This is a genomic window from Streptomyces sp. WAC06614 (assembly GCF_003949795.1).
Taxonomy (GTDB): Bacteria; Actinomycetota; Actinomycetes; order Streptomycetales; family Streptomycetaceae; genus Streptomyces.
The window spans coordinates 1-43749 of the sequence record NZ_RPRY01000022.1; the positions used below are offsets into that span (position 1 = coordinate 1).

A 43749-nucleotide genomic window follows, 5' to 3' on the forward strand; every position below is an offset into this window, starting at 1 on the left:
CTCCTGGGGGGTGGCCTGGCTGCGCTCGGGGGGCTGGGTCGTCTCCATGGTCCCAGTATGCGAGGAACGTGCGCGGCGCCGGAGGGGAGGGGGCCCCGGGCGTCCGCACTCCCGTCAGAAAGTCGTGTCACGGGTGTTACCCAGAAGTAACTGCGGCTGCTTGTATGGCGCCGTCGATCTCACCCCCCAAGGTCACAGGAGACCCCATGCCGATCTCCAGCGTGCGCACCAAGGCCGCCGCCGCGGCCGTCGCGTCCGCGGTCACCGCCGCCCTGGTCGCCACCGCCACCCCGGCCGCGGCCGACGGGACCGCCGCCCCGGCCGCGCCGCGCGTGAGCGTCCTGACGTACAACGTGTTCCTGATGAGCAAGAACCTGTACCCGAACTGGGGCCAGGACCACCGCGCCGCGGAGATCCCGAAGACCTCGTTCTTCCAGGGCCACGACGTCGTGGTGCTCCAGGAGGCCTTCGACAACGGCGCCTCCGACGCGCTGAAGGCGAACGCGGCCTCCCGGTACCCGTACCAGACCCCGGTGGTGGGCCGCAGCAGGAGCGGCTGGGACGCCACCGGCGGCTCGTACTCCTCGACCACGCCCGAGGACGGCGGTGTCACGATCCTCAGCAAGTGGCCGATCGTGCACAAGGAGCAGTGGATCTACAAGGACGCCTGCGGCGCCGACTGGTGGTCCAACAAGGGCTTCGCGTACGTCGTGCTGGACGTGAACGGCGCCAAGGTGCACGTGGTCGGCACGCACGCCCAGTCCACCGACCCGGGCTGCGGCGCGGGCGAGGCTGCACAGATGCGGGCGCGGCAGTTCCGCACCATCGACGCCTTCCTGGACGGCAAGAACATACCGGCGGACGAGCAGGTGCTCGTGGCCGGTGACATGAACGTGGACTCCCGCACGCCCGAGTACGCCGCCATGCTCTCCGACGCCGGCCTGGTCGGCGCCGACAGCCGCACCGGCCACCCGTACTCGTTCGACACGGCGCTGAACTCCGTCGCGAACTACCGCTACCCGACGGACCCGCGCGAGGACCTCGACTACGTCCTGCACCGCGCCGGCCACGCCCGTCCGGCCGGCTGGAACAACAACGTGGTCAAGGAGCAGAGCGCTCCCTGGACGGTGAGCAGCTGGGGCAAGAGCTACACCTACACCAACCTCTCCGACCACTACCCGGTCACCGGCTCCTGACCCGCCGCCGCGCCCGCCCGGGCGGCCGTCCCCCGCGCCCCGGGGGACGGCCGCCCGCGGGCTCAGGGGGCGGGCAGCGTGGTGACGAGCAGGGCGAAGGCCTCGTCCAGGGTGTCGACCTCGGCGAGGGTGGTGGGGGCCTCCAGCGGCCCGCGGACGCGGTAGCGGCCGTCGGGGGTCTTGTGGACCTCACCGCCGACGCGCCGGGCCGCGAAGCCGGTCCCCCGGTTGAAGAACATCACCCCGTGGCTGACCCCGGGGCACAGCTCCCGCAGCCGCGGCTGCGCGTACGCGGCCCGCACCACGGCCGGATCCACCAGTTCGCCGCCCTCTTCGAGGAAGTACCGCCACGTGGCGGCGACGACCTCGGCCTCGCCCTCGTCCTGCGCACCGGCCTTCCCGGCACCGTTCTCGCTCGTCATCCGACGTCCTTACTTCTTGTGCTTCGGCAGCTTCGACAGGTCCGGCTGGATCTCCGGGATGTCGGGCTTGGGGACCTCGACCTTGGTGAAGCCCCCCTTGCCGTCCTGGGTGTACCAGTCGATGGACTCCCACGAACGCCCGGGGCGCTCGTCCTCGGGGTCCCCCCACGCGGCGGCCCCGTCGTAGTTCCGCACGGCGGAGGCCACCAGGCTCATCTCCCAGGCGGTGCCCGCGGAGCCCGCGGGCGGGTAGTTGTCCCGGTGGAGCATATTGTGCGGCGCCCCGTGCCGCGCCGCCGCCTGGAAGGCCTCCGTGATGCCCTCGGGCGTGTTCCAGTTGGCCCGGTCACCGTTGTGGTTGGGCATGCCGTCCAGGGTGATCGACAGACGGCTGCGGTCACCGACGGCGGAGGCCACGTTGGTCATCCACGCGGGCGGCTCGCCCTCGGCGTACTGGGCGCCGTTGTACGTGTGCGCCCCGGGGTGCTGGGGCCGTGAGGGGTCGTGGTCGGGGTCGTTGGGGTCGTTGCGCAGCCACCGGGCCAGCGAGTTCGACGGCCCGTTGGGCGGGGGCTGGTTGGGGCCGAGCACCACGTGGTGCTCGTGCTCCCGCGCCCGGCGGACCGGGCACATCTCCAGGCCCAGGGGGTCCGTCCACGTGGTGGGGTTGTCCACGTACGTGGTGGGGTTCGAGGCCGGGGACAGGCCCAGGGGGTCCGGGGAGGCGTAGCGGCCCGTGGTGGGGTCGTAGTGGCGGTGGCGGTTGTAGTGGAGGCCCGACTCCGGGTCGAAGTACTGGCCCGGGAAGCGCAGGGGGGTGTAGGCGGTCGCGTCGCGGTTCCAGGAGGTCGTGCCCCACAGCGTGGCGCGGGTCCGCCAGGCCACCTCGCCCTGCTCGTCGACCAGTTCGCGCGGGGTGCCGACGAGGTCGGTGACGACCGCGAAGAACCGCCGGTCGACCTCGGCGTCGTCCAGCAGCCGGCGTTCCAGCTGGGTGACGGGGGCGGCGCCGTCGTGGTCCCAGGTCAGCGCGACCGCCTCGGGGCTGCCGGGGGCCCGGGTGACCTGCTCGACCAGGAGGTCGCCGTCCCAGGTGAACAGCACCTCCTCGGCCACGGTGACGGCGCCGCCGTCCTCCCCCGGCGCCAGGCGCTGCTTGGCGGTGCGGCGCCCGAGGGCGTCGTAGAGGTAGCGCCAGCGGGTGCCGTCCGGGGTGACGACGCCGACCAGGCGGTCCTCGGCGTCCCAGGTGTAGTGCCAGCTCTCCGGCTTGCGCGACAGCCGCGTCCGCTGCCGCAGGACCACCCGGCCCTGGCCGTCGTACGCGTAGCGGACGCGGCCCGCCCGGGTGAGGCGGGTGCCCTCGTAGGTGCGGGCACCGTGCGCCGCGTCCTCGCCGGGCCAGGACGCCTCGGCCTGGTTGCCGGCCCCGTCGTAGGCGTAGCGCTCGGTCCAGTCCGGGCCGCGGACCCCGGTGACCCGGCCGGCGGGCGTCAGGTCCAGCTCGCGCGGGCCCGTCAGCAGGTCCTCGACGGCGGTGAGGTGGCCGTCCGGGCGGTAGCGGTAGGCGCGGTGCTGGACCTGCCGTCCCTGCGCGCCGTGGACGGACTGGGCGGTCAGCCGGCCGAGGTCGTCGTAGACGTGGTCGATCGTCAGGTGGGCGCCGAAGCGGCGGGTGGTCTCGCGGCCGGAGGAGTCGAACGCGAACGTGACCGGGTGGCCCGAGGAGTCCAGCCGGGCCCCACCGTCGCCGGGGAAGCTCCACCGGCTCAGCGCGCCGGTCGGCGTGGTCCGGTGGGTGCGGCGGCCCGCCACGTCGTAGGTGTGGGTGAGCTCCCGCCCGTCGACCGTCTCGCTGAGGACGCGGCCCGAGCCGTCCCGGACGTAGCGCAGCTCCGCGCCGGGCCCGGTCGCGGCGCAGAGGTGGCCGGCGGCGTCGTAGCCGAAGCGGGTGACCGCCCCGTCGACGTCCTTGGCCACGACGCGGCCGGCGGTGTCGCGGGTGAAGCGGACGGTCTGGCCGGCGCCGTTGGTGCGGGAGGCGAGCTGCCCGGCCGCGTCGTACGCGTAAGCGAGGGTACGGCCGTCGAAGTCGGTCTCGGCGACCTTGCGGCCGGCCGCGTCGTAGGTGTAACTCCAGGTCTGGCCTCGGTCGTTGGTGACCGTGGTCAGGCGCAGTTCGGTGTCGTAGCCGAAGGAGAGGCGGGCGCCGTCGGGTGCGGTGCGGGAGGCGACCAGGTCGAAGTGGGTGTAGGTGAAGCGGGTCTCGCCGCCGACCGCGTCGGTGTGGGAGAGGCAGTTGCCCTCGCCGTCGTAGGTCCAGCTCTCCTGGGAGCCGTCGGGGGCCGTGCGGCGGGCGAGTTTGCCCTCGACGGTCCATTCCAGGCGGGTGGTGGCACCGGTGGGGTCGGTGATCTCCACCTGGCGGCCGAAGGCGTCCCGCCGGATCCGGGTGAGGCCGCCGAGGCGGCCGCGGAGGGTGACCGGCAGGCCGGCGGCGTCGTGACGGATGCGTTCCAGCGGGCCGAGGTCGTCGTCGACGGCGACGAGATGGCCGGAGCCGTCGTACGCGGAGCGGACCGTGGTGCCGTTCGGCCGGGTGAACAGGGTGGGGTTGCCTCGCTCGTCGTACTCCTGGCGGGAGGTCGCCCCGTCGGGAGTGGTGACGGTGACGAGCCGGTGCCGCTCGTCGTACGTGGCCGTGCCGGCGGTCCCGTCGGGGTGGTCGGTGCGGACGAGGTCGCCGCGGTCGTCGTAGGTCCAGGTGGTGGTCCGGCCGAGCGGGTCGGTCCGGGCCAGGAGCCGGTCGTAGCGGTCCCACACCTGCCGCACGGTGTGGCCGAGGGGGTCGGTCTCGGCGACGACCTGGAGGGCCTCGTTGTAGTGGAACAGCGTGGTGGCGCCGGTGGAGTCGGTGTAGCGGGTGGTCCGGGCGGCCGTGTCGTAGACGAAGGCCGAGGAGAGGAACCCGTCGGGGCCGATGGTGCGGATCACGCGGCCGGCGCTGTCGTAGACGTAGCGGTAGGTGGAGTCGTTGCGGTCGGTCCAGGAGGTGATGCGGCCCGCCGCGTCGTAGGTGAACCGCTGGGGCACCCCGGAGGAGTCGGTGACGGCGGACAGCGATCCCTCGTCGTCGTAGCCGTAGGTGCGGACGGTGACGGGGCCCTGCGGGGTGCGCACGGACAGGGCGGCGATCCGGCCGCGGCCGGTGGTGAGCTGGACGGTGTACCCGCCGCCGTGGGTGACGGAGGTCGGGGCTCCGTCGGGCGTGCGGGCGAAGGAGAGGTGGTTCCCGTTGCGGTCCTCGATGCCGGTCAGCCAGTACGCCGTCGAGGCGCGGTACGGGCTGCCGGTGAAGGTGCGGGTCAGGCCACTGCGGGGGTCGGTGACCGCGTAGGTGGTCTCGTCGTCGTACTGCCCCTCGTGCGTCAGGGCCAGCCGCGGCCCTTCGAGCGGCAGGACGGGGTCCCCGCCGGGCACCGGCAGGCGGGGGTAGACGAGCAGGGAGCCGTCCTCGCGGGCCCAGACGGCGCCGGCGCCCACGGGGTCGAGCTCGATCCGCTCGTCCAGGGTGGAGGCCCAGCTCCGGCCGAACCACTGCCCGTAGCGGTAGGCGGCCAGGTGGGTGCGGGTGAGGACCAGGGGCAGGGCGCCGGGGAGGGTGAGGTCGGTCTGCGGCAGGAGCATCTCGCCGGTGACCACGTCCACCGGGTCGGTCGCGCAGCGGGTCTGCTCCGCCGGGATGCTGTTGCGCCGCGCCTCGTCCTTGGCGCCGTGCAGGGGGTCCGGCTTGCCCCGGTGGTCGGCGTCCGGCTTGCGGTGGTCGGCGCCGGGGCCGTTCCCGCCCCCGCCGCCCCTGCCGTCGCCGTTCTTGGCCCGGGCCTTGGCGAGGCGGGCGGCGAGGTCGTCGTCGTTGTTCTTGTGGTCCGTGGAGATCTGCTTGACGGCCTTGGGGAGGGTCTTGCCGACGTGGTCGCCGACCTGCTTGGTCGCCTTCACCAGGGCGGCCACGGCCTTGTCGGCCACCGGGTCGATGGCCTGGGCTATGGAGTCCCGGCCCCGGGTGCGGCCGTGGGCGGTCTTGGCCTTGTGCAGCTTCGAGGTGGTCTTGCCGTGGATGTTGGTGCTGACGCCGGAGAGCTTGGTGTGGGCCCGGTCGTGCTCGTCGTGGTCGATGAACAGGTCCGACAGGCCCGAGCCGCCTCCGCCGCCGCTGCCGCCGGCGGAGGCCAGCTTCAGGGACTCCTTGCCGGACTGGACCCCGTCGTGGAAGCCGTCCTTGCCGGCCTGCTTGGTCTGGCCGAGGTCGACGCCGTCCTGCAGGCCGATCGCCATCGACCCGAGCTGCACGACCAGGTCGGTGGCCATCCCCTCCAGGGCGGCGACGGCCGGCTCCGTCATCGCCGAGACGATGTGGGCGACGGCCTCCTCCGCCGCCTCGGTCAGCAGCTTCAGCAGCTGCTTCTTCGTGAAGGCGATCGCGCCCGCGCCGAGCAGCGCGGACAGTCCGCCGGTGACCGGGATCAGGGACAGTGCCAGCCCGGTCTGGCCCGCCAGGATGCCGAGCTCGACGACGGCCTTGCCCTTCATGACCTCGATCGCTCCGGCGGCCATGTCCAGCGCCCCCGCGATCGTCCGCGCCGCGGACACGATGTCCTTGAGGTGCTTGCCCTTGACGGTGTTCCAGTGCTCGCTGAGGGCCTTGATCGACTCCCCTTCGCCGGAGGACAGCAGCCGCTCGAAATGGTTGTTGGCGAGCTGCCCGTCGTCCTCCAGGTCGTCGGCGAACTCCCGTAGGGCGTCCGCCATCTCCCGGTAGGCGTCCTCGTCGACGTTCGGCCAGTTCACCCCGACCAGATCCAGCAGAGTGTCGGCCCAGTCCGGCACCGTGACAGCCACGCGGTTCCATCCCCCTTGATCAGTTCCGTTCGATCACTCGAACAGTACTGTCATGGAAGGATGTTCCCGCTCACCCCTCCTCGTAGAGCGCGTCCAGCACCTCGGCGTACCGGGCCCGGACCACGCGGCGGCGGAGTTTGAGGGACGGGGTCAACTCCCCCGTCTCCGGGCCCCACTCCTCCGTCAGGAGGCGGTAGCGCTTGATCTGTTCGGTGCGGTTGAGGCGGGCGTTGGCGCTCGCCACCGCCCGGTCCAGCTCCTCCCGGACCGCGGGATGGGCGGCCAGGGCGGTGAGGGAGGGCGCCTCGATGCCCCTCGACGCGGCCCAGACCGGGGCCAGTTCGGGGTCCAGGACGAGCAGGGCCACCAGGTAGGAGCGGCCGTCGCCGTGGACCAGGGCCTGGCCGATCAGGGGGTGTTCCTTGACCGTGTTCTCCACCAGGGCCGGGGAGACGTTCTTGCCGTTCGAGGTGATGATGAGTTCCTTCTTGCGGTCGGTGAGCCAGAGGAACCCGTCCTCGTCGATCCGGCCCACGTCACCCGTCGGGAACCACCCCTCGGCGTCGCAGGCGCTCTCGACCGAGCCGTCGGGGCGCAGGTAGCCGCTGAACACCGTGGCACCGCGGGTGAGGATCTCCCCGTCCTCGGCGACGCGCAGCTCCAGCCCCTCGATGGGACGGCCCACCGAGCCGAGCCGGAAGCCGTCCGGGCTGTTGACCGTGCACACGCCGGAGGTCTCGGTCAGCCCCCACGCGTCCATGATCGTGATGCCGAAGCCCGCCCAGAACCGCACCACGTCCAGCGGCATCGGCGCGGTGGCACTGGCCGTCCACACCAGGCGGTCCAGCCCGGCCAGGCCCAGCAGCGGGTCCAGCACCTCCTCCTTGGCCCGCGCGTACGCCGCGGCCAGCTCGGCGGGGACCTCCTCGCGGCGTTCGCGGTGCCCGGCCCGGGCCCGGGCGAGCTCGTTGGCCCGTTCCACGACCCGGCGCTGCTCCTCGGGCAGCCGGGCCAGGACGGCCCGTACGGAGGCGGCGAGCTTCTCCCAGACCCGGGGCACGCCGAAGAACTGCACGGGATGCAGCTCGCGGACGGCCCCCGCCACCGCCGCCGGGTCGGCGCACAGCCGGACGTGCGCGGCGCGCAGCAGCGGCAGGTAGATGCCGAGGAGGCGCTCGGCGATGTGCGCGAAGGGCAGGTAGCAGAGGTGCTCGGCGTGCTCGGGCAGGTCCACGCGGTGGTCGAGGCGGACGGCCTGGAGCAGGATGTTGCGGTGGCTGAGCCGGACCCCCTTGGGGTCGCCGGTGGTGCCCGAGGTGTAGACGACGGTGAGCGGGTCCTCGGGGCGGGCCTCCTGCCAGGCCTTCTCGAAGGCTTCGGAGCCGTACCGGCGGGCGCCGGTCGCGTACAGCGAGGCGTACGGGGTGTGCGGCCCGGCCTCGGCGGGCTCGGCGACCACCAGGCGGTCGAGGGCGGCGCTGGGGTCGTCGAGCAGCGGCTCCCAGCGCGGCAGCTCGCGGGCGCCCTCGACCAGGGCGATCCGGGCCCGGCTGTGCCGGGCGATGTGGGCGACCTGCTCGGGGGCGGAGGTGCCGTAGACGGTGACGGGGACGGCACCGAGGTGGACCAGGGCGAGGTCGGTGAGCCAGTGCTCGGGCCGGTTGCCCATCATGATCAGGACGTGGTCGCCGCGTCCGACGCCGAGGGCGGCGTAGCCGGCGGCGAGGACGGCGACCTTGCGGCGCACCTCGGACCAGCTCAGGGTGGTCCACCCGGCGTCCGGTGCGGTGCGCCACGACAGGGCGGGCAGGGCGCCGTGGTCGGTGGCGTTACGGGCGAGCAGGGCGGGGAGGGTGATCTCGTCGGGGCGTCCGGGCAGTAGCAGGTTCGTCGTCATGGGCAGCTCCTGGCCGTTTCACATCATTGGTGCGACAGCAATACTGTTGAACCCAAGCCGTGGATCGGAGAGCGAGGCGACAGACGATGGCACCCCAGGCACCCGAACCGGCGCCGGCGCCGGCGTTCACCGTCGACGAGCTGGCCGCGCGGGCGGGGGTCACCGTCCGTACCGTACGGTTCTACAGCACGCGCGGGCTTCTGCCCCCTCCCGTGATCGGACCTCGTCGCGTGGGCCTGTACGGGCCGGAGCACCTGTCCCGGCTGGCCCTGATCGAGGAGTTGCAGCTCCAGGGCATGACCCTGTCGGCGTGCCAGCGGTACCTGGACGCGCTGCCGGACGACCTCAGCGCCCATGACCTGGCCATCCACCGGGCCCTGGTGTCCACCTGGGCGCCGGACGCGGCCGAGGAGGCGTCGCGGGAGGAGCTGGAGAAGCGGGCCGGCAGGCCGCTGTCGGACGGTGACCTGGAGCGGCTGACCGCCATGAACGTGATCGCGCCCGACGCCGGCGGCGGACCGGGCTTCCGGGTGGACCCGGCCCTGCTGCGGCTCGGGGTCGCGCTGCTCGACGTACCGATCGCGCACCGGACGATCCTGGCGGCACGTCAGGTGCTGCTGGAGCACACCCGGTCGGCGGCGCACGAGCTGACCCGGCTGTTCCGGGACGAGGTGTGGGAGCCGTTCGAGGAGGGCGAGGACGATCCCGAGCGGGTGGAGTCGATGAAGGCGCTGTCGGCGCACATGCAGCCGATGGTGGTGCAGGCGCTGGTGACGGCGTTCCAGCGGTCGCTGAAGGAGGAGCTGCGGGCGGCGTTCACCTCGTGAGGAGGTGAACGCCGCCCACCGCGGCCTAGGCCGTGACGACCTGGTCGGTGAAGGTCTCGCCGCGCTCGGCCTTCTCCACCAGCAGGGCCGGCGGGGTGAAGCGCTCGCCGTACTCGGCGGCCAGCTCGCGGGCCCGGGCCACGAAGCCGGGCAGGCCGCCCTCGTAGCCGTTGACGTACTGGAGCACGCCACCGGTCCAGGCCGGGAAGCCGATGCCCATGATGGAGCCGATGTTGGCGTCGGCGACCGAGGTCAGCACGCCCTCCTCCAGGCAGCGCACCGTGTCGAGCGCCTCGGCGAAGAGCATCCGCTCCACCATGTCCGCGAACGGGATCTCCGCGCCGGGCTTGGCGAAGTGCTCGCGCAGGCCCGGCCACAGGCCGGCCCGCTTGCCGTCCACGTAGTCGTAGAAGCCGGCGCCCCCGCTGCGGCCGGGGCGCTCGAACTCGTCGACCATGCGGTCGATGACCTGGTCCGCCGGGTGCGCGGTCCAGGTGCGGCCCTCGGCCTCGACGGCCTTGCGGGTCTCGTTGCGGATCTTGCGCGGCAGGGTCAGGGTCAGCTCGTCCATCAGGGAGAGCACCTTGGCCGGGTAGCCGGCCTGGGCGGCGGCCTGCTCGACGGAAGCCGGCTCGATGCCCTCGCCGACCATCGCCACGCCCTCGTTGATGAACTGGCCGATGACGCGGGAGGTGAAGAAGCCGCGCGAGTCGTTGACCACGATGGGCGTCTTGTTGATCTGCCGGACCAGGTCGAAGGCGCGGGCGACGGCCTCGTCGCCGGTCCGCCCGCCCTTGATGATCTCCACCAGTGGCATCTTGTCGACGGGCGAGAAGAAGTGCAGGCCGATGAAGTCCACCGGGCGGGCGACGCCCTCGGCGAGCGAGGTGATCGGCAGGGTGGAGGTGTTGGAGCACAGCAGCGCGTCGGGGGCGACCACGTCCTGGATCTCCTGGAAGACCCGGTGCTTGAGGCCGGTGTCCTCGAAGACGGCCTCGATGACGGCGTCGCAGCCGGCCAGGTCGGCGACGTCGGCGGTCGGAGTGATCCGGGCGAGCAGCTCCGCGGCCCGGTCCTCGGTGGTGCGCCCGCGGCCGACGGCCTTCTCCAGCAGCTTCTGCGAGTACGCCTTGCCCCGGGCGGCGGCCTCGGCGGTGACGTCCTTGAGGACCACCTCGATGCCGGCCCGGGCGCAGGAGTAGGCGATGCCCGCGCCCATCATGCCGGCGCCCAGCACGGCGACCTTGGTGACCTGGCGCTGCGGCACGCCCTGGGGGCGGCTGCGGCCGGCGTTGACGGCCTGGAGGTCGAAGAAGAAGGCCTGGATCATGTTCTTGGCGGTCTGGCCGGTGACCAGCTCGGTGAAGTACCGGGCCTCGATGACCTGGGCCGTCTCGAAGTCCACCTGGGAGCCCTCGACGGCGGCGGCCAGGATGTTGCGCGGGGCCGGGTAGGGGGCGCCGCCCAGCTGCTTCTTGAGGTTGGCGGGGAAGGCCGGGAGGTTGGCGGCGAACTTGGGGTGCGCCGGGGTGCCGCCGGGGATGCGGTAGCCGGGCACGTCCCAGGGCTGCTGCGACCGGGGGTTGGCGTCGATGAAGGCGCGGGCCTTGGCGAGCATCTCCTCCGGGGTGGCGGCCAGTTCGTGGACCAGCCCGTTCTCCAGCGCCCGCTGCGGGGGGTACTGGGTGCCCTGGAGGAGCACCTTCAGCAGCGCGTCGGCGATGCCCATCAGGCGCACCGTACGGGTGACACCGCCGCCGGCGGGGAGCAGGCCGAGGGTGACCTCGGGCAGGCCGATCTTGGAGCCGGGGGCGTCGAGGGCGACGCGGTGGTGGCAGGCGAGGGCGATCTCGTAACCGCCGCCGAGGGCGGCGCCGTTGATGGCGGCGACCACGGGCACGCCGAGGGTCTCGATGCGGCGCAGGGAGCGCTTGATGGCCATGCCGGTCTCGAAGGCGAGCTGGGCGTCCTCGCGGCGCAGCCGGATCATGTCCTTGAGGTCGCCGCCCGCGAAGAAGGTCTTCTTGGCGGAGGTGACGATGATGCCGCGGACGGAGTCCTTCTCGGCCTCGGCGCGGTCGGCGACGGCCGCGAGGGACTCCTTGAACGCCTGGTTCATGGTGTTCGCGGACTGGTGGGGGTCGTCGAGGACGAGGGTGACGACGCCGGTCTCGTCCTGTTCCCAGCGGATCGTGCTGGACTCGCTCATGTTCGCTACTTCCGTGTCGGGGGTGGGCTCGGGATGCAGGACGGATCAGACGCGCTCGACGATGGTGGCGACGCCCATGCCACCGCCGACGCAGAGGGTGACCAGGCCGTAGCGCTTGTCCTGGCGCTCCAGTTCGTCGACCACGGTGCCCAGCAGCATCGCACCGGTGGCGCCGAGGGGGTGGCCCAGGGCGATGGCGCCGCCGTTGACGTTGACCTTGTCGAGGGAGACGCCCATGTCCTTGACGAAGCGCAGGACGACACCGGCGAAGGCCTCGTTCATCTCGATGAGGTCGATGTCGTCGATGGTCAGGCCGGCCTTGGCCAGGGCCTTGCGGGTGGCCGGGGCCGGGCCGGTGAGCATGATGGTGGGCTCGGAGCCGGAGACGGCGGCCGCGACGATCCGGGCGCGGGGGCGCAGGCCGCCGCGCTCGCCCGCCTCGCGCGAGCCGATGGCGACGAGCGAGGCGCCGTCGACGATGCCGGAGGAGTTGCCGGCGTGGTGGACGTGGTCGATCTTCTCGATCCAGTGGTACTTCTGCAGCGCCACGGCGTCGAAGCCGCCGAGCTCGCCGATGTCGGCGAACGAGGGCTTGAGCGTGGCCAGGGTGTCGGCGGTGGTGCCGGGGCGGACGAACTCCTCGTGGTCGAGGACCACCAGGCCGTTGCGGTCGGTGACCGGGACCACGGAGCCGGCGAAGCGGCCCTCCTTGATCGCGGTGGCGGCCCGCTCCTGGGACAGGGCGGCGTACTCGTCCACGTCGCGCCGGCTGAATCCCTCGATCGTGGCGATCAGGTCGGCGCCGATGCCCTGCGGGACGAAGCCGGTGTCCCAGTTGGTCATCGGGTCGGCGAACCAGGCGCCGCCGTCGGAGGCCATCGGGACCCGGGACATCGACTCCACGCCGCCCGCGAGGACCAGGTCCTCCCAGCCGGAGCGGACCTTGGCGGCGGCCATGTTGACGGCCTCCAGGCCGGAGGCACAGAAGCGGTTCTCCTGGACGCCGGCCACGGTGTCGGGCAGGCCCGCGGCGATCGCCGCGATCCGGGCGATGTCGGATCCCTGGTCGCCGACGGGACCCACCACGCCGAGCACGATGTCGTCGATGGTGGCCGGGTCCAGCTCGGGGTTGCGCTCGCGCAGGGCCCGGATCAGACCCACCACCAGGTCGATCGGCTTGGTCCCGTGCAGGGCGCCGTTGGCCTTGCCACGGCCGCGCGGGGTGCGGATCGCGTCGTACACGTAAGCTTCGCTGCTCACAGGTCAAGCCTTTCGGGGAGGAAGGTCTAGCTGAGGAGGGAGCGGCCGATGATCTCCTTCATGATCTCGGTCGTCCCGCCGTAGATGGTCTGGATGCGCCCGTCCGTGAAGGCCCGGGCGACGGGGAACTCGCTCATGTAGCCGTAGCCGCCGTGGAGCTGCAGGCAGCGGTCGGCGACCCGCTTCTGGAGTTCGGTGGCCCACCACTTGGCCATCGAGGCGTGCACGTGGTCCAGTTCGCCGTGGGTGTGGTCCACGATGCACCGGTCGAGGAAGGTGCGGGTGACGGCGCACTCGGTGGCCATCTCGGCGATCTCGAACCGGATGTGCTGGAGCTTGGCCAGCGGCCGGCCGAAGGCCTCGCGCTCCTTGACGTACGTGGTGGTGAGCTCCAGCAGGTGTTCCGCGGCGGCGATGCCGGCCATGGCGATGCTCAGGCGCTCCTGCGGCAGGTTGTGCATCAGGTGGACGAACGCCCCGTTGAGCTCGCCGAGCAGGTTCTCCTTGGGGACGCGGACGTCGTGGAAGAACAGTTCGGCGGTGTCCTGGGCCTTCTGACCGATCTTGTCGAGGTTGCGGCCCCGCTCGAAGCCTTCGGCGCCGCGCTCGACGACCAGCAGGGACAGCCCGTGCGCCCCGCCCTCGGGCGTGGTGCGCGCCACGACGATCACCAGGTCGGCGAGGATGCCGTTGGAGATGAAGGTCTTGGAGCCGTTGAGCAGCCAGTGGTCGCCGCGGTCCTCGGCGCTGGTGCGGATGCCCTGGAGGTCGGAGCCCGCCCCCGGCTCGGTCATGGCTATCGCGGTGACGAGCTCGCCCGAGCAGAAGCCGGGCAGCCAGCGCCGCTTCTGCTCCTCGGTGGCCAGGGAGGTCAGGTACGGGCCGATGATGTCGTTGTGCAGGCCGAGGGCGAGCCCGGGGGTACCGGCCCGGGTGAACTCCTCGGCGAGGACGGCGGCGTAGCGGAAGTCGGGGTTCCCGCCGCCGCCGTACTCCTGGGGCACGGCCGTGCCGAGCAGGCCCTGGCGGCCGGCCGCCAGCCAGGCCTGCCGGCTGACGATCCCGTCCTTCTCCCACTGCTCGTAGTGCGGGAGCACCTCCTTGGCCAGGAACGTACGGACGGTCTCGCGGAACGCTTCGTGTTCGGCCTCGAAGATCCGGCGCTTCATTCTCGGGGCCCTCCTGGAGCCATCTCGTAACGGTCGGGGCTGTGCCCGACGGTCAGGTCGGAGCTGTGCCCGACGGTCACAGCCAGTTCTTGACGGTTTCGACGAGCCGGGCGGGCTCGGGGCCGACCGGGGTGACGTTGAGCATGGTGACGCCGGCCTCCCGGAAGGCCTCGATCCGGTCGCGGACATAGCCTTCCGGGCCGCACAGCGTCATCAGTTCGCAGAACTCTTCGGGGACGGCGGCGGCCGCGTCCCGCTTGCGGCCGGCGAGGAACAGCTCCTGGATCCGCCGCGCCTCCTTCTCGTAGCCGTAGGCGACGGCGAGGTCGTGGTAGAAGTTCTTGCCGACCGCCCCCATCCCACCGACGTAGAGCGCGATGTGGGGCCGGGCGAGGTCCCGTACGACGGCCGCGTCCTCGCCGATGGCGAGCAGGCCGCCGGCGACGATCTGCAGGGGGCCGAGTCCGGCGGGCCGGGCGGCGGTACCGCGGGCCAGGGCCTCGCCCCAGACCTGGTGGGCCTTCTCGGGCAGGAACAGGGTGGGCAGCCAGCCGTCGGCGATCTCGGCGGTCAGCGCCACATTGGCCGGGCCGAGCGCGGCGACGTAGACGGGGATGTCGGGGCGCACCGGGCGGGTGAGGATCTTCAGCGGCTTGCCGTGCCGGCCGCCCTTCTCCGGTGGCAGCGGCATGTCGGTGATGCCGTGGTGGTCGACGGTCTCGCGGCGCCAGATCCGCCGGCACAGCTCGACCGTCTCCCGGGTACGGCCGAGCGGGCGGTCGTACGGCCTGCCGTGCCAGCCCTCGACGACCTGCGGGCCGGAGGCGCCCAGGCCGAGCAGGGCCCGGCCGCCGGAGAGGGCGTCCAGGCCGGCGGCGGTCTGCGCGATGAGGGCGGGGGTGCGGGAGTAGACGTTGACGATGGCCGAGCCGATCTTCATCCGCTCGGTACGGGCGGCCAGGTAGCCCATGATCGTCGGGGAGTCGAAGCCCCAGGTCTCGGCGACCCATACGGCGTCCAGGCCGGCCGACTCCAGCGCGGCGGCCTCGTCGGCGGCGCGGCGGGGGTCCGGGGCCCCCGCCCAGCGGTAGCCGGGGGAATGGTCGAGCAGCATGGACAGTTCCATCAGGCGTCCTTCGGGTCCAGGGCGGGCAGGTCCCAGTCGCGGGCGACCTCCGCGGTGTGGGCGCCGGGGAGGGCCGGGCCGCCGTCGACGGTGGTGGGCGTGACGGAGAACCGGGGCGCGGGCGCGGGCTGGGTGATGCCGCCGGCCTCGGTGAAGGTGCCGCGGGCGGACAGGTGCGGGTGGCCGGGTGCCTCGCGCAGCGAGAGCACGGGGGCCACACAGGCGTCGGTACCCTCGAACACGGCCGTCCACTCGGCCCGGGTACGGGTCCTGAACCGGGCGGCGACGGCCTCGCGCAGCTCGCCCCAGCGGGCCAGGTCCTTGCGGGCGGGCGCCCGGTCGGCGATGCCGAGCAGCTCCACGAAGGTGTCGTAGAACTGCTGCTCCAGGGCGCCGACCGCCATGTACCCGCCGTCGGCGGTCTCGTAGCAGCCGTAGAAGGGGCAGCCGCCGTCGAGGAGGTTCGACCCGCGCCGGTCCTGCCAGCCGCCGGCCGCGACCATGCCGTGGATCATGGCGGTGAGGTGGGCGGTGCCGTCCACGATGGCGGCGTCCACGACCTGGCCGGTGCCGGTGGCCCGGGCGTGGTGGAGGGCGGCGAGCACGCCGACGACCAGGTAGAGGGAGCCGCCCGCGTAGTCGCCGACGAGGTTGGCCGGGACGGCCGGGGGCGCGTCCGGGGCGCCGATCATGCCGAGGGCGCCGGTGACGGCGATGTAGGCGATGTCGTGCCCGGCGGTGTGCGCGAGCGGGCCCTCCTGGCCCCAGCCGGTCATCCGGCCGTAGACGAGCCGCGGATTGCGGGCCCGGCACTCGGCCGGGCCGACGCCGAGCCGTTCGGCGACGCCGGGGCGGAAGCCCTCGATGAGCACGTCGGCCCGCTCGACCAGGTCCAGCACCCGGGCGGGACCCTCGGCGGACTTGAGGTCGAGCACCACGGACCGCTTGTTGCGGTTGGTGACGTCGTGGGCGGGATCGACGGCCAGGCCCGGGCCGCCGGGCCGGTCCACGCGTACGACGTCCGCGCCCAGGTCGGCCAGGAGCATGGCGGCGAACGGGCCCGGGCCGATGCCCGCCAGTTCCACCACGCGCACTCCCGCGAGCGGGCCGTTCCTTGCCCCTGCCATCGAGCCCCCAGCGCCAGGCGTATGACACAACTGATGTAACACCAGCGATGCTAGGAACGCCTTCCACGCAGCACAAGCCCCCGCCCGCACCCGATTGAGCGAGCGCTTAGTGCAGGCGGTGCCCTATGCGGCCGTCCGTGGCGGTCAGTCCGCCGCCAGGCCCCCCGTCAGGCCCCCCGCCCGTCGAGGAGCTCGTCCAGCAGCTTCACGTGCCGCTTGAGCGCCACCGCCCGGTAGCTCTCCTCCACCCACTCGCACAGCATCTCCGCGCCGGGCGCCCCCTTCTCCCCCAGCGGGACCGTCACCCATCCCGAACGGCCCAGTCCGTACGCGGTGGGACGGGCGCCCGGGGCGGTGAGCGCGTGCTCGTGCAGCGCCTCGTCCGTGAGCTTGACCGAGAGACCGGGCGGCTCGGGGCCGTCCGCCGTGCCCAGGAAGACGAAGATCTTCTTGTTGATCTTCACCACCCCGCTCTCGGGCCCCCACGGGTGCTCCTCCACCGCCTCGGGGAGCCCGAGGGCAAACTCCCGCACCTGCTCCCACTTGCGTACCGCTGCCTTCATCGATGCCTCCTCCGCCACACGCGCCACCTGCTCGCACAAGCAGTCGGTCCTCACGCTAGCCTCAGCCACCGACAGCAGCTGGGAGGAGCGGTGATGACCGGACAGGTTCGGCATGTTGGTGCAGAACGCCCCTATGACGTCGTGCTCTTCGGGGCGACGGGCTTCGTCGGGGCCCTGACCGCCGAGTACCTCGCCGCGCACGCCCCCGCCGGGACCCGGTGGGCGCTGGCGGGCCGCGACCGGAGCAAGCTGGAGCGGCTGCGCGAGCGGCTGGCCGAGACCGACCCGGAGTGCGCGAAGCTGCCGCTGGAGGTCGTGGACGCCGCCGATCCGGCGGGCGTGCGCGAACTGGCCGCCGCCACCCGGGTCCTGGCCACGACCGTCGGACCGTACGTCCTGTACGGCACCGAGCTGGTCGCCGCGTGCGCCGCCGCCGGGACCGACTACGTCGACCTGACCGGCGAGCCGGAGTTCGTCGACCGGGTCTACGTCGAGCACGACGCCCGGGCCCGCGAGACCGGCGCCCGGCTCGTGCACGCGTGCGGGTTCGACTCGATCCCCGCCGACCTCGGCGCGTACTTCACCGTGCAGCAGCTGCCCGAGGGCGTGCCGCTCACGGTGGACGGGTTCATGCGCGGCGGCGGCCTGTTCTCCGGCGGCACCCTGGCCTCGGCGCTGACCGCGCTGGGCCGTGGCCGGCAGACCCTGGCGGCCGCCCGGCGGCGCCGGCTGCACGAGCCGCGGCTGCTGGGGCGGCGGGCGCGGGGGCCGGTGGGGGCGCCGCGGTTCAGCCGGGAGACCGGCACCTGGGCGGTGCCGCTGCCCACCCTGGACCCGCGGATCGTGGCCCGTTCGGCGGCGGCCCTGGAGCGCTACGGCCCCGACTTCCGCTACCGCCACTACGCCTCGGTCCGACATCTGCCGGTCGCCCTGGGCGGCGTCGCGGCCGTGGGCACGGTCGCGGCGCTGGCCCAGGTCCCGCCGGCCCGGGAGTGGCTCATGAACCGCTGGGAGCCGGGGCAGGGCCCGGACGCGGAGCGGCGGGCGCGCAGCTGGTTCAGCGTGCGGTTCGTCGGCGAGGGCGGCGGGACCCGGGTGTTCACCGAGGTCTCGGGCGGTGACCCGGGCTACGGCGAGACCGCCAAGATGCTGGCGGAGTCGGCGCTGTGCCTGGCGTACGACGCACTGCCCGACCGGACCGGGCAGCTGACGACGGCGGTCGCGATGGGCGACGCGCTGCTCGGGCGGCTGCGGCGGGCGGGGATCGGCTTCCGGGTCGCGGACGTCCGCTGACGGGCGGCCGGGTGCGCCGGCCGTGCTACCGGGCGGCCTGCAGGGCGCGCCGGCACAGGGAGTCGGCGCGCCGGGTGGTCTCCGGTATCCGGAAGCGGGGGCTGAGGGCCAGGGCGTGCGCGCAGGCGTTGTCCAGGGAGATGCGGTGCCCGACGGACACGTACACCGGCTTGACCCCGTCCTGGGTGCGCAGGGCCCGGCCGACCACGGTGGCGTCCTCGGCGACGAGGGCGCTGGCGTCGCCGCGATGCGGGCCGGGGTCGGTGTGGGCGAAGGTGAACGGGTTCTTCGCCACGCCCATGGTGGGCAGCCCGGTGACCACCCCCAGGTGGCAGGCCAGCCCGAACCGGCGCGGGTGCGCCAGCCCGTAGCCGTCGCAGACCACCAGGTGCGGCGGGGCGGTGAGGGCGTCGAGCGCGGCGAGCACGGTGGGCAGCTCGCGGAAGGCGAGCAGCCCGGGGACGTACGGGAAGCTGACCCGTCCGACGGCGGTCGCCTCCTCGACCACGTCGAGGGTCGCCGCGTCGAGCACCACCGCCGCGGCGGCGACGAGGTCGCGTGCGTCGTCGTAGGCGACGTCGACCCCGGCCACGAGCCCCTGCCCGGGAGGCGGTCCGGGCTCGTCGAACACGACCCGAATGCGCAGTTCGTCCTGGACCGCCCGGGCCTCGGCCTCGTCGGCGGGGGTGTGCACGCTCGTCATGGGGTCCGAGAGTAGCCTGACGATCATGTTCATCATGGAGCTGACCTACACCGCCCCCGTCGAGGAGGTCGAGGAGCACATGGACGCGCACCTCGCGTGGCTCGACGGCCACTACGCGTCCGGCACCTTCCTGGCCTCCGGGCGCAAGGTACCGCGCCAGGGCGGGATCATCCTCGCGGCCGGGGCGTCGCGGGCGGAGATCGAACGCATCGCGGAGGAGGACCCGTTCACGGTGGCGGGTGTGTGCAGCTACCGGATCGTCGAATTCCTCGCCACCAGGACGTCCTCGTACCTGGCTCCGGTCCGCGAGTCCCTGCCGGGCTGACGGTCCCGGGCCGGCGTACGGTCCCGCCCCGGCCGGCGGTCGCGGCCCGGCCGGCGGTCGCGGGCCGACGTACGGTCCCGGCCCGGCCGGCGGTAGCGGGCGGACGGCGGTACCTGCCCGGCCGGCGGTCCCGGCCCGGCCGGGCAGTCGCGGGCCGACGTACGGTCCCGGCCCGGCCGGCGGTAGCGGGCGGACGGCGGTACCTGCCCGGCCGGCGGTCGCGGGCCGCGTCGTGCCCGCCCGGAGGCGCGGGCCGCGCCCAGTATGGTCGGCATGAGTTCTCCGCGCATGGTGCTGGTCGCTCTGGCGACCGCTGTCGCCTCCCTCGCCCCGGTGGCCGGGGCGCCCGGTGCTCCGGCCGCCTCCGCCACGGCTGCCGCTTCCGCCGCCGGCGCCACCTCCGCCGCTTCCGCCACCCGTGCCGCGCGCCCGTGCGCGGGGGCGCGGACCTGCTACGTCGACGTCTCCGTCGCCGAGATCTGGACCGCTCCCGACCAGGTGCGCACCGTCGACGCCCGGGCGCTCACCCACCCCGTCGACATCCGCGGCTGGCTCGCCGACCTCGGGCGCGACGGCCCTCTGCGGCACGACGTCCCGGGTGAGACGCAGGCGTTGTACGGCACCCGGGTCACGGTCGAGCGGACCTGGCGCGACGCTCGGGGACTGCTCTGGGACCACGTCCTGGTGGACGGCCAGCCCAGCCCCAAGGACACCACGGGCCGCGGCGCCTACCCCGGCTGGGTCCCCGACCGGCAGCTCACCTCGGCCCGGGCCGCCGCGCCGTCCGGCGCGACGCCGAAGCGGATCGCCGCCCCGACGGCATGGGCGTACACCACCCTGGCGGCGGCCGTGGCGGCGGCCGGGGCGGGACGCGCGACCGAGTACTCCTACGGCACGGCGTTCTCGGTGCGGCCGACCGAGGTACCGGGCGTGGAGCGGGCCACCGCCCACGACGGCACCGCGCTCTACCTCCGCAGCGCCGACCTCACCGAGGTCCGCCCGCACCCCACCGGCGCGGACGCGGTCACCGAGGCCCGCAGGTTCCTGGGCCTGGACTACCTCTGGTCGGGCGCCTCGGCCTTCGGCTACGACTGCTCCGGGCTGACCAGCCAGGTGTACGCCATGCTCGGGGTGACCGTCCCGCGCGACACCCAGCCGCAGTTCGACGCGGGCGCGGGCCGCGCGCCGGCCGGCTCGGCCACCGGCACCCGGATCGCCAAGGAGGACCTGGCCGCCCTCCGCCCCGGCGACGTCCTGGCCTTCGGACAGGACGAGGACCACGTGACCCATGCGGGGCTCTACACGGGGACGAAGGACGGCCGGCCGATGATGATCAACTCCCCCAGGACCGGCGAACGGGTCAGGGAGGAGCCCTTCCTCTCCTCGGGCCGCACCTATCTGGGCGCCACCCGCTTCCTGCCCTGAGCGCCGGCGGCCGGACCTATACTGCGCCTCGGCTCGACCGGCACGGGTGCGACGGAGCACGGGGGGACGGATGGCGGAGGGTTCGACGGGGCCGACGGTACTGCCGACCGTCCTGGCGCTGGTCACGCTGGCGGGGGCCGTACGGGTGGCCTCGTTGCCGCTGCTGAAACGGGCTCAGGACGCCGTACGGCGGGCGGCGTCGGCCGCCAGGGACGGGGGCGGGCCGCCCGAGCTGCTCCCCGCGGCCGCCGCGGGCGACCTGGTGGTGGGCCTAGGTGGCGCGACGGCCCTGGCGCTGACGCTGTACTTCGCCCGGAACAGCATGCCCGGCCTGGACCTGCTGGCCCAGCCGATGCTCGTGCCGGACGTGACCGGCCTGTCCGCGGAGACGGACCTGTCCCTCGACGCCGCGCGGTCGTGGTTCCTGGGCGTGGCGGTGCTCCTGCAAGTGCTCTGGCTGGTCCTCTGGGTCCGCACCCAGCGCACCCTGCTGCACGTCGGGGCTCCCGGGGAGCCCGGGACGCCGCCGCCCGTGGGGTTCCGGCTCACGGCCCGGTGCGTCCTGCGCCTGGCGCTCACGCTGTTCACCCCGGTCGGCCTGCTCCTGGCCGCCCTGGTGTTCCAGACCGTCGCCCTCCTGACCAGTCGGCAGTACCGCCCCGGCACGGCCCCGGCCGCCGGGGCCGTGCCGCCGGAGCGGCCGGCCGCTCCGGTGCCGACCGCGTCGGTACCGACCGCGTCGTCGGCCCCTGCGGCCCCTGCGGCGCCGCAGCCCGCCGCCACGTACGTACCGACGCAGGCGGACCGGGGCGGCGGCGCGGCCACGCCTCCTCCGCCCATGCCCCCGGCGGCGCCGGGAGTCCCGCCCGAGGTCGTGCACCAGGAGCTGTACCCGAACGAGCCGCGGACCATCGGCGGTTACCGGCTGCTCGGCCGGATCGGGTCGGGTGGCATGGGGACGGTGTACCTGGCCCGGCGCGAGGGGTCGGCCACGCAGGTGGCACTGAAGACGATCCACCCCGAACTCCTCGACCGCGCCGAACTGTTGCGCCGGTTCGAGCGGGAGGCGGAGGTGCTGTCGATGGTGCCCGGGGCCTACACCGCCCGGGTGCTGGACTCGGGCGTGGACTGCGGACGCCCGTACCTCGCCATGGAGTTGCTGGACGGGCGGCCGCTCGACGTGCACCTGCGGGAGCTGGGGCCGATCCGCTCGCCCGAGGCGCTGCGCGCCCTGGCCCTGGCGCTGGGCGTGGCCCTGGACGGGGTGCACCGGCTCGGTCTGGTCCACCGGGACCTCAAGCCCGCCAACATCATGCTGACCACGGCCGGACCGCGGCTGCTCGACTTCGGCATCGCGGCGATCGTGGACGGCACCCGGCTGACCCGTACCGGCGGCGGGCCGGGGACGCTGACGTACATGGCGCCGGAGCAGTTCGGCGACGAGCAGGCCGGTACGGCGGCCGACGTCTGGGCGTGGGCGTGCTGCGTGGTGTGCGCGGCGCACGGCGCGAGCCCGTTCGCGGCGACCAGTACCGGCGCGGTGATCCGCCGGATCGTGGAGACCCGGCCGGAGCCGGCCGCGCTGGCGGCGGTCCGGGCACTCGACCCGGCGCTCGCGGCGGTGGTCGGGAGGGCCCTGACCGCCGACCCGGCGGACCGGCCGGCGGACGGGGCCGCCCTGGTGGACCTGCTGACCCCGCCCCGGGACCCGCGCCACCCCGTCACGGTCCCCGACCAGATCACCCGGGGCTGGCGGACCCTGACGCTCTGATTCCGGTCAGTGGCCGGCGGCCGGCTCCAGGCGGGCCACCCGACCCTTCTCCCCGGCCGCCCAGCAGGCCTCGTACGCCCGGGCGCCCAGCGGGGCGCGGGCGCAGGAGACGGTGTCGAAGGAGCCCGGGGCCAGCGGCTGCCAGGTGCGGCCGGCGTCCGTCGTGACGTCCGTGCCCGTGGGACCGACCGCGAGGGCGGCCGCCCGCAGGCCGGGGTGCGAGGGCAGCCAGGTGACGCCGGAGCGGTAGGCGGGCGGCGGGGTGTCCGCCTGCCGCCAGGTGCGGCCGGAGTCCGCGGAGGCGGCCGCGGCCAGCGGTGAGGCCTGGCCGGTGCGGTAGTCGCCGCCCACGGCCAGACCCTGGGCCGCGTAGCCGTCGTGGCGGAAGGCCAGACCGAAGACGCCCTTGGCCGGGTCCCCGGCCGGAACGGTGGATTCGGCCGTCCGCCAGGTGAGTCCCCGGTCCGCCGAGTGCAGCACCCGGGCCGTGGCACCGCCGCCGGTGGCCAGCCACACGTCCCGCGGTCCGGCGCTGACCAGGCACTGGCCGCTCGCGGCGAAACCGGCCTCGCCGGGCAGCGCGGCCGGCATGCCGTCGCCGGGCAGGACCCGCCAGGTGCGCCCGCCGTCCTCGGTGGACAGGATGCGGAACCTGCCGTCCACGGGGTCGCTCATCGCCAGGCCGTGGCGCGGGTCGAAGAAGGTCAGGCAGTCGTAGAACGCCTTGGGGTCGGGATTGCGGAAGGTCTCCGTCCAGCTGGCGCCGCCGTCCTCGGTGCGGAAGACCCGGGAGTCCTCGCCCTCCCCGATGGACAGGGCCACCGCGCGCCGGGCGTCGAACGCCTCGATGTCCCGCAGCTCCAGCTTGCCCGCCACCGCCGCGGGCGGTGAGACGTCGGACCAGGTCAGGCCGCCGTCCACGGTGCGCAGCACCGTCCCCTTGGATCCCGCCACCCAGGCGGTGCTGCGGCTCACGGCGGCGAGGCCGCGGAAGCGGGCGTCCTTGCCGGTGTCCTTCAGGGACCAGCCGGCCCCGGAGAGCCCGGTGGTCCCGCCCGGGGCGGCGGGCTCCGCCGCCGCCCGTGCCGCCGGTGCCGCGGCCAGCGCCCCCGCCAGTGCCGCCGCACAGATACCCATCGTCATGCCCATGCCGAGAAGTCCCATGGCGCGCGAAGCTAGCGCACGGCGCTGATCACCGTCCAGGGTGCGGGCCGGCCCCCCGCCGGGGGGCTTGGTCTCGTGGAGTGAGCGAATTCCGGACATCCTCGACCGGCTCACCGCCGCCTGCGTACCGCGCGGAACCTCCGCCACCCGCGCCTACGCTCCGCGGCCGGACACCGACAGTGCGGAATCAGCCATTCAGTGATACAGCTCACGTACCCCTTCTGTGCACGCATTCGTCCATTCCGGCGTCTATCCGGGTGCGGGCACCACCCCGGCCCGCCGCCCGGATCCGCCGTAAGGGAGCGAGCCTTGATCACCGTCATCGAGCAGACCGTGCAGGCCCGTCTGGTCGCCACCGCCCCGAAGGTCGAGACCCTTCCCGTGACCCTGTGCTACGACCGGGCGGACCCGTTCGCCGTGCGCATGGGCTTCCCCGCACCGGCCACGCTGGAGGGCGTGGAGGTCTCGTGGACCTTCGGCCGCGAGCTGCTGGAGGCGGGCGTGGACCGCCCGGCCGGCTGCGGCGACGTCCGCGTGCGCCCGTACGGAACGGACCGGACCGTGGTGGAGTTCCACGCTCCGGAGGGCGTGGCCATCGTGCTCATGGCGACGGCGGACCTGCACCAGTTCCTGGCGCGCACCGCGGAGGTGGTCCCGCCGGGCCTGGAGCACCTCTACCTGGACGTGGACCACGGTCTGGCGGAACTGATGCGCGACTCCCGCTGAGCCGCGGCCGCGCGCCCTCGGCCCGTAATTGCGTTGCGGGCCCCGCGCGACAGGCCTAGCTTCGATCACGGCCCATCCCCGTCCGATCGGAGCAGGACGTTGCACTACTGAGGTCCGAGACACCCGCACCCGTACGCCCGTACCCCGCGCGCCCCGTGCCTGCATGCGCCCGCGCCCTGAGCCCCTCGTGCGTCCCTGCGCCCGCGCCCGGTAGGACCCGTGCACCCGGCGCATCCCTGCGCCCGTGCATCCGTACGCCCCGGTGTCTCCCCACGTTGCACCGCACCATTCCCGCAACCTGGAGGCCTCCATGAGCCATGCCCATGTGCACACCCCTGCCTACGTCACCTGCTCCGCCCTGACCTTCGACTGGCCCGACGGCACGCCCGTCCTCGACGGGCTCCAGCTCGCCGTCGGCCCCGGCCGCACCGGACTGATCGGGGTCAACGGGTCAGGCAAGTCGACCCTGTTGAAGCTGATCGCCGGTGAACTCGTGCCCACCGCGGGGCACCTCTCCACCGCCGGTTCCGTCGGGTACCTCCCGCAGGACGTCACCCTCGACACCGCCCTCCGGGTGGACCAGGCGCTCGGGATCGCCGCGACCCGGGCCGCCCTGCACGCCGTCGAGGCGGGCGAGGTCACCGAGGAGAACCTCGCGGCCGTGGGCGACGACTGGGACGTCGAGGAACGGGCCCTCGCCCTGCTCTCCCAGCTCGGACTGGCCCCGCACGCCGGGGCCCTGGACCGGACCGTCGGCGAGCTGTCCGGCGGCGAGTCCGTCCTGCTGCGGCTGGCCGCCCTGCTGCTGGCCCGCCCCGACGTCCTGCTGCTCGACGAGCCCACCAACAACCTGGACCTGCGCGCCCGCAGCCGCCTCTACGCGGCCGTCGACGCCTGGCCCGGTGTGCTGATCCTGGTCAGCCACGACCGCGAGCTGCTGGAGCGGGTCGATCAGATCGCCGAGCTCCGCGACGGCGAAGTCCGCTGGTACGGAGGCAACTTCACGGCGTACGAGGAACAGGTCGCCGCCGAGCAGGAAGCGGCGCTGCGCGGAGTGCGCGCCGCCGAGGCCGACGTCCAGCGGCAGCGGCGCGAACTCGCCGAGACCCAGGTCACCTTGGCCCGGCGCAAGCGCTACGCGCAGAAGATGGAGGAGAACCGGCGGGCACCCAAGATCCTCGCCGGCAACCTCAAGCGGTCCGCCCAGGAGTCGGCCGGGAAGCTGCGCGCCACCCAGCAGGACCGGCTGGCGCAGGCCCGCGAACGGCTCGACCAGGCCCGCGAGGCGGTCCGCGAGGACGCCGAGATCCGGGTCGAGCTGCCGGCCACCCGGGTGCCTCCCGGCCGCATCGTGCTGACCCTGACGGGGCTGCGCCTGGCCCACGGGCCGCGGCTGCCGGCCGAGTGGGAGGTGCGCGGCCCGGAACGGATCGCCCTGGTGGGCCGCAACGGGGCCGGCAAGACCACCCTGCTGCGCACGGTGGCCGGGCTGCTGGCGCCGGCGGCCGGGGAGGCGGTCACGCACGTGCCCGCCCGCTACCTTCCGCAGCGCCTGGACGTACTGGACGACGAGCGGACGGTGGTGGAGAACGCGGCGCGCTTCGCGCCGGAGGCCACGCAGAACCGGATCCGGGCGCGGCTGGCGCACTTCCTGTTCCGGGGCGCCCGCGGCGACCGACCGGCCGGCACCCTGTCCGGCGGTGAACGCTTCCGGGCGACGCTGGCGGCCCTGCTGCTGGCCGAGCCGGCCCCGCAGCTGCTGATGCTGGACGAACCGACCAACAACCTCGACCTGGCGAGCGTGGGGCACCTGGCCGGGGCGCTGGACGGGTACGAGGGCGCCCTGCTGGTGGCCAGCCACGACCTGGCGTTCCTGGAGTCGGTCGGGATCACCCGCTGGATGCTGCTCGACGCCGACGGGCTGCGGCCGACGTCGGTGGAGGAGGTCCGGACCATGATGTGAAATCCGGAGGGCCGCCTTTCACACGCGAGGGCGGCCCTCAACTGCGGACATAACCGAATGTAAGGGTCCATACCTACCCCTGGGGCTTGGCTGGCCTTCACGACGCGCTTAACCTACGGGGTCGTAGGCTACGGAACCGTAGGTAATTCGCTTGTCCCCAGGAGCACCCGTGACGATCACCTCTCCCCACCTCGGCAGCTCGCAGGCGTGGACCGACGCCAAGCTGCTGTACGCGCTGGAAGAGGTGGTGGAGAAGGAGCTCAACCGCCACCTGAAGGTCGTCAAGGACTGGATGCCGCACGAGTACGTGCCGTGGGGCGACGGGCGGAACTTCCCGGGCTTCTTCGAGGACGGCGAAGCCTGGGAGCCGGGCCAGTCCAAGGTCACGGACGTCGGCCGGATCGCCCTGGTGGTCAACCTCCTCACCGAGGACAACCTGCCCAGCTACCACCACGAGATCGCGACCCTCTTCGGCCGGGACGGCGCCTGGGGCACCTGGGTGCACCGGTGGACCGCCGAGGAGGGCCGCCACGGCATCGTGATGCGCGACTACCTGCTGGCCTCGCGCGCCGTGGACCCGGACAAGCTGGAAGAGTTCCGGATGGCGCACATGTCGGAGGGCTTCGAGTCCGACAACCGCCACTCGATGCTGCACTCGGTGGCCTACGTCGCCTTCCAGGAGCTCGCCACCCGCATCTCGCACCGCAACACCGGTCACCAGTCGGGCGACCCGGTCTGCGACCGGATGCTCGCGCGCATCGCGACCGACGAGAACCTGCACATGATCTTCTACCGCAACCTGCTGGGTGCGGCCTTCGAGCTCGCCCCGGACCTCACCATGCAGGCCGTGCGCGACGTGGTGGTCAACTTCCGGATGCCCGGTCACGGCATGCCCGGCTTCGAGCGGGCCGCCGCGCAGATGGCCATCGGCGGGATCTACAACCTGCGGATCCACCACGACGACGTGCTGGCGCCGGTGCTGCGGTTCCTGAAGGTCATGGAGATCAAGGGCCTGGGCCCGGAGGGGCAGAAGGCGCAGGAGGAGCTGGGGCTGTTCCTGAACGGCCTGGACTCCGAGGCCCGCAAGTTCGACGAGCGGCTGGCCGCCCGCGCCGCCCGCCTGGCGGCCCGCAAGGGCTGATCCGCGCCCGCGCCACCCCTGGTAGCGGCACCCGCCCTACCGGGGGTATCGCCCTACCGGGGGTATCGCCCTACCGGGGGTATCGCCCTCCCAGGGGCCCGGCCCTGTTCTTCGGTGTCAGGGGGTCGTCGCCGTCAGCGACGGGACCGCGGCCGCAGGGCGTGCCGCTCGGTCTCGGACAGGCCGCCCCACACCCCGAACCGCTCGTCGTTGGCGAGGGCGTACTCCAAGCACCCCGCGCGCCCCTCGCACGCCCCGCACAGCCGCTTCGCGTCCCGGACCGAGGTCCCCGGCTCGGGGAAGAAGAACTCCGGGCCCGTCTGCGCGCAGAGTGCGAGTTCGTGCCAAGCAGGTGCGGTGGTGGTGCTCGTGTTGATCGCCATGCGCCGATCCTGCGCGGCCCCGATCAACGACGGATCAACGACCGATCAACGCGCGTCCATGCACGTCGATGCCCCGCTCCCGGCCGGCTCCCCGAGCATCCCACAGGACACTGACAACGCCGCCGGGCGACGCGCGCCGGACGGCGGTCACTCCCCGTCCGTGCCCTCCTTCCGGGCCCGGCTCGGCTGGACCCGTTTGGGCTCGCCCGGCATCTTCGGATAGTCCGGGGGGTAGGGCATGTCGCCCAGGCCGTGGTCGTGCTCGTGGCGTTCGGCCAGTTCCAGCGCCGCTTCCAGGGTGAAGGCGTGCTCGTCCATGTCCGCGTGGAGGTCGCCGAGCTCGGCGTAGCGGGTGGGCATGGTGGTGATGTCGAAGTCCCGGGGCTCGGCCGAGTCCAGTTCGGACCAGCGCAGCGGGGCCGACACGGGGGCGTGCGGGCGGGGCCGGACGGAGTAGGCGGAGGCGATGGTGCGGTCGCGGGCCGTCTGGTTGTAGTCCACGAAGATCCGCTCGCCCCGCTCCTCCTTCCACCAGGCCGTGGTGACCCGCCCCGGCATGCGCTGCTCCAGCTCCCGGCCGATGGCGATCGCGCAGCGCCGGACCTCGGTGAACGTCCAGCGCGGCGCGATCGGCACGAAGACGTGCAGGCCCCGGCCGCCGGAGGTCTTGGGCCAGCCGCGCAGGCCGAGCTCCTCCAGCACCTCGCGCAGCTCGTGGGCGGCGATCACCGCGTGGTGGTAGTCGGTGCCCGGCTGCGGGTCGAGGTCGATCCGCAGCTCGTCCGGCCGGTCGGTGTCCTCGCGGCGCACCGGCCAGGGGTGGAACGTCAGACAGCCGAGGTTGGCCGCCCACAGCACGGCGGCCGGCTCGGTCGGGCAGATCTCGTCGGCGGTGCGCCCGCTGGGGAAGGCGATGTGGGCGGTCGGGATCCAGTCCGGCAGGTTCTTGGGTGCCCGCTTCTGGAAGAACGACTCCCCCTCCACCCCGTCCGGGTAGCGCTCCAGCGTGGTCGGCCGGTCGCGCAGCGCCCGGGTGATGCCCTCGGCCACGGCGAGGTAGTACCGGGCGACGTCCAGCTTCGTCAGTCCGCGCTCGGGGAAGTACACCTTGTCCGGGTTGGACAGCCGTACCGTCCGCCCGCCCGCGTCCAGCTCGATCGCTTTACCGGATGCACCCATGTGCGCCACGGTAGGCCCGTCCCCCGGGCCCCGCATACCGGGCGAGCCCGTCCGTATCACCGCAGAATCGATGGCATGGATCTGCCCGTGATGCCGCCCGTGAAGCCGATGCTCGCCAAGTCCGTGACCAGGATCCCGCCGGGCATGCAGTACGAGGCCAAGTGGGACGGCTTCCGGGCGATCGTGCACCGTGACGGTGACGAGGTCGAGATCGGCAGCCGCACCGGCAAGACGCTGACCCGCTACTTCCCCGAGCTGGTGGCGGCCCTGAAGGAGAACCTGCCCGCCCGCTGCGTGGTGGACGGCGAGATCGTGATCGTTCAGGGCGGGCGGCTGGACTTCGACCGCCTGACCGAACGGATCCACCCCGCCGCCTCGCGCGTCCGCCTGCTCGCCGGATCGACCCCGGCCAGCTTCGTGGCCTTCGACCTCCTCGCCCTCGGCGACGCGTCCCTGCTCGACACCCCGCTCACCGAGCGGCGCACCGCCCTCACCCAGGTCCTGTCCACGGCCCGGCCCCCCGTCCATCTCGCGCCCGCGACCACCGACCGCGACCTCGCGCAGCAGTGGTTCGAGCAGTTCGAAGGCGCCGGGCTCGACGGGGTGATCGCCAAACCCCTCGACCTGCCCTACCGGCCCGACGCACGCCTCATGTTCAAGATCAAGCACGAGCGTACGGCCGACGTCGTCGTCGCCGGCTACCGTTTCCACAAGAGCGGTCCGATCATCGGATCGCTCCTGCTCGGCCTGTACGACGACCACGGCGCCCTCCAGCACGTGGGCGTGTGCGCCGCCTTCCCCATGAAGCGCCGCGCCGAGCTGGTGGACGAACTGGCCCCCCTGCTGCTGGAGGGCGACGCGGCCGCCGCCCACCCCTGGGCCGCCTGGACGGACGAGAGCGCCCACGAGACCGCCCGGCTGCCCGGCGCCCAGAGCCGCTGGACCGGCAAGAAGGACCTGTCCTGGATCCCGCTGCGCCCGGACCGGGTCTGCGAGGTCGCCTACGACCACATGGAGGGCGACCGCTTCCGCCACACGGCCCAGTGGCGCCGCTGGCGCCCCGACCGCACCCCGGAGAGCTGCACGTACGCCCAGCTCACGGAGGTCGTCCGCTACGACCTGGCCGAGGTGCTCGGGGGCGGGGGGCCGGGAGGGGCCTGAGGCCCTTGCAAACCCGTGCAACTTCGTTGTGGAGGCCTTCCCGCCGGGCGATGCTGGACGCCATGGAGAACGGGGAACTGATCGCCGGTCGCTACGAGTTGGTCAAGCGACTGGGCCGGGGCGGGATGGGCGAGGTGTGGGCGGCGCGGGACCGCAGCCTGCACCGGGACGTCGCGGTGAAGATGCTGGTCCTCGACCACGCCACCGTGCCGGAGCTCGCGCAGCGGTTCGAGCGGGAGGCGGTGGCGGCGGCCCAGATCAACCATCCGAACGTCGCCGCGATGTACGACCGCGGGACGCACGAGGACGTGCTGTACCTCGTGATGGAGAAGGTCGACGGCCGGCCGCTCAGCGAGTACGTGCGCGCCGGGCAGCCGCTGCCCCTCGCCGAGGCGCTGGCGCTGGCCGAGGGGATCTGCACCGCGCTGGTCGCCGCGCACCGGGCGGGCGTGGTGCACTACGACATCAAGCCGCACAACGTGATGCTCACCGCCGAGCACGAGGTGAAGGTGGTCGACTTCGGCATCGCCGGGTTCCTGCAGACCGCGTTCGCCACCCTGGCCCGCTCCTCGCAGCTGACCCCGGCCGGGACGGCCGAGTACGGCGCGCCGGAGCAGTTCCTGTCCGCGCGGGGCGACGAGCGGTCCGACCTCTACGCGCTCGGGTCCGTGCTGTTCACCCTGCTGACCGGCCGGCCGCCGTTCACCGGGCACCACCCGCTGGCCGTGATCCGCCAGAAGCTCGACGAGGACGCGCCCCGCCTGGCCACCGTACGCCCGGGCCTGCCGCCGGAACTGGCCGCGCTGGTCGCGGAGCTGCTCGCGCGGGACCCGGCCGGGCGGCCGGCGAGCGCCCGCGGAGTCCGCGAGCGCCTCCAGGCCCTCCGGGGGCCGGCCGGAGCCGGGACCGGACAAGGCTCCAGGACCGGAGCCGATGCCGCAGCCGAAGCCGATGCCGAGCGCCACGTGCTGCTCGGCCGGTTCGCGCAGGCGGCTCGGACCGTCGTCGCCCGGCCGGCGCGGATCGCGAGCCCCCGCCGGTTCGCCCCGCCGGAGCAGCCGCCCGCCCTCCGCACGGTGACCACCTTCCAGACCTCCTGGACCGGCCGGGAGCCACTGCGTGCGTACGGGGCCTCGGAGCTCAGGCCGGTGCACCTGCTCGGGCTGGGGGGATGCGCGGCAGGGACCGCCCTCGCCCTCGGAGGAGCCATCGCCGTCGGCATGTTCGTGCTGGCCGTCGGTCTCGCGTTCGTGGTCGGCACTCTCCTCGCGGCCGCGACCGAACTGCACTACGGCCGGGTCCGCGGGAAACCCTGGGGCCTGGAGGTGGGGCCGCACGGCATCACGATCACCGACGCCGCGCAGCGCCGGCACCTCGCGTGGAGCGGCATCCAGCGCGTGGCCGTCGAGGAGATCCAGGGCCGGCAGCTCGGCAGGTTCACCGGCCTCCACATCGATCCGGCGCCCGAGGCACCGCTGCCTGCCGTGCCGGGCCCCGCCGGCTGGCCCTACGCCAAGACCGGCATGCTCACGCAACGGCCGTCCGGGCGGGTCGCCCTGGCCGTCCTGGGCCCTTTGAGCAAGCAGCAGCGCAAGCAGTTGATCGACACCCTCGTCGAGCACGGCGGCAGCCGCTGGGTGCCGGCCCACGTCTTCACGACCCCGCCCCGGTGACCTTCTCCCACGTCTCCCGGTCCGGCCCGGCGGCGCCGGGGACGTAGTCCGGCCGGTCCGCGAGCCATGCGGCGACCCGGGCCCGGATGCGCGGGTCCGCGTAGGCCCGCTCCGGGGCCTGCGCCAGGTGACGGACGCCGGCCCGGGCCCGCATCACCTCGGGGTCGTCCAGGGCGCAGTCGAACAGGGCCGCGGCCTCGCGGGCGGCACCCGTGCGCACGGCCCGGGTGGCGTAGCGCTCGCCGACGGCCGCGTCGGCCCCGACCTGGAAGTCGAACCACGGCTTGAGCGTCCGTACGGCCCACGCGTGGTGGGCCGCGGCGTACGGGGCCGAGCCGGGGTCCGGGTGCGCCGCGGTACGGGCGACGCGCGAGGCGGCCCACAGGGCGAGCGAGGAGCCCTGGGCGAGGGTGGGATTGGTGTGCGTGAGGCTGTCGCCGACGGGGACGAAGCCGGTCACGACCGGGCCGAGCTCGTCCACCAGGGCGCACCAACGGTTGTCCAGCCCGGCCGCGGCCCACACCTCCGACAGCGGCTCGGCGCCCAGGTCCAGCCAGGTCTGCCCGGGTGCGAAGCAGCGGGCCGCCGCCTCGAAGACGGCGGGGTCGCGCAGGGCCGTACGGGTCGGGTCGTCGGTGTGGACGAACAGGGCGACCGCGAAGATGCGGTTGTCGGCGGGGAAGACCGCGCAGCCGGCGAAGGTTCCGCCGGCCACGCTCCAGGGGCGGCGCGGCCCCTCGGCCGTGCCCGCCGGGAGCCGGTACCAGCGGCAGAAGTACGCGAGCCCGGTGCGGTGCCGCTCCACCACGGCGGGCCGGCAGCCGGCCGCGGCCAGCCAGCGTTCGGCGGCGCCGCGCCGCCCGCCCGCGTCCACCACCAGGTCACCGCCGTACGTGCCGGCGTCCGTGCGCAGGCCCGTCACGCGCGGCACCTCCGGCCCGGACGCGGTGACCAGCCCGGTCACCGGTTCCCCGTAGCGGCGGACCACGCCGGGCTCGGCGCGCAGGGCCGTGGCCAGGGCGCTCTCCAGCACGATCCGCCGGGCCTGGAGCATCACCAGGTCCTCGTCCCCGGGCCGGGCGGGGGGCCGTACGTCGAACCAGTCCAGCTCGTGCCGTTCGCGGGCGCCGAGCCGGAGCATCTCGGCGTGCACGTCGGGCAGTTCCTCGCGCAGGACGGTGCGGGCCGCGCCGAGGAAGGTGTGCGGCTGGTTCGCCTGCGGTACGGCGGGCCGGTGCCAGCCGAAGAAGTCCCGGTCCAGGGCGGCCCCGGGGGCCCGGGTGTCGCGCTCGAACAGTTCGGCGGTGTGCCCGTTGCGCGCGGCCAGCAAGGCGGTCGCCAGCCCCCCGATACCGCCGCCGACCACCAGCAGATGTGCCATGAGGCCCCCCGTGTCCCCGCGTCCGACGACTCACCGTCGTACGACGATCACACCGATCGCCGAACGGTCTGAGCCTGCGCTCCCCCGGCCCGTCCGAAACACCCGGCCGCACCCGGCCACGCCCGACCGCACCCGGACCGGCCGTCGGCCGCGGTCGGCACGCCGGCGGTTGGCAAGATCGGTGTCGAGGATCCCGTGAACGGAAGGACCACGTCCATGACCACCGCCGCACCCCGCCCCGACCGTGAGCGCCCCGAGCGGGCCGTCCCGCAGCCCAACGCCGTCGTCGGCGTGGGCCTGATCGTGCTCGGCGCGGACGGCCGGGTGCTGCTCGGCCGGGCCCACGACGGCCGCTGGGAGCTGCCCGGCGGCAAGGTGGACCCCGGCGAGGACTTCGAGCGGGCCGCTGCCCGGGAGCTCGCCGAGGAGACCGCCCTGCGGGTGGAGCCGGAGGACATCGAGGTGCTCGCCGTGCAGATCGAGGCGGGCTCCGCGGTGACCCGGCTGACCGCCGCCGCGGTGACCCGGTCCGCCGAGGGCACGCCCACCGTCACCGAGCCGCACAAGATCGCCCGGTGGGAGTGGTTCGCCCCGGCCGAGATCCCGTCGGCCCTCTACGCCCCCTCGGCGGCCGTCCTGCGCACCTGGCGCCCCGGCCTCCCCCAGCTCCCGGAGGTCCCTTCGTACGACTATCCGCTCGGGCCGGCCGGCACTCCGTAGGCCCCTCAGGCCTGCGCGGCTGCCGCCGGGCGGGGGGCGAAGGTGCCCTCGCGCAGGTCCTCGGCCAGCAACCGCTTGGCGATGGCGTCGACCGCGACCCGGAGCTGGTCGTCCGACGGCCGGCCGCGGTCGCGTTCGAGCTCCGCGGCCAGCCAGTCGGCCCAGGCCCGGGAGATCACCCCGGCCTCCCGCTCGCCGGCGACGGTGAGGGAGAAGTACGGGCCCTCGTTGGTGAGGAAGCCCTCCTCGGTCATCCGGTCGAAGACGGGCACCAGCACCTCGGGCGGCAGCCGGCGCCGGGCCGCGATCATCGACAGACCCGCATGGCCGACCGTCCGGGTCATCAGGTCCACCTGCATCACCGCCCAGGCGCCGGCGATGTCGAGCCGGGTGTCGGACTCCGTGACGATCCGGCGGGCGGTCTCCGGGTCCATGCCCCGGATCAGCTTGCCCACGGCCAGTTCCAGCAGCTTGGCCGAGTCCCCCGAGGCGGTGGCCGGGGAGCCGAAGCCGTCGCCCATGTCGGCGGAGGCCGCCCGGGCCGAGTCGCGCAGCCGCACCTGTTTGAGGAACAGCGCGACGACGAAGCCCACCAGGGCCACCGGCACGGTCCACAGGAACACCGTGTGCAGGGTGTCGGCGTACGCGTCGACGACCGGGGCCCGTGCCACCGGGTCGAGCCCGCGCACCCCGGCCGGGCTCGACGCGGCGGCGGCCAGCCGCGCCGGGTCCTCCCCGGTCAGGCGGGCCGCCTCGGCCACGCCCGTCCGCAGCTCGGGGCCGAGCCGGCCCGCGTAGATGGTGCCGAAGACGGCGGTGCCGAAGGAACTGCCGAGGGTGCGGAAGAAGGTGACGCCGGAGGTGGCGGTGCCCAGGTCGGCGTACTCGGCGGTGTTCTGCACGGCGATGGTCAGCACCTGCATGGACAGCCCGATGCCGGCGCCGAGGACGAACATGTAGCCGGACTCCAGCCAGGCGCTGGTGCCCGGCCGCATCCGCGAGAGCAGGAAGAGCCCGAGGGCCATCACCAGCGAGCCGACGATGGGGAAGATCCGGTAGCGGCCGGTGCGGCCCGTGACGGTGCCGCTGAGGACCGAGCACAGCAGCAGCCCGACGACCAGCGGCAGGGTCCGTACGCCGGAGACCACGGCCGAGTCCCCGTCGACGTACTGGAGGTAGGTCGGCAGGAAGGTCATGGCGCCGAGCATGGCGAAGCCGACGACGAAGCTGAGCACCGAGCAGACGGTGAAGACCGGGTTCCGGAACAACCGCATCGGCAGCATCGGCTCGGCGGCCCGGGTCTCGGCCAGGCAGAACAGCGCGAGGGCGACCGCGCCGAGCACGAACAGCCCGACGACGACGGCCGAACTCCAGGCGTACTCGTTGCCGCCCCAGCTGGTGGCCAGGATCAGCGCGCCCGAGCCCACGGAGACCAGGGCGATGCCGAGGTAGTCGATCACGGGACGGGCAGCCGCGCGCACCGACGGGATGGTCCGGGCCGCCGCGACCACGACCAGGATCGCGACCGGCACGTTGACGTAGAAGCACCAGCGCCAGCTGAGCTGGTCGGTGAACAGCCCGCCCAGCAGCGGTCCGATGACGGTCGCCACGCCGAACACCGCGCCGATGGCGCCCTGGTACGCACCCCGCTCGCGCAGCGGGACGACGTCGGCGATCAGGGCCATGGAGGTGACCATCAGGCCGCCGGCGCCGACGCCCTGCACACCGCGCCACAGGATCAGCAGGGTCATGTTCGAGGCGAGGCCGCACAGGAAGGAGCCGCCGATGAAGACGACCGCGGAGGTCTGGAAGACGACCTTCCGGCCGAAGAGGTCGCCGAACTTGCCCACCAGCACGGTGGCGATGGTCTCCATCAGCAGGTACGAGGTGACCACCCACGACATGTGGTCCCCGCCGCCCAGGTCCGCGACGATCGTGGGCAGCGCCGTGCCGACGATGGTCTGGTCCAGCGCGGCCAGGAGCACGCCCAGCATGATCGTGCCGAAGACGATGTCGCGCTGCCGCCGCTCCAGGACGGGCGGGGCCTGGGCGACGGCGGGGGCAGTGGTCACATCTCGCACTCTCACGCGGCCCCCGCCGCCCCGCATGCGGCACTACGCCACCCGGGCGACGCCCGTCCGGCCGGGTGTCAGCGCAGGTGGGCCAGGCCGGGGTGGGCGGCCGCGTAACCGTCGACCAGCCGCCGGGCCACCGCCACCGAGTCCACCAGGGGGTGCAGCGCGAACGCCGTGACCGCGTCGGCCCGGGAACCGCTCGCGGCGGCCCGGAGCACCGCCCGCTCCACGGCCTTGACCGCGGTCACCAGGCCGGTCGCGTGGTACGGCAGCGGGTCGACGGCGACCGGGTGGGCGCCGTTCGCGTCGACCAGGCAGGGCACCTCGATCACCGCCGCGGCGTCCAGGGGAGCGAGGATCCCGCGGCCGCGGACGTTGAGGATCAAGGTGGTCCGCTCGTCCCGGGCGATGGCCCGCATCAGGGCCAGGGCCACCCGCTCGTAGCCGCCGGACTCCAGGTCGCTCTCCTCGCGCTCGCCGGCGCCGGCCGCCTCGCGGTTCTCGGCCATGTACGTGGCCTCCCGCTCGGCGCGGGCGCGGTCCCACGCGGCCAGGGCCGCGCCGGGGGGCAGGGCGGGGCGGCCGGCCTCGGCGTAGAAGGCGGCCTGCTGGTCGCGCAGGAAGGCGCCGCGGGTCCGCTCGGCCTCCTGGTACGCCCGTACCGTCTCGCGGTTGAAGTAGTAGTAGTGCAGGTACTCGTTGGGGATCGCGCCGAGCGAGCGCAGCCAGTCGGCGCCGAACAGCCGGCCCTCCTCGAAGGACTCCAGGGCGGCGGTGTCGGCCAGCAGCCGGGGCAGTTCGTCCCGGCCGCGCACCCGCAGCCCGCGGACCCAGCCGAGGTGGTTGAGGCCGACGTAGTCGATCCAGGCCTCCTCCGGGCGCACTCCCAGCAGCCGGGCGATGCGCCGGCCGAGCCCGACCGGGGAGTCGCAGATGCCGATGACCCGGTCGCCGAGCTCCTCGGCCATGGCCTCGGTGACCAGTCCGGCCGGGTTGGTGAAGTTGATGACCCAGGCGTCGGGGGCGGTCCGGGCGATCCGGCGGGCGAGCTCCCGGGCCACCGGCACGGTGCGCAGCCCGTACGCGATCCCGCCCGCGCCCACGGTCTCCTGGCCGAGCACCCCGAGGCCGAGGGCCACCCGCTCGTCGGCGGCGCGTCCGTCGAGCCCGCCGACACGGATGGCGGAGAAGACGAAGTCGGCGCCGCGCAGGGCCTCGTCGAGGTCGCCGGTGGCGGTGACGGCCGGGGCGTCGGGCAGGCCGGCGGCCGCGGTCTGGTCGGCGAGGACCCGGGCCATGGCGGCGAGCCGGGCGGGATCGGTGTCGTAGAGGGTGACCTGGCGGATCCGCCCCTCGGCCCGATCGCCGAGCAGGGCTCCGTGGACGAGCGGGACGCGGAATCCGCCCCCGCCGAGGATGGTCAGCCGCACGTTCCTACCGCCCTTCGTCCGCGCCTGGTGGCGCCACCGGTCACCGCGCCGTGCCGGGGCGGGCGGGGCCGCCCGTCCGATGCCACGATCGGTGACACGGCGCGCGCCGCGTTCCGTGCCACGATCGGTGACACGAACGGCGGCACGGACGCCACGGCGGACCGCGGGGCGGCGCCGGCGCACGGCCCGCGGCGTGCCCGCGGGCACGGCACGGACCGTCGGAGCACGGCACGACGGCACCAGTGTCCCAGGGCCGGCGGCCGCGGGATCACTCGGCCGGTGACGGTACGGCGCGCAGCCGCGGTGCCTGCGGGCGCAGGGCGGTGGTGGGCACCGGACCGGCCGGGAGGCCCTGCGGCGCCGAGAGGATCAGGGTGATCCGGGTGAGTCCCATCGCGTCGAGCTGACGGCTGCTTTCGGCCACCATCCGGCACCGGGAGACGCCCAGCCGCGGGTCGGGGTGGCGCACGGCGAGCACCGCTCCGTCGCGTTCGGCGGCCTCGGCACCGTAGGTGCTCAGCCAGTGCGGGACGCCGTAGCGGTAGGCGGCCTCCATGAAGGGGTCACGGGCCACTTCCTGGCGGATGCTGCGCAGCCCCTCGTCGTCGGGGTCGGCGGCCAGCGCGGTGGCGAACTGGGCCAGCAGCGGCACGCACCAGGCCGGTTCGTGGTCGTCCAGCACGGCGGCCGCGTCCGGGTGGAACAGCACGAACCGCAGGAAGTTGTCGTCCGGCAGCGCGGTGGGGTGCGGCCGGACGGCCTGGAAGAGCTGGTCGAAGGCGGAGTTGGTGAGCGCGACGTCCCAGCGGTGGTCGACGAGGAAGCTCGGGTAGGGCACGGCCTCCATCAGCGCGGCGTAGTCGCGCAGGTAGTCGCGCTGGGCCGGGTCGTCGGGCAGTCGGTTCTCCTCGGCCGCGTGCCAGGTGGGCGGCGGGTCGCGGTCGACCATGATGCGGAACAGCCAGAAGCACTGGCGCTCGCTCATCTCCAGGGCCTCGGCCAGGGCCAGCAGCTTGCGGTCCGTCCATTCCTTGACCAGGCCGCGTTCCCAGTTGCCGTACGCGCGCACGCTGATCCGCAGGCGGGCGGCGACGTCCTCCTGGCTCAGGCCCAGCTCCTCGCGCCGTTGTCGCAAAATCTCCTTGCGTCGCTCCGAGCGCACTGCACCGCGCACTCCGTGCTCGTCACCCGTCAGGCGCTCGTCACCGGCCACCCGGGAGAGGCCGTCGGACGGGCCCACCGCTGCGAGATGTGGCACCGAGAGCTCCCCCTTCTCACGGTCTGGATCTTCATTTCCGTGTGGCGATCCTGCTACCGCAATCATTCGAGTGTCAACTATTGTGGCAATTCCAGCCTCTTGACGGCTTGTTCGCGCCACAGCTGTGGCAAGTTCTAGTCCTCGTACCGGGAAACGGCTAGCCTCCAAGGGCCCGTCCCGTGCCCTGACCCGGCCCCGCGCGATCTAGGAGAACCACTGGTGACAGACGGCTTCCCGGCTCCCGTCGCGGTGGCCAGCGTGCCCCTGGCGACCACCGTCACGCGGGTGGCCGAACTCGCGGACAAGCTAGGACGCGACCAGAACGAGGTCTTCGACCTACGCCGGCTCTCGGAGGCCTCCGGGGTCCCGGTCGACGTGGTCAAGAGCCTGCTGGAGGGCCGTCCCGCCGGTGAGCCCGACCTCCAGGCCCGTTTCCTGCAGCGCCTGGACCTGCTGCGGCGCACCCGGGTCAAGCCCAACGGCCGGCGCTACACCCAGCAGGAGATCGCCGACGGCGCCGCGATGTCGCGCCAGCAGGCCGGTGCGCTGATCAACGGCGACCGCCGCCCCACGATGGAGCACTGCGACGCGATCCAGCGTTTCTTCGGCGTCCATTCCGGATTCCTGACCGCACATGATGCAGAGGCGCTCAACGACGCCCTGCTGCGCACCGAACAGCAGCTTCTCCAGGATTTCGCAGGTCGGGAGCGGGAGCGCGAGCGAGAACGGGAAACCGTACCGGCGGAAAGCGATTCGGTGGACGATCCGTTGGCGAGACTTCTGCAGAACCACGGAGTGCGCGGCATCGCCTGGCGCGCTGCCCAACTGCCCAGCGACAAACACCGGGACAAGGTGGCGGAATGGCTGGACATGCTCCTGGAAAGCGTCAAACCGAACGAGTCCTGACCCGGTCGCCCGCCTGGGTCTGATCCCTCAAGTCCTGATCCGGATCCGCGCCGACGGGGAGAACGGTGAGCATAGGCAGAGAGCAACGGCGGCTGTGCGGGGAGCTGGTGGCCGGCATCACGCTCGCCGCCCCCGTGGAGCCCGTGGACCTCTACGCCGCCCTGTGCGACGGCATGAGCAAGCACCGCGGCCGCAAGGTCGAGTTCCGGATGGCCGCGTTCCCGGCGGGCACCGCCAGTGGCCTGTGGCTGGACCTGGCCGACCGCGACCTGGTGGTCATCGAGGAGCGCACCGCCCCCGACCACCAGCTCGTGATCCTCGGTCACGAGCTGTGGCACATGAAGGCCGGCCACTGCAGCCACCACGTGGACGGTGCGGCGGTCGCGGCCCGGCTGCTGTCCGACGAGGCCGACATCAGCGAGACCGTGCGCCGCGTGGCGGCCCGCACCCGCGCCGACGTCCGGGAGGAGACCGAGGCCGAGACCTTCGGGCTGCTGCTGGGCAGCAAGTGCCGCCCCTGGCTGGCCGGTTCCGCCAGCCGGGCGCCCGCGCACCGCGACGAACTGGCCGGCCGCATCGAGGCGTCCCTCGGGTACCGGGGGCACAGGGTCGACCGTTGAAAGGCTCGGACTACTACATCCCGGCGGCGGCGATGGCGATCTCCCTCGCCTTCAAGCTGCCCGCACTCCGGCGCAACTGGCGCGACCCGCTGCTGCGGTCCGTGTGCGCCCTGCTCTTCCTGGCCGGCTCGGTCTTCACCTTCGCCGCGCCGCCCACCATCGCCGCCGTCAACCGGTGGACGGGCATCCCCAACGTCTCCGCCCCGCTGGTGTACTGCCTGATCACCGCGTTCAGCGCCTCCTGCCTCGTGCTGATCGTCAACTGGCGCGGCGGCCCGCCCGAGGAGACCCGGCGCATCTCCCGGCGCTGGATCCTCGGCTACGGGGCCGTGGTGGTGGCCCTGATCGTGCTCTTCGCCCTGGGGGACGCCCCCGAGGAACGGCTGCGGGACCTGGACACGTACTACGTCACCACGCCGTACATCCGCGAGATGATCGTGCTCTACCTCGCCGCGCACACCGTGGCCGCCGTGGTGATGGTGGTCCTGTGCCTGCGCTGGTCGCTCCAGGTGCGCGGCTGGCTGCGGGCCGGGCTGGCGGTCATCGTCGTGGGCTACTTCTTCAACCTCAGCTACGACGCGACCAAGTTCACCGCCGTGTTCGGCGTCTGGCTGGGCGTCGACCTCGACTACTTCAGCACCTACGTGGCCCCGCCGATCGCCTCCGTCGGCGCGCTGATCAGCGCGATCGGGTTCATCGTGCCGCTGGTCTGCCAGCGCGTCTCCGACAGCTGGCAGACCTGGGCGACGTACCGCCGGCTGGGCACCCTGTGGCACGAACTGCAGAAGGCCGGCCCGCTGAGCACCCCGGGCGTGCGGATGTCCTGGTGGTCCCCCGCCGAACTGCGCATCCTCCAGCGCGAGTCGGACATCCACGACGGCTTCCTGCACCTCGGCCCCTACTTCGACCAGGCCCGCCGCGCCGAGGCGTACGCCCAGGCCCGGCACCTGGGCGGGGACGAGGAGACGGCCCGGGCGGTCGCGGACGCCGCGATGGTGGCGGCCGCCGTCCAGGCGCGCACCGCGGACCCGGAGGGCCTGCTGCTGGCCGAGGACGTGGACCCGGCCCCCGATCCGAGCGAGGGGCCGCGCGACCTGGTCCGCATCTCCTACGCGCTGCGTCATTCCCCCGTAGTCGAAGCGGTCCGCCGTCACGCGGCCCCCACAGGAAGCCTTCCCCGATGAGCGAAGCACACAGACAGGTTCGCGGCGCCCGCGCCGGCCGGCACGCCGTGGTGGTCGGTGGTGGACTCGCCGGCATGCTGGCCGCCGCCGCGCTCGCCGAGCACGCCGAGCGGGTCACCGTCGTCGAACGCGACGTCCTGCCCGAGGGACCGGCCCCGCGCCGCAGCCTGCCCCAGGCCCACCACGCGCACATGCTGTGGTCGGGCGGGGCCCGGGCGATCGAGGAGCTGGTGCCGGGCACCACCGCCCGCTGGCTGGCCGCCGGCGCACGGCGGATCTCGCTGCCGACGGGCCTGGTGTCGATGTCGGCGAGCGGCTGGCTGGGGCGCTTCCCCGAGACGCAGTTCCTGATCGCGTGCAGCCGGGACCTGCTCGACTGGACCCTGCGCGAGCAGGTGATGCTGCTGCCCGAGGTCACCGTGCTCCAGCAGGCCGAGCTGCTCGGGCTGGAGGGCGGCGCCGAGCGGGTCACCGGGGTCCGTGTCCGCGAGGCCGACGGCGCCACCCGGACGCTGTCCGCCGACCTCGTCGTGGACGCCGGCGGCCGCGGCTCCCGGGCACCGCGGCTGCTGGCGGAGCTCGGCGTGGGACCCGTGCACCGGGAGGAGGTGGACTCCGGCCTGACGTATGCCAGCCGCATGTTCCAGGCCCCGCCCGGCGCCGAGGCCTATCCGCTGGTCAACGTCCAGTCCGACCCCCGGGTGCCGGTGCCCGGGCAGACGGCGACCATCATGCCGATCGAGGACGGGCGCTGGCTGGTGACCCTGTCCGGGACCCGCGGCGGCCAGCCGTCTGCGGCCACGGACGACTTCGAGGCCTTCGCGCGCGGCGTGCGCCACCCGGTGGTCGGCCAGCTGATCGCGCACGCCGAGCCGCTGACCGACGTGGTCGTCACCCGGGCCACCGTCAACCAGCGCTCGTTCTTCGAGCGGATCCGGAACTGGCCCGAGGGCTTCGTGGTCGTCGGTGACGCCGTCGCCACGTACAACCCCGTGTACGGGCACGGCATGTCGGTGGCCGCCCAGGGCGTCCTGGGCCTGCGCACCGAGCTGCGCGAGCACGGCCTGACCGCTCCGGGCCTGGCCCGGCGGGTGCAGCGGGCCGTGGCCCGGCCCGTGGCCACCGCCTGGGACCTGGCCACGGCGCAGGACATCCTCTACCCGGGCGCCCGGGGCCGGCAGCCGGGCCGGGCATCGGTGGCGCTGCGCCGCTACGTCGACCGGCTGATGCTGACGGCCACCAGCCGGCCGCTGGTGTCGCGGGCGCTGTTCGACGTGATGACGCTGTCCCGCCCGACGACCGCCCTGCTGCGGCCCGAGGTGGCCCTGGCCGTGGCCCGCGGCCCCCGACGGGTGCCGCCGACGGCCCCGCCGCTGACGGCGCAGGAGCGCCGGATCATGGAACGGACGGACACCGGAGCCTGAGCCCGGCCGACGCCGGCCTCTCCCTCACCCGCCGGAGGCGAGGGAGAGGGCGGGGAAGAGGTCGGCGAACGGGGCCGCCGAATCGATTCCGTCCCGGCCGAAGGGCGCGTCGAAGCTCCAGACGAGGAACAGCAGGAAGACGATCAGCGCGCTGAAGAGGCCGGCCAGCAGCAGTTCACGGGCCGACCGGCGGATCTGCAAGGTGAAGATCAGCCCGATGGTGACCACGCCCCCGGTGAGCAGCCCGAACCACACCACGCCCGGCAGGGTGGTCTCGTCGCTCTGGGTGCGGTTGTGCCGGGCGTCGTCGGCCACCGCGATCTGGTCCAGCAGCGGCTGGTAGGCCTGCGCCTGGAGTTCGGTGGTGGGGCTCTGGTGGGTGACGTCGGCCCGCAGCTTGCCGAGGAGTTCGGCGCCCTGGGCGGTCTGTGCCTCGCCCGCGGTCATCCGGGGCCAGTCGACGCCGACGGTGTGGGCGACGTAGGCGTCCACCTCGCCGCGGATGCGGTCGCGGACGGCGGCCGGGTAGACGTCGGCGCGCTGCGTGACCTCGTACAGGGCCTGCGCCTCGCGCCGCACGCTGTCCTCGGCGGCCCCGCGCGCCTCCCACACGCCGGCGATGGCCAGGCCCAGGACGATCGCGTAGACCACGCCGACCATCATCGTCATGTACTCGATGACGTCGGGCGTTTCACTGGTGTCCTCGTCCTCGGCGGCCCGGCGGTGCCGGATCGCCGTGAAGGCGAGGACGAGGGCGCAGACGAGCACCATGGCGATGGCCAGGACCAGCCATTCGGACACGAGGGGTCTCCCGTCGGGTGTTGCGGTGCGAGCGGTGGAGCGGACGTCCGGGGAGCGGACGCCGGTGGAGCGGAGGCCGCGGTCAGCCGCGGCTCTTGGAGCGCGGCCGGAGCGCGGCCGCCGCGAGGACGGCCGGGGTGGTGACGACGACCATGAGCATCACGGTGGACAGGCCGTCGGGACCGTGGCGTCGGAGCGCGACGGAGTGGTAGGGGCGGACCCGGAAGTGCGCCGCCGGAGCGAGCCGCGGCGGGGCCGGGCGGGCGGCCTCCGCGACGACCTCGGCGGCGGGCGGCGGCTCCTCGGCGGGCGGGGCCTGCTCCGGCTCGGGCCGGAGCAGGCCCCGCC

34 protein-coding genes and 1 pseudogene are annotated in these 43749 nt (G+C 73.8%); 16 read left to right on the forward strand and 19 right to left on the reverse strand.

Annotated elements, in window-relative coordinates; translation table 11 throughout:
* Nucleotides 1–206: 206 nt before the first annotated feature.
* A complete protein-coding gene (sph, locus tag EF918_RS05040) occupies nt 207–1196 on the forward strand; it encodes a sphingomyelin phosphodiesterase (protein ID WP_125641374.1) in 990 nt (329 codons plus the stop codon).
* 62 nt (nt 1197–1258) lie between these two features.
* On the opposite strand, the gene EF918_RS05045 is transcribed toward sph, so the two are convergent.
* The 3 genes from EF918_RS05045 to EF918_RS05055 all read right to left on the reverse strand — a co-directional run bounded on the left by EF918_RS05045 (nt 1259) and on the right by EF918_RS05055 (nt 8414).
* Nucleotides 1259–1618 (reverse strand): DUF6193 family natural product biosynthesis protein, encoded by a 360-nt coding sequence (locus EF918_RS05045; RefSeq protein WP_125641377.1) that lies wholly within the window; start codon nt 1616–1618, stop codon nt 1259–1261.
* A 9-nt stretch (nt 1619–1627) separates the two neighbouring features.
* Nucleotides 1628–6517: an RHS repeat-associated core domain-containing protein gene (locus EF918_RS05050; RefSeq protein ID WP_260609800.1), complete on the reverse strand. Its 4890-nt coding sequence runs from the start codon at nt 6515–6517 to the stop codon at nt 1628–1630.
* Between the two features lie 70 nt (nt 6518–6587).
* Complete coding sequence (locus EF918_RS05055; RefSeq protein WP_125641380.1) at nt 6588–8414, reverse strand: long-chain fatty acid--CoA ligase; 1827 nt, start codon at nt 8412–8414, stop codon at nt 6588–6590.
* Between the two features lie 86 nt (nt 8415–8500).
* Here EF918_RS05055 and EF918_RS05060 point away from each other — a divergent pair, with 86 nt between their 5' ends.
* A complete protein-coding gene (locus tag EF918_RS05060; protein ID WP_125641383.1) occupies nt 8501–9241 on the forward strand; it encodes a MerR family transcriptional regulator in 741 nt (246 codons plus the stop codon).
* Nucleotides 9242–9266: 25 nt separating this feature from the next.
* On the opposite strand, the gene EF918_RS05065 is transcribed toward EF918_RS05060, so the two are convergent.
* From EF918_RS05065 to EF918_RS05090, 6 genes are all read right to left on the reverse strand, one after another.
* A complete protein-coding gene (locus EF918_RS05065; RefSeq protein WP_125641386.1) occupies nt 9267–11450 on the reverse strand; it encodes a 3-hydroxyacyl-CoA dehydrogenase NAD-binding domain-containing protein in 2184 nt (727 codons plus the stop codon).
* Nucleotides 11451–11495: 45 nt separating this feature from the next.
* A complete protein-coding gene (locus EF918_RS05070) occupies nt 11496–12710 on the reverse strand; it encodes an acetyl-CoA C-acetyltransferase (RefSeq protein ID WP_125641389.1) in 1215 nt (404 codons plus the stop codon).
* A 26-nt stretch (nt 12711–12736) separates the two neighbouring features.
* Nucleotides 12737–13879 carry an acyl-CoA dehydrogenase family protein gene (locus EF918_RS05075; protein WP_125641392.1) on the reverse strand — a complete coding sequence of 381 codons (1143 nt, stop codon included), beginning with the start codon at nt 13877–13879 and terminating at the stop codon, nt 12737–12739.
* 76 nt (nt 13880–13955) lie between these two features.
* Entirely contained in the window at nt 13956–15005 is a 1050-nt protein-coding gene (locus tag EF918_RS05080) for an LLM class F420-dependent oxidoreductase (RefSeq protein ID WP_125641395.1), read from the reverse strand.
* The gene (locus EF918_RS05085; protein ID WP_125641398.1) at nt 15005–16132 is read right to left on the reverse strand and encodes a CaiB/BaiF CoA-transferase family protein; all 1128 of its coding nucleotides are present in this window, start codon (nt 16130–16132) and stop codon (nt 15005–15007) included. The genes EF918_RS05080 and EF918_RS05085 overlap by 1 nt, the downstream gene beginning before the upstream one ends.
* A 167-nt stretch (nt 16133–16299) precedes the next feature.
* Entirely contained in the window at nt 16300–16695 is a 396-nt protein-coding gene (locus EF918_RS05090) for an MmcQ/YjbR family DNA-binding protein (protein ID WP_125641401.1), read from the reverse strand.
* 93 nt (nt 16696–16788) lie between these two features.
* Between EF918_RS05090 and EF918_RS05095 the strand changes: the two genes are divergently transcribed.
* Nucleotides 16789–17988 (forward strand): trans-acting enoyl reductase family protein, encoded by a 1200-nt coding sequence (locus EF918_RS05095; protein ID WP_125641404.1) that lies wholly within the window; start codon nt 16789–16791, stop codon nt 17986–17988.
* 25 nt (nt 17989–18013) lie between these two features.
* Here the strand turns inward: EF918_RS05095 and EF918_RS05100 are convergent, their stop codons facing one another.
* Nucleotides 18014–18691 carry an endonuclease V gene (locus tag EF918_RS05100; RefSeq protein ID WP_125641407.1) on the reverse strand — a complete coding sequence of 226 codons (678 nt, stop codon included), beginning with the start codon at nt 18689–18691 and terminating at the stop codon, nt 18014–18016.
* A gap of 25 nt (nt 18692–18716) precedes the next feature.
* On the opposite strand from EF918_RS05100, the gene EF918_RS05105 reads away from it, so the two are divergent.
* The 3 genes from EF918_RS05105 to EF918_RS05115 all read left to right on the forward strand — a co-directional run bounded on the left by EF918_RS05105 (nt 18717) and on the right by EF918_RS05115 (nt 22212).
* Nucleotides 18717–19016, forward strand: a complete 300-nt coding sequence (locus EF918_RS05105) for a YciI family protein (RefSeq protein WP_125641463.1) — start codon at nt 18717–18719, stop codon at nt 19014–19016.
* Nucleotides 19017–19289: 273 nt separating this feature from the next.
* A complete protein-coding gene (locus tag EF918_RS05110; protein ID WP_125641410.1) occupies nt 19290–20441 on the forward strand; it encodes a C40 family peptidase in 1152 nt (383 codons plus the stop codon).
* A 70-nt stretch (nt 20442–20511) separates the two neighbouring features.
* Nucleotides 20512–22212, forward strand: coding sequence for a serine/threonine-protein kinase (locus EF918_RS05115; protein ID WP_125641413.1), 1701 nt, complete (start codon nt 20512–20514; stop codon nt 22210–22212).
* A gap of 6 nt (nt 22213–22218) precedes the next feature.
* Here the strand turns inward: EF918_RS05115 and EF918_RS05120 are convergent, their stop codons facing one another.
* Nucleotides 22219–23355 (reverse strand): oxidoreductase, encoded by a 1137-nt coding sequence (locus EF918_RS05120; RefSeq protein ID WP_125641466.1) that lies wholly within the window; start codon nt 23353–23355, stop codon nt 22219–22221.
* A gap of 330 nt (nt 23356–23685) precedes the next feature.
* On the opposite strand from EF918_RS05120, the gene EF918_RS05125 reads away from it, so the two are divergent.
* The 3 genes from EF918_RS05125 (at nt 23686) to EF918_RS05135 (ending at nt 27206) form a co-directional block, all read left to right on the forward strand.
* Complete coding sequence (locus EF918_RS05125; RefSeq protein ID WP_125641416.1) at nt 23686–24102, forward strand: SsgA family sporulation/cell division regulator; 417 nt, start codon at nt 23686–23688, stop codon at nt 24100–24102.
* A gap of 310 nt (nt 24103–24412) precedes the next feature.
* Entirely contained in the window at nt 24413–26065 is a 1653-nt protein-coding gene (locus tag EF918_RS05130) for an ABC-F family ATP-binding cassette domain-containing protein (protein ID WP_125641419.1), read from the forward strand.
* A 169-nt stretch (nt 26066–26234) separates the two neighbouring features.
* Complete coding sequence (locus tag EF918_RS05135; RefSeq protein WP_125641422.1) at nt 26235–27206, forward strand: acyl-ACP desaturase; 972 nt, start codon at nt 26235–26237, stop codon at nt 27204–27206.
* Nucleotides 27207–27340: 134 nt separating this feature from the next.
* On the opposite strand, the gene EF918_RS05140 is transcribed toward EF918_RS05135, so the two are convergent.
* Nucleotides 27341–27589, reverse strand: coding sequence for a WhiB family transcriptional regulator (locus tag EF918_RS05140; protein WP_125641425.1), 249 nt, complete (start codon nt 27587–27589; stop codon nt 27341–27343).
* Nucleotides 27590–27736: 147 nt separating this feature from the next.
* Nucleotides 27737–28768: a non-homologous end-joining DNA ligase gene (gene ligD, locus EF918_RS05145; RefSeq protein ID WP_125641428.1), complete on the reverse strand. Its 1032-nt coding sequence runs from the start codon at nt 28766–28768 to the stop codon at nt 27737–27739.
* A 75-nt stretch (nt 28769–28843) separates the two neighbouring features.
* On the opposite strand from ligD, the gene EF918_RS05150 reads away from it, so the two are divergent.
* Both EF918_RS05150 and EF918_RS05155 read left to right on the forward strand, forming a co-directional pair.
* Nucleotides 28844–29929 (forward strand): ATP-dependent DNA ligase, encoded by a 1086-nt coding sequence (locus tag EF918_RS05150; RefSeq protein ID WP_125641431.1) that lies wholly within the window; start codon nt 28844–28846, stop codon nt 29927–29929.
* 62 nt (nt 29930–29991) lie between these two features.
* Entirely contained in the window at nt 29992–31602 is a 1611-nt protein-coding gene (locus tag EF918_RS05155) for a serine/threonine-protein kinase (RefSeq protein ID WP_185921598.1), read from the forward strand.
* Here the strand turns inward: EF918_RS05155 and EF918_RS05160 are convergent.
* Nucleotides 31583–32983, reverse strand: a complete 1401-nt coding sequence (locus tag EF918_RS05160) for an NAD(P)-binding protein (protein WP_125641438.1) — start codon at nt 32981–32983, stop codon at nt 31583–31585. The two genes, EF918_RS05155 and EF918_RS05160, sit on opposite strands and share 20 nt — an antisense overlap.
* Nucleotides 32984–33199: 216 nt before the next feature.
* Between EF918_RS05160 and EF918_RS05165 the strand changes: the two genes are divergently transcribed.
* Entirely contained in the window at nt 33200–33703 is a 504-nt protein-coding gene (locus EF918_RS05165) for an NUDIX hydrolase (protein WP_125641441.1), read from the forward strand.
* Nucleotides 33704–33708: 5 nt separating this feature from the next.
* Here EF918_RS05165 and EF918_RS05170 read toward each other — a convergent pair whose 3' ends face one another.
* From EF918_RS05170 to EF918_RS05180, 3 genes are all read right to left on the reverse strand, one after another.
* Nucleotides 33709–35811, reverse strand: a complete 2103-nt coding sequence (locus EF918_RS05170; RefSeq protein ID WP_125641443.1) for an MDR family MFS transporter — start codon at nt 35809–35811, stop codon at nt 33709–33711.
* A gap of 41 nt (nt 35812–35852) precedes the next feature.
* Nucleotides 35853–37208: a 6-phospho-beta-glucosidase gene (locus EF918_RS05175; protein WP_185921599.1), complete on the reverse strand. Its 1356-nt coding sequence runs from the start codon at nt 37206–37208 to the stop codon at nt 35853–35855.
* Nucleotides 37209–37476: 268 nt separating this feature from the next.
* Nucleotides 37477–38466: a helix-turn-helix domain-containing protein gene (locus tag EF918_RS05180; protein WP_260609804.1), complete on the reverse strand. Its 990-nt coding sequence runs from the start codon at nt 38464–38466 to the stop codon at nt 37477–37479.
* Between the two features lie 219 nt (nt 38467–38685).
* Here EF918_RS05180 and EF918_RS05185 point away from each other — a divergent pair, with 219 nt between their 5' ends.
* From EF918_RS05185 to EF918_RS05200, 4 genes are all read left to right on the forward strand, one after another.
* Nucleotides 38686–39372, forward strand: a complete 687-nt coding sequence (locus tag EF918_RS05185; RefSeq protein ID WP_125641446.1) for a helix-turn-helix transcriptional regulator — start codon at nt 38686–38688, stop codon at nt 39370–39372.
* 65 nt (nt 39373–39437) lie between these two features.
* Nucleotides 39438–39992 (forward strand): toxin-antitoxin system, toxin component, encoded by a 555-nt coding sequence (locus EF918_RS05190; protein WP_185921600.1) that lies wholly within the window; start codon nt 39438–39440, stop codon nt 39990–39992.
* On the forward strand, nt 39989–41176 hold the full coding sequence (locus EF918_RS05195) for an MAB_1171c family putative transporter (RefSeq protein WP_125641449.1): 1188 nt from the start codon (nt 39989–39991) through the stop codon (nt 41174–41176). Before EF918_RS05190 ends, EF918_RS05195 begins: the two co-directional genes overlap by 4 nt.
* A complete protein-coding gene (locus EF918_RS05200) occupies nt 41173–42600 on the forward strand; it encodes an FAD-dependent monooxygenase (RefSeq protein WP_125641452.1) in 1428 nt (475 codons plus the stop codon). The genes EF918_RS05195 and EF918_RS05200 overlap by 4 nt, the downstream gene beginning before the upstream one ends.
* Before the next feature lie 24 nt (nt 42601–42624).
* On the opposite strand, the gene EF918_RS05205 is transcribed toward EF918_RS05200, so the two are convergent.
* Together EF918_RS05205 and EF918_RS05210 are read right to left on the reverse strand one after the other, a co-directional pair.
* The gene (locus EF918_RS05205) at nt 42625–43401 is read right to left on the reverse strand and encodes a DUF4239 domain-containing protein (RefSeq protein WP_125641455.1); all 777 of its coding nucleotides are present in this window, start codon (nt 43399–43401) and stop codon (nt 42625–42627) included.
* Between the two features lie 82 nt (nt 43402–43483).
* A pseudogene (locus EF918_RS05210) lies at nt 43484–43749 on the reverse strand (hypothetical protein); the annotation flags it as partial.

Coding starts and splice junctions, on each gene's coding strand:
- EF918_RS05055 (WP_125641380.1), bottom strand. CDS start 8,414: ATGACGACGAACCTGCTACTGCCCGGACGCCCCGACGAGATCACCCTC.
- EF918_RS05090 (WP_125641401.1), bottom strand. CDS start 16,695: ATGAAGGCAGCGGTACGCAAGTGGGAGCAGGTGCGGGAGTTTGCCCTC.
- EF918_RS05150 (WP_125641431.1), top strand. CDS start 28,844: ATGGATCTGCCCGTGATGCCGCCCGTGAAGCCGATGCTCGCCAAGTCC.
- EF918_RS05165 (WP_125641441.1), top strand. CDS start 33,200: ATGACCACCGCCGCACCCCGCCCCGACCGTGAGCGCCCCGAGCGGGCC.
- EF918_RS05120 (WP_125641466.1), bottom strand. CDS start 23,355: ATGACGATGGGTATCTGTGCGGCGGCACTGGCGGGGGCGCTGGCCGCG.
- EF918_RS05110 (WP_125641410.1), top strand. CDS start 19,290: ATGAGTTCTCCGCGCATGGTGCTGGTCGCTCTGGCGACCGCTGTCGCC.
- EF918_RS05155 (WP_185921598.1), top strand. CDS start 29,992: ATGGAGAACGGGGAACTGATCGCCGGTCGCTACGAGTTGGTCAAGCGA.
- EF918_RS05140 (WP_125641425.1), bottom strand. CDS start 27,589: ATGGCGATCAACACGAGCACCACCACCGCACCTGCTTGGCACGAACTC.
- EF918_RS05045 (WP_125641377.1), bottom strand. CDS start 1,618: ATGACGAGCGAGAACGGTGCCGGGAAGGCCGGTGCGCAGGACGAGGGC.
- ligD (WP_125641428.1), bottom strand. CDS start 28,768: ATGGGTGCATCCGGTAAAGCGATCGAGCTGGACGCGGGCGGGCGGACG.
- EF918_RS05200 (WP_125641452.1), top strand. CDS start 41,173: ATGAGCGAAGCACACAGACAGGTTCGCGGCGCCCGCGCCGGCCGGCAC.
- EF918_RS05065 (WP_125641386.1), bottom strand. CDS start 11,450: ATGAGCGAGTCCAGCACGATCCGCTGGGAACAGGACGAGACCGGCGTC.
- EF918_RS05105 (WP_125641463.1), top strand. CDS start 18,717: ATGTTCATCATGGAGCTGACCTACACCGCCCCCGTCGAGGAGGTCGAG.
- EF918_RS05130 (WP_125641419.1), top strand. CDS start 24,413: ATGAGCCATGCCCATGTGCACACCCCTGCCTACGTCACCTGCTCCGCC.
- EF918_RS05060 (WP_125641383.1), top strand. CDS start 8,501: ATGGCACCCCAGGCACCCGAACCGGCGCCGGCGCCGGCGTTCACCGTC.
- EF918_RS05075 (WP_125641392.1), bottom strand. CDS start 13,879: ATGAAGCGCCGGATCTTCGAGGCCGAACACGAAGCGTTCCGCGAGACC.
- EF918_RS05115 (WP_125641413.1), top strand. CDS start 20,512: ATGGCGGAGGGTTCGACGGGGCCGACGGTACTGCCGACCGTCCTGGCG.
- EF918_RS05085 (WP_125641398.1), bottom strand. CDS start 16,132: ATGGCAGGGGCAAGGAACGGCCCGCTCGCGGGAGTGCGCGTGGTGGAA.
- EF918_RS05080 (WP_125641395.1), bottom strand. CDS start 15,005: ATGGAACTGTCCATGCTGCTCGACCATTCCCCCGGCTACCGCTGGGCG.
- EF918_RS05160 (WP_125641438.1), bottom strand. CDS start 32,983: ATGGCACATCTGCTGGTGGTCGGCGGCGGTATCGGGGGGCTGGCGACC.
- sph (WP_125641374.1), top strand. CDS start 207: ATGCCGATCTCCAGCGTGCGCACCAAGGCCGCCGCCGCGGCCGTCGCG.
- EF918_RS05100 (WP_125641407.1), bottom strand. CDS start 18,691: ATGACGAGCGTGCACACCCCCGCCGACGAGGCCGAGGCCCGGGCGGTC.
- EF918_RS05095 (WP_125641404.1), top strand. CDS start 16,789: ATGACCGGACAGGTTCGGCATGTTGGTGCAGAACGCCCCTATGACGTC.
- EF918_RS05170 (WP_125641443.1), bottom strand. CDS start 35,811: ATGCGGGGCGGCGGGGGCCGCGTGAGAGTGCGAGATGTGACCACTGCC.